Here is a 57,671-nt window from a genome sequence, read left to right on the forward strand (position 1 = left end):
TCAACAGGGTCGAACCGTCTACCATATTCATTGGGAGACCTCAAGCTTTGGTGTCGTTACCTTTATCTTGTGGTTTCCCCTTCTTTTTTGCTACCCCATCTCACATAAGGCGTAAATTTCTTATTATATCCAGAATATAATCTTCCTTTAATTGAAGAAATTGACAAAATAAATGAAGTACAGACAGCAGTAGATGAAGAGGAAAAAGGTACAATAATAGCATCAGGAGAAATTAATAAAATATCTCCTGATGTTATTATTGAAGACCAATCTAATTCAATATTAGAAGGGAGACAATATCAATCGAATGAGCAATTGCCATTTAATTTTGAGAATGATGCAATTCCTGAAGCTAATAATATTTCTACAGAAGAACTAAATAAAATTGCTAGAAAAAACATCTTAGATTTATTCAATAAAAATTGTTTAGACGAAAATTTACTGCATTTGGGTCTTGCCCGTTACCTTCTTAGAAGGTCACTAATTTTAAGAACTAATGTATTGCATTCCAGCGTAATTAATAACCTAGATAAACTCTCACCAGTCTTGAGAGATGCAATTATATACATAACTAAGACTACAAAATCAAGTGATTTACAGTTGACTGGCAACGCCTTAGTGAGCTTTTTTAATCAATCAGATTTAGCATATCTACCATTTATAAGCCTTTGGATAACTCATGCTTTAACTGATAAATTTGCTAAAGATTGTGAAGCAGAAACTCATAATATTTGTAAAAGTGTTCGAGATAATCTTGGTACTAGACCTTTTGCTATATTAGCAAAAAAATTAAAATATCTAGATTGGGTTAGGCAACAAAAGGAAACTTGGCAAAATAATAATCCTTGGGATAGGAGAGCAATTATTTGGTCTGCATCAGCTTTATCACAAGATGAACGAAAATATTGGTTAATGAGAGTTCAAAACGCTGGAGATATACTAGATAAAGCTATAGCAACGGCAGCAATGAATATAACAGAGTAGGACTGAGACTCAATTATTAATATTCAACAAAAAACTAGGTTGGGTTTCGTTCCTCAAACCAACCTACGCCAGAATTGGTTTTTAGTCTTAACTGAACGGTATTGATTTATAGCTATTCTCAATCCTCTAGGATAAAGGTTTTTTAGTTACTTAATCTTCAATGACCTCTACCAATTCTTCTAAGGTAACTTCAAAAGCTTGGGCTATTTTAAAGACAGCAGATAAGTCAACGGTATTAAGTGCGCCACGTTGCACATAACTTCTTACAGTGTTGTAGTTGACTCCTGAGCGATTAGCCACATCTTTTAGTGTCCAACCTCGCTGTTCAGCTAGTTCTCTAATCTTTAACCTAACGTAACCCATTCTAAATAGTTGACAATGATGCGTACGCATCAGATAATCTTTTTATAGACAATGATGCGTACGCATCAAAAGTTGTTAACGCACGTTAAAAGCGATCGCTCGTCTTGCCTGGAAAACATACGAAGCGATCGCTATTCTTAACGCATCCCACAAAGTGGGGAAGTATGACCTATGATATCAACCTCAAAGCCAAAATCAAATAGCCCTCTTAATTTTCTTCCACTACTTCCATCAAATCTTCTATCGATACACCAAAGATACGCGCCAACTTCAGCACAGAGATTAAATTAACCATTGTCATTCCTGGAGAGTTTGCGTAAGTTGCGACAGTGCTGTAGGGAAGTGCAGAACGCTCAGATACTTCTTTGAGTGTCCAACCCCGCGCCGCCGCAAATTCTTTAATTCGCAATTTAAACACACATCATCCTGACTTGACAGTATCGAGATTTCGATTTTTAATAGTTTTAACCTCAGAAAATCGAAATCTCGATTTTTGAAGTAAACACACCAAAAGCGATCGCTCGTCTTGCCTGGAAAACATACGAAGCGATCGCCATTCTTAACACATCCCACAAAGTGGGAAAGTATTCACCTATGATATCAACCTCAAAGCCAAAATCAAATAGTCATCCTTGGTGTATTATTCGGCAACTACCCAATATGCAACGGATGGTAGTAGCTAGGTTTCATCGTCGTCATGATGCAGATGCTTATAGGCAAATCCTTCAGCGATTATTACCCACAGCCAAGCATGTGATTATATTTGATCCAACAATTTCAGAAATAGCAGAAGACTTTGAAAAGACTTTAGTACAGCAAATGTCTTAGAACTGAAGCACAAATTCTCTCAACCTCTCATTCCTCCGTGACCTCTGCGCCTCTGTGGTTCGTTTTTCCATTAGATTTCTTGTATAAAGATTCTCACGCAAAGGCGCAAAGACGCAAAGACAAGTACGTAGTTGTTAATAAATTACTAAGTTCAACAAAAAACCGAGAAACTGTTATGTTTCCCGGTTTATTTTTAATATTAAAACCCTCAGTTTAAGGAAACAAAAAAGTGTCCCCTATAAATTTTTAGCTAAATTAAACTTTAGCAGCAGCCTTGGTGACAGCGTTTAATTCACCTTTAGCATATTTAGCAGCAAAATCTTCTAAAGTAACTTGCTTAATCTTGCTTGCGTTACCAGCAGTACCAAACTGTACATAGCGTTCAGCACAAACCTTCTGCATATATTTAATAGAAGGCTTGAGGAAGTGACGGGGGTCAAATTCCTTGGGATTTTTTGATAAAGCTTCGCGTACAGCTGCGGTGATAGCCAAACGGTTGTCGGTGTCGATGTTCACCTTACGAACACCACTCTTAATACCTTTTTGAATTTCTTCTACAGGTACGCCGTAGGTTTCAGGAATAGCACCACCGTACTCGTTAATCAAAGCGATTAAATCTTCAGGTACAGAAGAAGAACCGTGCATTACCAAGTGGGTGTTAGGTAGACGACGGTGAATTTCTTCAATCCGGCTGATTGCCAAAATTTCGCCAGTAGGTTTGCGAGTAAACTTGTAAGCACCGTGGCTAGTACCGATAGCTACAGCCAAAGCATCTACTTGGGTTGCTTCTACAAAGCTAACAGCTTCATCGGGGTCAGTTAGCAATTGAGAGTGGTCAAGAGTACCTTCAAAACCATGTCCGTCTTCAGCTTCACCCGCGCCTGTTTCCAGAGAACCCAAGCAACCGAGTTCACCTTCTACACTTACGCCCAAAGCATGAGCTACATTTACAACTTCGCGGGTAACATTAACGTTGTACTCGAAGCTGGCAGGAGTTTTAGCATCAGCTTCCAAAGAACCATCCATCATCACGCTGGTGAAGTTGTTCTTGATAGCTGAGTAGCAGGTAGAAGGAGCATTACCATGATCTTGGTGCATGACAATGGGAATGTGAGGATAGGTCTCTACAGCAGCCAAAATCAGGTGGCGCAGGAAGTTTTCACCTGCATAGTTACGAGCGCCACGGGAAGCTTGCAAAATGACGGGGCTATCTGTCTCTTCAGCCGCCTTCATAATTGCCTGAATTTGCTCCAGGTTGTTAACGTTAAAAGCTGGGATGCCGTAACCGTTTTCAGCCGCGTGATCCAACAGCAGCCGCATTGGTACAAGCGCCATAGATAGTCCTCCTAATGTGGTTGTCAGCTAGTCGGTGTGAGAGCAGCGTATTAGTTACGCTAATTCTTAAGAGTTTTTTCAACTTATAGGAAATTATAACTAGAGTCGGGTGTTTATGTTGAAAAAGTTTACGTCATCTCTCACCAAGATGCCTCATGCTTGACTTGGGCGACTGTCAAGTATGCTACGTTACATTTAAGAGATTTAGTAGTTGGCGATTCTAAAAGGCGCATCAGTCTTAACAGCGCATAGCCCCGACGAATTCTATGAAACTGTTGGCGAATAAGAGAGGCGTAAGACCCCTCACAGAACAAGGCAGTAATCAGTGAGCAGAATGATTGTGTGACAAAATAGTGTCAATCATCAAATATGACTCTTCATCCGCAAGACTGCTCAGAAGGCTTAACAGACAGACAAGCAGCAGATACAGTCAGAAGTAGGATTGATTGGAAATCATTGGCACAATTGCTGTTGCATTTGTCCACAAGGTCGCACCAGCAAATCCTGACACTGAGTAGGAGCTAAATATTCTTAGGGATTCAGCCATAACTCCTAAAGTCTTCTCTAAACCCTTCTTTATTTTTCTTTCTTGTTTATACTAAGTTTTGTCACAAATTTTTACAAAATTGATATTTATGACACTTAGGCCAAATGAACGCCAAAAATTAGATGATACGGATGATCTGCTATTTTATGCCTATCCTCGCTTTGTCACTCATGTTGATGATGGGTTTATTCAACAGCTAACAGATTTGTACCGCGATCGCCTCAAACCCAACACTCGCATCATTGATATGATGAGCAGTTGGGTATCTCATTTACCAGAAGAAATAGAGTTTGCCCATATTGAAGGACACGGACTCAACGCTGAAGAACTAGCACGCAATCCGCGCCTAAATCATTACTTTGTCCAAAATCTTAACGATAATCCGCAGCTACCCCTAGCAGATCAAGACTTTGATGCTGTTCTGATTTGCGTTTCTGTGCAGTATCTACAATATCCCGAAGCCGTCTTTTCGGAAATTCACCGCATTCTCAAACCTGGTGGTATTGCGATTATCAGTTTCTCTAACCGGATGTTTTTTCAAAAAGCCATTCAAGCTTGGCGTGATGCTTCCGAAACTGCTAGAGTCGAATTAGTCAAGCACTATTTCACCTCAGTACCGGGATTTACAACTCCAGAAGTGATTGTTCGCCAGTCAACAATGCCTTATTTCTTACAGTTGATGGGTATTGGCGCGGGAGATCCCTTTTATGCTGTGATTGCTCATCGCAATTGAATTAGGACTTACACACAGGGATTATCTATGGAAACTGAGTGTAAGGGTTTTGAACACCTACGCCTATGCTTCGTCTTCATTACTTAGTAACTAGACGATTTCATCGCATTTCCGAGTGAATATCTACAGTTATAAGCTTTTTATCAAAAGTGTAAAATATAGTAGCGAAGCAATGAAGAGGGTACAAAATACCTGAGTTTAATTCTTTTACTCCTCCAATTGCTATTTGAGCCGCATAATAGTTACCAAAACCAATTTGATAATTATTTTGCCTATAACTCTTTGATACTACTTCAAGCAATACATCATGAGGAACTATAATTGTTCCTCGTTCTAATTCAAGTACACACTCTAATTTATCCTCCCATAAAGTATTAATTAAGTCTGATTTTATTTTTGAATCAGGTAGAAAATCATCAATGTTCATCTGGTTTAAATACAGTTTCTAAAAATGACAATTATGAGTTCTGAATTCTGGCTCCTGACTTCTGAATTGTATATATATAAACATAGAGACGGGATATTTCCCGTCTCTCTTAAATTTAAAAAATAATTGCGTTTTAAGAATTTAGTGACTACAGACTGGATAAAAGCCCAAAAACGCCATGTCCAGTAAATACTTCTAATGCTATCAGTGAGATAAAACCAATCATAGCTAAACGACCATTGAGAAGTTCTGCATAGGGTGTAAAGCCAGTGCGATCGCCTTGCTCATCTACATAAACTTTTGGCTCAACCGCAAAATTATTCATCTTGCCCTGATCATCAACAATAGAACCGTTGGTACGCATCAAATTTTCCCCAATTGCTTTCGCTTGTAAAGAAGTGTAACAGTATTAGTAAACTTTTGTAAAGTATCTGAGTCTACCCAAAGCTATATGATGATGTTCTGAGTTTTGAGTCATGTGTAACAAACAGGCTCTACTCCTCATGTCAACTCTGAGAAAACCCATGCAGCGATTCCGAGTAGAGGTTATTACCAAAACACCAAATCCGCAGCAAGTGATTTACGCTGCGATGCACCAGGACTATACTGACGCATTTGTGGTTGATGAACGAGACTCATGGCCTTCGGAATCACAATGCGGTGAAGTTATTGTTAAACGACTATTAGCAGGAGAACGGGGACACTACGGGCCGCTAGAACATCCGCAAATTGTCTTCAACTGTGGTTATTTTCCTCACAGCGTTATGCAACAAGCCCGGACTCATCGCGTCGGAGTGAGCTTTGATGTTCAATCTCTGAGATATACTGGGAATCAATTTTTACATGTTGCAGAAGGTAAAAAAGATATAGAAGATGTATTCTATCTGCGTCCTGTTGGTTATTACACAGATAGACAAGGCAAAAAATACTACTACTCACCAGAGCAACGAGCCGCAGATTTAGAATGGTGTATGGAAGCCGCTAAAAGATATGCGGCAAGTTTTCAAGCCGGGATGTCTGAAGAACATGCGAGAGGGATAGTGCCGTTTGACTATCGCCAGCATTTTGTTGTGAGTTTTAATGTCAGGTCATTTTTGCATTTTTGTGACCTGAGAAATAAAAAAGATGCTCAATTAGAAATTCAGAAGTTGTGCGAATTAATGTGGCCGCATTTTGCCGAGTGGACACCAGCGATCGCACAATGGTATGAAAAGCAACGTCTGGGTAAAGCTCGACTGGCACCTTGATTCTTGGGGGAAGGGGGACAAGGTAGAGACTATTTTTCTTCACCCTTGTCTACCCCCACTCTCGACTCCCGACTCCCTAAAAAATTTACTCAACTACCTCATTGACTGGGAACCGATCAATTAATTGCATCGCCCGGTAAGCGTTACGCTGCAAAACGTCTGGGAGATGGGGAACGTGGGGAATTTGAGATAATAAATCGAGAGTCCGGCGTAAAATTCGCACCACATCGCCTTCATCTAAGCTGGTGTGGTTACAAAGTTCTGTCCACTCCATACCCAATGCCCATTGTTCAACGATCGCAATTAACTCAAATTCTAACCAGATCGGTAACGCCACATTATATCGCCGTTGCAGTTGGAACATTTGACGGCGGATACCCCGGAGTTTGGCTAAAGCCTCGACAACTTCTTCACTTAAGTCAAAGTTGACTCGACTATCGGGACGGGGAGTTTCTGTCACCAACGCTGCGACAGCTGCGGCTAAGTGCTGCGGGTCTAATTGGTTAAATTCACCACTCGCAAACACTAAACCTAGCCATAATTCGTTTTCGCCCCGAATAGCGGCGGCCATTTGTCCTAATTCTGTGGGGACTAAGTTATCCAAACAACCGAAGTGTTGCAAAATTTCAATTAAATTGAGAAATTCTTCCCAATGGCGTTGTGATTGTTGGGCGACTTGTCCTTGCAGTTGTTCGAGTTCGGCTTCAAGTTCTACATAACGCGCTCGGCGTTTAAAAATTGTCGAAGCATTACCAGACTGGCGCAGTGGATGATTTTCGATTTGTTCTTCAACGGCGGTAACGCGACTGAGTTGTTCTGCGACTTCTGGTGGTAAATTTAGAGTTTCATCAAGGTTGGGAATGAGTTTGGCGATCGCAGCTGTTTGTTCATCCCCACGGTAAGATTGTCCTGGCTTAAAGATTAATTCTGATGGTGGGAGTATATCTCCTGGCACGTCCAGGCGGGGTAGTTCAGCATGTAAATTCATCACATCTTCCGTTGTCGCCACATACCAACGGTTATCCTGTCCCAAACAAACAAAATATGGCGCTTGTACTCCAGGGCTTTTACCAACTAAAACTGCCATCACAGGTGCAGAAACAGTGATATTTTTGCCTTTGAGACTTAACAGTGTGCCAGAAACAGCAAAGCCCAACATCATGACTAACTCTTCTTGACGGTCATCTTGGGCTTGTCTTTGCAGAGTTTTTAATAACTGGCGTTCAGTTTTCAGACGTTGGCGTAATTTTTCATAAATAGCAATTTCGTTTTCATCTACGGCGGCGATTTGTTCTTGGAGTTGAGCTAATTGGGCTTGCAGTTCAGCTATCTCATCGTATTCTGGTTTGAGGTGCAAGTTAGCTATGTACTGACCAAAACTACGTTCTACTAATTCTCTAGCTTGTTCTATGGTGTGAGTTTGCAGTAAGTTCAACACCATACCGTAGCTCGGTGTAAATTGGCTGACTAAAGGATCTGGTTTTGATGTCGCCAGATAGGCTGCTTCCTTCGCACCTTCAAAAGGAGTTTGGACTGTCACCACATGACCTTGTTTATCCATCCCCCGCCGACCAGCCCGACCTGCCATTTGCAGAAATTCGGAAGCATTTAACAAACGGTGTCCGGTGTCGGTACGTTTTGACAGGGTAGAAATCACTGTGGTACGGGCAGGCATATTAATCCCTGCGGCTAAAGTTTCCGTCGCAAATACCACCTTAATCAATCCCTGTTGGAATAATTCTTCCACCAGTACTTTCCACGCAGGTAAAATCCCGGCATGGTGGGCAGCAATGCCGCGATAAAGGGGGGCAATTTGTCCCGAACGTCCGGCTTCGGGGTTACGGTTTAAAAAGTCGTCGATTTGCTCCCGTAATATTTGTGACTCTTGACCATTGACTAACCATAAATCACCCACCTCGGCCACAGCTTTATCGCATCCCCGACGGCTGAAGATAAAGTAAATGGCGGGGAGCATATCTCGCTGTTGGAGTTGGCTTAAGGTATAGATGATGCCTGGGGCTTCTGGTCTGCCGTTTTTACCTTTGTCAACTTGTCCTTTGCGATGTTTCTTAATGAGGCGGGGATTAATTTTGTTTTGCGTATCATTCAGCAAGGGAAACAGACCTTTGGGATTACAGAAATGAAATTCCAAAGGCACTGGGCGAAAATCAGAATAAATCAAGTCTGTGGGGCCGTGGACTTGGTTTAACCAATCTGTTAGTTGTTCGCTATTGGCAACTGTGGCGGAGAGGGCTGCTAGTTGCACTTCACGGGGACAGTAAATAATCGATTCTTCCCAAACTGTACCGCGTTGGCGATCGTTCATGTAGTGGCACTCATCCAATACCACTGCTTCCACATCAACCAAGGAAATGCCAACCTGCCCGATGGGTGTGCCATAGAGCATATTGCGGAAGATTTCTGTGGTCATAACCAGAATTGGTGCATCTCGGTTAATAGACGCATCACCGGTTAACAGTCCTACTAAATCGGCACCAAACTTCTCACGAAAATCGCGGAGTTTTTGGTTAGATAAGGCTTTGAGGGGTGTGGTGTAGAATACGCGCTTTTTTCGAGCTAGGGCGCGATAAATAGCGTATTCTCCGACTAAGGTTTTGCCAGAACCTGTGGGCGCACATACAACTACGGAGCGTCCAGCGTTAAGGGACGCGATCGCATTTTTCTGAAACTGATCCAGATCAAAGGGAAATATCGACCCTAAGTTGATTTCTGGAGACGGTGCGGGATAATTCACTCAATCACATTTGCAACCAGACTGTTTACTATATTAACGGGTCTTTTGTCAACTTCGTCATAGGAAGTAGGGAATAGGGAGTAGGGAATGGGGAATAGGCATATTTTCTAATTTCCCCACTCCCTACTCACCACTCACCACTCCCCTCATTTTCCCAATTCCTGCGATCGCGCTGTGGCGGCTTTGACTGCTTCAATTAATGCCGAGCGAAATCCAGCTTTTTCTAGTTGGCTAATACCAGCAATGGTTGTCCCACCAGGACTAGTTACTCGGTCTTTTAATTCTGCGGGGTGCATTTTGCTGGTGTGCAGTAATTGTGCGGTTCCCAAAACTGTTTGTAAGGCGAGTTGATTGGCAATTCCTCTGGGTAAACCTGCGGCGACTCCACCATCTGCTAAAGCTTCTACCAATATGGAGACGTAAGCCGGGCCACTACCAGATAGTCCTGTAACAGCATCCATCAAACTTTCGGAAACTTCCACTACTTCTCCCACTGCGGAAAATATCTCCGATGCTTTTTTCTGGTGTTTAGCATTGGTGTATGCACCTAAACAGATAGCTGTCATCCCTGCCCCGACTGTGGCTGGGGTATTGGGCATAGCTCTAATTACTGGTAATCCTGGAAATGATGCTTCTAGGTGATGTAAAGGCACTCCTGCCAAAATCGATATCACCAAAGGGAAATGTTCTGCTAAAACAATATCTGCTAATTCTTGAGCGATCGCACTAAATACTTGCGGTTTTACAGCTAAAAATATGACTTCCTGCGCTTGCTGAAATACCAAGCTGTTATCTGTCGTCACAGTCACATTGTATTGCTGCTGCAAAAAAGCCTGACGCGCTGGTTGGGGTTCGCTAATGATTACTTCCGAGGGTTGGTAGATGCCCCGCTCAAGCAGGCGGGATAACAGCGCCTCTCCCATTACCCCACCACCAATTAAGCCAAATTTTTTAGTCATTTATGATTGGTCATTAGTCACTTGTCATTAGTCATTTGTATCTTAGAACGATGGACAAAGGACGAAGGACAAAGGACTAATGACTAATTTCAATTTATTGTGCCATGCGGTTAGGTTCATTTCCCCAGTTTGGTGTGGCAGTTGGGGTGGTACGTACAGGACGCGCCGGCGGTTGTGGTACTTCATGAATAACTCCACCTTGGGTGCTGACTTGTACGCAGCTTGGCGTAAACAAAAAGATGCTTTCTCCAATCCGCTCTTGATGTCCATCTAATGCGTAAGTTCCACCAGCAACAAAATCAACTGCTCTTTGAGCTTGATCTGGATCCATGATTGTCAAGTTGAGTACAACTGATTTGCGCTCACGTAACGCTTGAATTGCCTGGGGCATTTCTTCAAATGTACGAGGTTCAAGCACTAATACTTCAGAAATCCCGTTTACTGCTCCTGGCATACCAATTACGTTCCCCATCGTAGACTTTGATCCTGTTGCTACATCATTACCCATTGTAGACATGGGTTCCCGCCAACGTCGATTCTGTGTAGTAGCTTCTGCTGGTGCAGGTTGAGGATTTTCCTCTTGATACAGATTTTGGTAGTGATCTGTATCTGGTTCTTCCTCGTAATATTCGTATTCTACCTGCTCGTTCAGCCCTACGAAATCTCGCAGTTTGGAAAATATATTGTTCATTTGGTACGCTCCTGATGCAAATTACCTTTATCGATTTGGCTGATAGTTGATGTAGCCACTAAAGATCACTACAAAGGACGGACAATTTAGTAATCTTATCGTTGTTTGTAGCTTCTGTTACAACTATAGATAATGAACGGACGCTTTTGTAAACGCCTGTACCTTAACCTAGATACAATAATGAGTCAAGATTATATCCCAAAGATTTTAGGATATAAAGCTTAATTACAGGTTTTTTTGATGTTTCGTTACTTTTGTTAATGATTTTTTTAGTGTTTTATTGTACCAGCAGTCTAGGACAATTATCTGTATTTCTTACCTAGAAGCTGTGGTACAAATAATAAATAATTGCTGTCAGCGAAATTAATGGCGATCGCCAAATAAAATAGTTCCCAATCTTACCATCGTTGCTCCCGCTTGGACTGCCAGTTGATAATCTCCAGACATCCCCATCGACAGTTCCCGCATTTGAATATTCGGCAAGTTTTGTAACTGAATTTGTTTTGCTAGATCGTATGTGCTATTAAATACATGCAAAATTTCCGCCTCAGTCAACCCCAGAGGCGGAATTGTCATCAATCCTTGAATTTGTAAAAACTGGCACTGGTTGAGTTCCCCTAAGTCCGCCAGTAATTCTGGAACAGTCCAACCTGATTTTTGCGGGTCTGGAAGGATTTTGACTTGCAGACAGACTTTTGGGGTAACTCCTAGCTGCTGTGCTAATTGATTTAATCGCTGCGCCAGCTTCAAATTATCTACAGAGTGAATCCACTCAAATAGTTCTAGGGCTTTTTTGGCTTTATTACTTTGCAAATGTCCAATCAAATGCCAAGTAATATCAGATAAGTCCTGTAACTGAGCTTGCTTAGTGGCAGCTTCTTGGATACGGCTTTCGCCAAAATCACGAATTCCGGCGTTGTAAGCTAAACGAATCATCTCCGCCGGAACTTGCTTGCTGACAGCAATTAACCTGACCGAAGATGGCAGTGTGGTGCGAATATTGGCAATCTGTTCGTCAATCGAACTACTCATTGGAACGTGCGTTGGAAAACACTCTGAAGCTGATCGTACTCCTGAGATGAACCATTACGGCGTAGAGTCCGCAAACGATTTTCTAACATCATTCTGGCTTCAGTGCGTCCAATGGGTTGAAATTTAATACCTTTAACGTCGTTTGTTACCAGAAAAAATAAGCGTTGGGCATAAAGTGTAGTGAACATATCTTGGTTATCGTCAACCACACAAATCCGATAAAGTAAGCCCCAAGTTGGATGATTGATGTAGATTTCAGGATTTTCTGGAGTCATTTAAGAGTCAAGGTAGGAGTATGTATATTGATTTGTAGTTTTAGACAAACATCCAGACGATGATCATACCTGTTCGTCAGAATATTTAGTTAAAACTACTCTAATTGAGTGATTTCTGCCATCGTTTGGCAGTGATGGAATCCTTGATGATGCCTAGTAGGACTTCGCAGTAAGACGAAAAACTAAGGGTGGAGGGGCAGAATCAAGTCAAAAGTTAAAAGTCAAAGATTTTCTTGCTTTTGAATTTTGACTTCCCTGTAAAGGTGTAGGTGTTCAACACTCTGACACCGTTCGGCTGACGCGGAAGTTGAGCAGTTTGGCAAGCTCACTGTATCACTGGGCGAAACTTACAGCGAAGCCCATAATCTGTCACCTGTCACTTATCCCCTGCTACAAAAATAGTCAAAGCTGACCTAAAACCGATGTTGGTGCTGGCTTCTCTCCATGTTGCCATAATTATTATTTTCTGGCAAAAAACTACCAACAATTGCCGACTTTTGATGAATCATCATTCAGGAATTAGGTTTTGTACCAATTTAATTCAGCATGATTCATGGGTGATTTATCAGGTTCAGAGCAGCTAGTTGTGCTTGCGCTTTGTGCAGAGATTCATACCATTCTCTTTCAGGATCACTGTCTGCCACAATTCCTGCACCCACTTGTCCCCAGACAGTTTTGATTTGTCTGGGGAGTGGGGAGTGGGGAGTAGGGAGTGGGGCATTTTGTGGATATTCTGGCTCTGATTTGCTGCTTCCTTGCTTTCTAGCTGGAGATGCGGGTGCTAAAAGTAGGGTACGAATCAGGATATTTAAGTCCAAGTTACCGCGCCAGTCGAGATAACCGCAGGAACCATAAAACAGGCTACGTCGCACAGGTTCTAGTTCTTCGATAATTTCCATGCACCGCACTTTAGGACACCCTGTGATTGTGCCGCCTGGGAACATGGCACGAATCAAATTAACAGTGCTTTGGTTGGATTGTAAAGTACCTTTAACGTTGCTGACAAGGTGCATAACATGGCTATATCGCTCAATTGTGAGCAGTTCGTCAACTTTTACTGTTCCCCATTCACACACTCGCCCTAAATCATTGCGTTCTAAGTCTACTAGCATGATATGTTCTGCACGTTCTTTGGTGTTGCTGAGTAGTTCTTGTGCTAGTTGATGATCTTGTTCTGGGGTTTTACCGCGCGATCGCGTCCCAGCTATTGGTCGAGTTTGAGCTTCCTGATTTTGCAACAGTACCAACCGTTCTGGTGAACAGCTAACTACTTCACCCCAAGGAGTCTGCCAGTAGCTGGCAAAGGGTGAAGGATTGATTTTCTGCAATGCTTGGTAAATTGACCAGCCAGAAGCCGTTGTAGATGCGGCAAATCGCAAAGAAAGATTCGCCTGAAAGATATCTCCAGCTTGAATATATTTTTTGGCGCGGTTGACTGATGTTTCATAATCTGATTGCGATGTGAAGAACTCAGGGGCAGAAGTGATGGGTGTATGCGGTGAGGAGGTAACTTGGTAGAGTGAATTCCCTGAATTTTTATCTTCTAAAAGAATTTTTAACCTATCTACATCATTAATGTCACTACCTGCTAACCAAAGAATTTGCTCAACATGATCTAAAACGGCAAATGATTCTGGTTCATACCAAAAAGCCACGGGGAAGGGTAGAGTATCAGATTTAGCAAAAGGTAACTGTTCAATTTCCCAAGCGACATCATAGCCAAGCCAGCCTAGCCAACCGCCGGTGAAGGGGAGATGAGGAGGCAGGGGTGTAGGGGTGCAGGGGAGCAGGGGGGCAGGGGGCGATGGGAGCAACATTTCTTCCCCTACACCCTTACACCCTTTTACCCCTAAACCCCTACTTTGTAGTAAATTTTCTAAAAATGGGAAAACCTGACCTAATTGCGGTGTCCACATCTGCGGTACACCATCGATGATGCGGGGTGCGCCTGCACAGATGGAATAGCGGCTGAGTTGGGGTTGGCTTGTGGGGGTGGGGTATGGGCTTTCTAGCAGGGTAGCAATGCCTGATGATGTGGTAGGTAGAAATAGGGCGGCGAAAATTTCCGCGCCAGTACGATTTTCTAGGGGGAGCGATCGCCAATGCCAAGGCTTGGTCATAATGAGTGAACAGCTTAAAATTTATTACCGGAAATTACCCGCACTCCCCAGAATAAAGTTAAAGTGGCGATCGCAAACCAATCCCATCTTTTGAGTCGTAATTCATGCCACTGCACTTTGTGTTCGTTAGGGCTGGTAAAACCGCGCACCATCATCGCATTTGCCATTTGGTCTGCCCTTAACAGCAAATTTTCTAACAGTCTTTCGGCGACAATCATCCAAACTTTAACCGCACCTTTTAACCCTAATTTTTTCCAATTAATCGCCCTTGTCATGACTGAGCGAATCAAATTCTGTACTTCTTCTAAAACTAGGGGTATAAATCGCAAGGATAAAGTTAAAGTCAAGGTAATTTCTGTTACAGGTAACTTGAGTCTGCGTAAGGGCTGCATAATGCTTTCAATCGCCGCCGTGATTTCTTCTGGCGCAGTTGTCAACAGATACAAGTTGGTACTGTAAATTACCGTAAATAAAATGGTACTGAGACGCACTGCCAAATCTAAAGAACGACGGGTGATTCTCACTGGCCCTTGATGAAACAAGACGTAGGAATATTTTTTAGTGCTGAGTGCTGGCTGGGGAGTTGGGACGGGTGAGTTAGACTTGAGAGCTAATATTTGCTCATTGGCTGGGAGACGGGGTTGATAACTCACACCCAGTCCATCGGGGCTAACGGCGGCAATAAATAATACTAAAACTGTGAGGGTTAATAACCAACCTAATTGTTGCTGCCAAACTCTGCGGGGAATTTTGGCAACTAAGGTAAACAGAATTAACAGTACGACTAACAAGATGCGCCATTCGTTAGTGGCAAAGCTGTAACTGGTTAAAAAACTCATCAACCAAGCAATCTTGACGCGGGGATCAAGTTTATGCAGCCAAGTTTGTGGTTGTTCTAAATATAGCCCTAGTGGGAGCGATCGCAGTAAATCCATAAAATAAGGCAAAAGTTAAAAGGTAAAAGGTAAAAGGCAAAAGTTGAAAGGCAAAATTTTCTCTCTTACCTTTTTACCCCTTCGGGGTTCACCACTGAGGGAGCCAGGAAACCCGTTCAAAGCAGTGGCTCACTTTTTACTTTTTACTTTTTACTTCATTACACGCGAGTTGCGCGGTTGATATTACCACTTTCCATATCCCGGACTTTCTTACTCCGCCAGAGGAGACGAATGGGTGTACCTTTAAAGCCTAGTTGTTGGCGGAATTGTCTTTCGATATAGCGCCGGTAGTTGTCGTTGAAGCGTTTTGCATCATTCACAAATAGAGCAATTGTTGGTGGTCGGCTGCTCACTTGAGTACCATAATAAATTCTGCCCTGACGACCACCGCGAGAAGTTGGGGGTGAGTGCCATCTTACCGCTTCTTCTAAAACTTCGTTAATTACCGATGTAGTCACACGGCGCTTGTGTTCTGCGGCTGCTTGCACAACTAATTCTAAAATCTTTTCTACCCGTTGTCCTGTTAAGGCGCTGACAAAGATAGTCGAAGCCCAGTCGGTAAAGTGTAGTCGCTCTTGCAGACTTTTTTCGTAATCGTAGATAGTATGAGAGTCCTTTTCAACAGCATCCCATTTATTGACGACAACGATGCAAGCTCGACCTTCTTCAATGATCCGCCCTGCTAATTTTTGGTCTTGTTCCGTAACTCCATCTAAGGCATCTAAAACTAATAAAACAACATCGGCGCGGCGAATGGCTTTAAAAGCACGGTTAATGCTAAAAAATTCCGTCCCGTAATCTATGTTTTTCTTTTTGCGAATCCCGGCGGTGTCAATCAGCCGATATTGTTGCCCATCACGTTCGATAAAAGTGTCTATAGCATCTCGCGTTGTACCAGAAATGGGGCTAACAATAGCTCTTTGTTCACCCACAAAAGCATTTAATAAACTTGATTTACCCACATTTGGCCGACCAATGATCGCCACTTTAATTTCGTTGGTTTCTGGTACTTCTGTAACACTTGGAATGTGTTTAATTAACTCGTCGAGTAAGTCGCCTGTACCGTTGCCATGAATTGCAGAGATGGGGTATGGTTCTCCTAACCCCAATTCCCAAAACTCGGCTGCTTGAATTAAGCCTTGTTCTGGAGATTCGCATTTGTTCACAGCCAGCAGTACTGGTACTGGTTGTTGACGTAACCATTCGGCGATTTCTTCATCAGCTGGTGTGGGGCCTGTCTGTCCATTCACTACAAAAATGGCTGCACTGGCTTCGTGAAGAGCTGCTAGTGCTTGCTGACGAATCAATGGCAGAAATTCGGTGTCATCGTTAAAGACTAAACCACCTGTATCTACCACTAAATACTCGCGGTCATTCCAATAAGCAGGCAGATAAGTGCGATCGCGGGTCACACCTGGTTCGTCGTGGACAATCGCCGTTTGTTCCCCAGCGAGACGATTAACCAGGGTGGATTTGCCGACATTCGGTCGGCCGATAATTGCAACAATTGGCAGTCCCATAAAACCAGGAGTAGAGAAACAGTAAGTATATCACATCTGTTTATTTTAGCGACTTTAAGTCTTTATTTAATTTTCTCTGATAAAAGAAAATTGAACTCGAAATCTTAAATAACAAGCTTGGCAAGAAAACTGGCAATCACAGCGAAGGAGATTGTGTGTTGAGAACTCGTAAGTGGTTGATAAAAGCCAGCAGTTCAGCTTTTCGATGTATAAGATGGTGCTTATTGCTTGGCTGCTGCACTTTAATATACGCTCATTTCATTGAACCCAATTGGATTGAAATTAATTCTTTACAACTGACATTACCCAATCTCGCCTCGGAATTTAACGGTTATCGCATTGTCCAAATTAGTGATATTCACCGCGATCGCTGGATGACTCCGCGACGACTCAAGCGGATAGTCCGACTAGTTAACCAACAAAAACCCGATTTAATTGCAATTACAGGTGATTTAGTCACACGCAACCTACCACAATTCATCCCTTCGCTCACAGTTTCTTTAAATCACTTCACACCCAAAGATAAAACTGTAGCCATATTAGGAAATCACGACCACGAGAATGATACTCCAGCAATTATCCAAGCCATAAAACAAAGCAATATTGTCTATTTGGACAATGATATTTATACACTCCAACGCGGAAGTGCAATGTTACATATTGCGGGTGTAGATGATGTCCAGATGGGTAAAAGCCGCCTAGATTTAGTGATGCAGAAATTACCCAAAACAGGCGCAGCAATATTATTAGCCCATGAACCAGACTTTGCTATTGCCAGCGCGGCGACAGGGCGGTTTGATTTGCAACTTTCAGGACATTCTCACGGCGGACAAATTCGCCTACCGTTAATTACACCGCCTATACTTCCGCCTTTTGCAAGACAGTATTACATAGGAAAATATCAGGTAGGTAAGATGTTTTTGTATACTAATCGAGGTTTAGGAATGACAGGTTTACATCTGCGTTTTTTTGCTCGTCCTGAAATTACTGTGTTTACGTTGGTTGCACCAATTAATCCGGCTCCACCATTTAATGCAGGTTCTCCTGAAACAGCAGGTACAGTAGCAGAACTTGTCACAAAAGCGGGGGCAGAAATTTTAGCAGCAACATTGGTCGAGTCTGAACAGGTAGCAGTTCGCTTAGGTATCAAGCCAGAACAGCTACTCAAGTAAGCATTATTTTTGAGGTGCGTTACGCTTTGCTTCAACGCACCCTACTGGACTGTATTGCTTTAGAGACTTCCAAGTAAAAAAATATCCAAAATTTTCTTGTGTGTGACTTGTGTGTACAAAGTAGGTGCTGAGTAGAGAAAGATTACTCAGCACTCTAGCTCTTTTGACTTTTGCCTTCCTCAAACCAGGCTGGAGGTGTATTTTGCAATGCTCATTAAAATTTGTGAATATTTATTAATTTTTGTGATATTTTTGTAACAGGTCGCTAAAGCTTGATCGTTCAAACGCTCTTGCCTGCGTCCTTTTGCTAGTTGTAAATACGATTAAGGTTAAGTGTGTAAATATGGCAATTACAATCGACTCGGCTCGTGGTATTTTCCCAGAAACCTTATCTGCTGATGCAGTACCAGCGACCATTGCTAGATTTAAGCAACTCAGTGCGGAAGATCAGCTGGCTTGGACTTGGTTTGCTTATTTAGAAATGGGTAAAACAATTACTGTTGCTGCTCCAGGCGCTGCTCGGATGCAGTTTGCCGAAGCAACACTCGATCAAATTCGGAAAATGACTTTTCCTGAACAAAGTCAGGTTATGTGCGATCTAGCTAACAATGCTGATACACCTATTTGTCGTACCTATGCTACTTGGTCGGCAAACATCAAACTAGGTTTCTGGTATCAACTTGGGGTATGGATGGATCAAGGTATTGTTGCGCCAATTCCTGCTGGTTATCAGCTTTCTGCCAATGCTTCAGCAGTACTGCAAGCAGTTAGAGAACTAGATCAGGGGCAACAAATTACTGTTTTACGCAACTCTGTAGTTGATATGGGATTTGACCCCAACAAGTTGGGTGACTATACCAGAGTCTCTGAACCTGTTGTTGCGCCAAAGGATGTGTCGCAACGTACTAAAGTCACCATTGAAGGTATTACAAATGAAACAGTGCTGAGTTATATGGACAACCTTAATGCCAATGATTTTGGGGCATTAATTGATTTGTTCGCACCTGATGCAGCCCTGCAACCTCCTTTCCAAAGACCCATTGTGGGTAGAGATGCGATTCTGCGATTTTTCAACGAAGAATGTCAAAACCTCAAATTGCTTCCAGAGAGAGGTGTTTCTGAACCAGCAGAAGAAGGTTACACCCAAATTAAAGTTACAGGTAAAGTCCAAACTCCTTGGTTTGGTGCTGGTGTCGGGATGAATATGGCTTGGCGATTTTTAATTAATCCTAAAGGTAAAATTTTCTTCGTAGCAATTGATTTGCTGGCATCTCCTAAAGAACTATTGAATTTAGTTCGCTAGAAGAATTACCTAGCCCCAACGAATAGAATTCGCGGCTATAAAAACGAAGTCCGCCTACGCGGACTAAGCTCAAATCAAGGGTTTTGAACCCGCGCAGGCGGGTTTTGTTCGTGTAGCCGCGACTTCAGTCGCTTGGTGCAAGATACGAATATACCTTGAATGATGGTGTGGGCGCTCTCTAGTCAAGGGCGCTCATATTTTTGGCAGCAAATGACCCATTGATAAAATAATTAACGCATAAACTTTAAGGTTCGGAATGCAAGTGAGTGAGATTGAATGGTCTAAGACCGAGGAAGAAATAGCTAAACAAGCTTTTGAAAAAGCATATAAACGCGAAATTGAGGCTGTGATCCAAGAAGTTCAGCAAAGATTTAGCATGATGACACAGGCTGATGAAATGTGGCAGTTACATGATTTCTTAAGTGCCAGAAGGCATGAAATAGATGGTAAATACGACTACAGATATTCAGTTCTCATCTTTGTCTTTGCTAGGTTGATCAAGGAGGGCTGGTTACATCTTGATGAACTACAGGGACTGGAAAAAGATAAGTTGACCAAAGTAGCCGTGATGACTCGGATGTAAAAAGTGAATCAGCTTCACACTTGATAGCAGCAGACGGACAGAGATGTTTTCTGCTGCATTTCTTTTGTAACAACACTTTGTTGACATCCTCACCACAGCTTTTAAGATGGTGCAAGATAGGAGTTACGGTGAGCAGATTGCAACATACACTTATAAATTACTCATTATGAATCATCACGAACTCTATTTTCAGGGGCTAGAAAAGGCCAAGCAAAAAGATTATGCTGGGGCGATCGCAGATTTTAGTCAAGTTATCCAAGTTGCGCCATTCGATACTGAAGCTTATCTGCACAGAGGTTTGGCATATTATGATTCAGGACAAATTTTGTTGGCAGTTTCCGATTATACCGAAGCTTTAAAAATAGACTCGAAATTTGTAGAAGCTTACTACAGTCGTGCGTTAGCGCGATTAGCCTTGAAAAATTTCCCTGGCGCGTTGGATGATGTGGAACAGGCGATTCATCTGCGGGGAAATTATGCAGCTGCTTATAGTTTGCGGGGAATAGTCCAACGCAAGCAAGGGTTAATTACTAATGCGATCGCTAGTTTTAAACAAGCGGCAGAATTATACTTACAGCAAAACGATAAAGAAAATTGTCGGCTGTGTCTGGAAAAAATTAAACAGCTACAACCGCCAGTGAAACCAGCAGTAAAACCCCAAAATCCTGTAACTGCAACGATTATTTCTACGAAAGATTATTTTACGCAACTCTTAGACAAAGCCGAAAAAGGAGATACCAAAGCAGCGATCGCAGATTTAAATTGGGTATTGCAAGCTGATCCTCAAGATGCTCAAGCTTATTGCTGTCGGGGTGTGGTGTGGTGCAAAATGGGCAATTATCGTGAGGCGATCGCAGATTTTAACCAAGCACTGTTACTCAAGTTTCAAGATGCGATTGTTTATCGTAACCGGGGTAAAGCCCGTGCTTTGTTGGGAGATCATCAAGGTGCGATCGCAGATTTTAACCAAGCACTGCAAATGCAGCCAGAAGATGCTTTGATATATGTTGCTAGAGGCAATGTCTATCGAGCAATGGGTAATTATCTAGGGGCAATTCAAGATTACACCCAAGCCTTGCAAATTAATTCTGATGATGCCCAAGCTTACTACAATCGCGGTATTGCTTATACATTGCTCGAAGAAATGCAAAGTGCTGTTGCAGACTATCAACGCGCCGCGAGTATTTTTTGTGAACAAGAAGATTGGGATAATTATCAACAAGTTTTAGATAGTCTGCAAAAAATTCAAACAGCTTATCCAGAATCTAACAAGCAAAAATATAACTTACTCCGCCAAAAACTTTTGCGCTTAGTTGGCGGTTATTGGGAAATTGCTCAACGATTAATTGAGCAAAAACAAGATGATTATCCTGGTAGATCAGATGAGTGGTATTTGCAAGGAGTGATTGAAGATTTAGAAGGCGATCGCGGTAGATAATTGCCGAAATTGATAGTCAAAATTCATATAATTGATGGATTAATATTCAATATTATTACATTCTCAAGAGACAGAATATCAGGAGTTATGTCTAAACACTTGTTGAGGAATACTTGATTTTCAAGAGCATGTAGATCAGAATAAAAATAACTCTCATAAAGAGTAAGCGATCTTGGTGACAACCTAACCTTATCCAATGTCCTTAGTCCGCATTCGCGGACTTTTTTTTGCTTTCTACTTCCCATGTCCTTGTTAATTATGTCCAAAAAATAATTTCACAATCTTGATTTATGGACTCAAATTAGAAATAATAAAAATGCCAGATGGAGTATTTCTTGTCCATACAAGTAAAAATTAGCCCTTATAATTAGTCTGCTTTAGCGGACTTTTTTTATTCAAATTTATAGCAGAAAAATTTATCGAATAAAGTAGCGGTGATAAATCAATTTTGCAGAAATGTTGTATGCAAAGTCTTTATAACAAGTTTATTAATAAACAGTATTAACCAAAAATTAGTGTGAACTTCAAGATTTCATACTTTCATATATGTAGTTTTTATGCGAGACTAGCATATAACATGATATTTGCTGTTTAAGTTAACTATGACTATTCATCATGTTCAATTTCGTTCCAGTATTTCTCTCTCAATGCTGGATTCCAGTCTTATTCACAAAAAAACGAGTATTGCAGTCATTTTGATTGGCTGTCTAGTTCTTATGGGCTGCATGAAAGATATTGAAGTGCTGAAAAGCGTTATATCAAGATGGGTGGCCATGAAAGCTAACACTGCTATTTGTTTGATAAATGCACATTTTTATCAATTTGGCTCATTCACATCAATAACAATACATACAGCAATTGGATTTATATTACTAATATTTGGCGTTTTGTTTGCCTGTCCAAACCGTGGGTTAATGATTGTAGTTACGAGTCAAAGCCTAGGCGGAATCATGGCGAGGAATTTATTACCAGCAGCCATTATATTTCCGCAGGCGATCTGCTGGCTAGTTCTGTTTGGGTATCGAATGGAGATTTATACTGCGGAATTTGGACTGTGTATTTTAAGTATTTTGAATATTATTGTCTTTGCAGTGTTGATTTGGAAAAATGCCAGATCGCTCAATATTATTGATCATCAGCGCAGGCGATCGCAAATCGACCTCAAAAAAACCAATGAAGAATTAGAAACAAGAGTTACCCGCCATACTAACGAGTTATTAAAAGCTTTAGAACAATTACAACAAGAAATTGCCGAACGTCAAATTATTGAACAAGCTTTGTTTGCTGAAAAAGAACTGGCTTTAGTCACATTACAATCAATTGGTGATGGAGTCATTACCACGGATGCTACAGGGTTAATTAAATATCTTAATCCTGTTGCCGAAGCCTTGACTGGTTGGAGTTTAAATGCAGCATTGGGTAAACAAATAACCGAAGTCTTTCAAATTATTAATGAAATTACCCGCGAACCTGCACAAAATCCAGTTGAACAAGTCTTACATGCTGGTGAAATTATTGGTTTAACCAATCAAAGTGTGCTGCTTACCAGCGACGGTAGAGAATTATCTATTGAAGATTCCGCCGCACCAATTCGTACCAAAGATGGTCAAATTGTTGGTGTGGTAGTCGTATTCCACGACGTTACCCAAAGCCGCAACATGGCACGTTTATTAGCTTGGCAAGCCAGTCACGATAGCTTAACAGGACTCGTGAACCGACGCGAGTTTGAATACCGCCTTACCCAAGCTGTGACTAACGCCCAAACCGGCACAGAAAAACATATACTGTGTTATCTAGATTTAGACCAATTCAAAATTGTCAATGATACATGCGGTCACGCGGCCGGCGATAAACTACTATGCGAAGTTGCCCATTTGTTTCAAACATATATTTGTTCCGATGATACCCTAGCGCGTTTAGGTGGAGATGAGTTTGGCATTATTTTAAACAACTGTTCTCTCGAAGCCGCCGTATTAATTGCTAATACCATCAGAGAAAACACCCAAAAGTTTCGCTTTGTTTGGCAACAAGATAAAATTTTTAATCTCAGCATCAGCATTGGCTTAGTTGCCCTCAATGCCGATACTCTAAATATGAATAGTGCCTTGAGTGCAGCTGATGCAGCTTGTTATGTTGCCAAAAACCAAGGACGTAATCGTGTCCATATTTACCAAGCTGATGATTTGGAGTTAGCCAAACAATATGGTGAAATACAATGGGTAAGCAGAATCACACAAGCACTAGAAGAAAATCGCTTCCGGCTTTATTATCAATCCATTGTTCCCGTGAGTAACAGCGACTCACAAACAACGCATTACGAAATTCTCTTACGATTAATTGATGAAACAGGTAAGTTAGTCTCACCAATGGCGTTTATTCCGGCTGCTGAACGCTATAATCTGATGCAAACCATAGACCGTTGGGTGATTCACACATTTTTTACCCATTTAGCCCAATGCGTAGATTTTCAACAAAATCATTGTTCTGTATTCAAACATTCGCGTGGCTGTTTATATACTATTAACTTGTCTGGCGCGAGTATTAACGATGATAGATTTATTGATTTTGTATGCGACCAGTTTACATTACACCAAATTCCCCCAGAAGCAATTTGCTTTGAAATTACCGAAACAGTAGCTATCAAAAACTTAGGTAAAGCGGCTGGGTTTATTCGCGCACTCAAGGAATTTGGTTGCTGCTTTGCCTTAGATGATTTTGGCAGTGGAATGTCATCTTTTGCTTATCTCAAAAATTTACCAGTTGATTATTTAAAAATAGATGGCAGTTTTGTGAAGCATATTGTAGATGAACCAATTGATTTAGCAATGGTTGATGCGATTAATAAAATTGGTCAAGTAATGGGCATTCAAACTATTGCTGAGTTTGTGGAAAACAACGACATTTTAAAAGTAATTCAAAACCTTGGGGTAAATTATGCCCAAGGTTACGGTGTGGCGCGGCCAGTTCCGTTTTTGTTGAACTAGAGGCTAGTACAACAAGGCAAAAGTAAAAGGTCAAAAGGAAAAAGAAAGAATATTGATACCACAAGCTTTTTAGCAATTTCTTATGGTCTATTTATTTGCGCCGACCTGTGGCTAGGGGCGGGAGTTTAGTATTTTTACTCAGCACTTTGCTGCAAATTCTGTCCGCAGTTGATTAACAACCCGGTCTAAGCCGACAGAATGGGCTGCTTTAAATAAAATCCGATCGCCTGGTTGAATGAAAGTTTTGAGCCGTGCGACTAAATCGCTGTGAGTAGCAAAGCACTCGGCTGGAATACCCTCGGCACTTTTGGCGATCGCTTCGGCATCTTGTCCATCTACCAACACTAGTAACCCATCTAAATGCAAGTTACGGACTGTTTCACCGACTTTTTGGTGTAATTGTGGCGATCGCTCTCCTAATTCTTTCATCGCGCCCAATACGGCAATTTTGCGCTTTCCGGGAGTGTCTGCCAATAATTGCAACGCTGCTAACATAGCTTCTGGTGCAGCATTATAAGTCTCATCTAAGATTACAACATCATTGGGTAGCGCATAACGTTGCGATCGCCCGGTCGGCATATCCACGTCCACACCGTCAGTTAAAGTTGACCAATCAATCCCCAACACCTTAGCCACAGCTAAAGCGGCTAAAAAATTTGTCGCATTATGACGACCCACCAAAGGCAGAGGTAATTTCATCCCGGCAACTTCTATAGTTTCAGTATCAAGTAAGTTTCCGTGGATATCACCACCAGATAAACCGTAAGTTAAAACTTCACCTGACCAGACTTTTTTGGCCGTGGCAATTAATAAAGGACTGTCATAATTTAAAATTGCCACACTATCTTTTGGCATTTCGGCGAGTAATTCACATTTGGCCTGGGCGATCGCTACTTCTGATCCCAGCAACTCAATATGGGCTGTGCCGACGTTAGTAATTACCCCAATCGTTGGTCTAGCAATGTGAGTGAGTTCGGCAATTTGCCCCCTACCCCGCATTGCCATTTCAATCACAGCATAATTATGTTCGCCATTTAATTCTAAGAGAGTTTTTGGTACACCAATTTCATTATTAAAATTGCCGAAGGTTTTATGCACTTTACCTTGGGTAGATAAAACTGCTGTGATTAATTCTTTGGTTGTAGTTTTACCCACAGAACCCGTTACCCCAATCACCGGGATCTCAAAGCGATCGCGCCACCATCGACCAATTTGTTGATAAGCTGCTAGGGTGTTTTTGACTTTTAAAACTGGAAAATCAGAATTTTCGTAGTCAAAATCGACAATTGCGGCTAATGCGCCCTTGGCGATCGCTGTTGGGATAAAATCATGGCCATCAAACTTCTCACCCCGTAAAGCCAGAAATACTTCTTTAGGCTGAATAATGCGAGTATCTGTTTGGATACCAATACTTACTTGAGTTAACGCCGCCTCTGATAAATTAGCAGATTGAGCCGAAATCACTTGCAACAGTTGGGATAAGGTAGAAGACCAAGACATAGAGCTTTTGGGATGATTTTTATAAAAAATGATTATCTATTTTCTGCACTAAATCGTCCATAAAGGAGACGAATATAAAATTATCTCATCGTATAATCTTGGTGAACAAAATACCAAGTACCAAGTTTTTTTTTACCAACAATTTTTAGCAATGATTCAAGGAGTGATTCATCTTCCTAGATAAAAACCAGTTTGTCGATTTAAAAATGACAAAGCATACATCATAGCCGAATTTTGTAATCATTCATACTAAATTTCCGATGATTTTGACCATTAATTGGCCTTTCTGACAAGGCAAAAAAACACAAAATACCTTTCTTTTAGCAGTTACTTGTTTAATGATTTAGTTCATAGTCAGGGAAAATAAGTATTACACATTTGAGTAAGGCTACCGAATGATAGATGTTTTGTCTTTAACTCTCCCAACAAATTAAAAATTCATCAGGCGAACTATAGCATTACCTATCTACAATCAACCACAGAGGAAGACATGATATCACATAGTTCAGGGTTGTATATTCTACTAGTCAGTGTTCATGGCTTGATTAGGGGAAAAAATCTCGAATTAGGCAGAGATGCTGACACTGGTGGACAAACAAAATATGTAGTCGAACTTGCCTGTACCTTAGCCAAACATCCCCAAGTAGAAAGAGTTGACTTGGTAACACGTTTAATCGATGACCCGAAAGTAAGTTCCGACTATGCAAAGCCTGTAGAAATTCTCTCAGACAAAGCCCAAATTATTCGCCTCGCTTGTGGCCCACGTCGCTACCTCCGCAAAGAAGTTCTCTGGCCGCATTTAGATACTTTTGCAGATGAATTGCTCAGACATATCCGCAAAGTTGGTAGAATTCCCAACGTCATTCACACTCACTACGCCGATGCAGGATATGTTGGTTGTCGAGTTGCTGGTTGGTTGGGAACGCCACTAGTACACACAGGTCATTCCTTGGGACGAGTCAAGCAGCAAAGATTACTCGAACAAGGAACCAAACTCGAAGCCATTGAAGACCACTTTCATATTAGTACCCGGATTGAAGCCGAAGAAATTACCCTTGGTGGTGCAGCCTTAGTGATTGCGAGTACAAATCAAGAAATTGAAGAACAATACAGCATTTACGACCAATATCAACCAGAAAGAATGGTTGTCATCCCCCCAGGAGTAACCTTAGAGAAGTTTTATCCCGCCCCCGCAGATTGGCCAAAACCCCCCATTTATCAGCAATTGCAGCGATTCCTCAAAGAGCCAGAAAAGCCGATGATTACGGCCATTTCTCGTCCAGCAATTCGCAAAAACGTCAGTCGGCTAATCAAAGCCTTTGGGGAAGATCCCAAGCTACGTGAGTTGGCTAATCTCGTCATTGTTTTAGGACAGCGAGAAGACATTTCAACAATGGAATCTGGGCCACGTCAGGTATTTTCGGAAATCTTTCAATTAATCGATCGCTATGACCTATATGGTCATGTAGCCTATCCCAAACACCATGTTTCTGACGATGTACCGGATTTATATCGCCTGACAGCAAAAACTGGTGGAGTATTTATTAATCCAGCACTCACAGAACCATTTGGATTGACTTTAATTGAAGCTACAGCTTGCGGTGTGCCAATTATTGCCACCTGTGACGGCGGGCCGAGGGATATTATTGGCGCTTGTCAAAATGGTTTATTGATTGATCCGCTAGATATCCAAGACATTCAAAAAGCCTTGCATCAAGCTTTAACAGATACTGCCCAATGGCAAACTTGGTCTAGCAATGGCTTGGTGAATGTGCGTCAAGCTTTCTCTTGGGAAAGTCATGTCGAACAATATTTAGAGAAAGTGCGGCTATTTCCCCAACAGAAAGTACAGTCTTTACTATCGCCGGTGCGAGAATTTCCCACAAGCGATCGCCCCGAATGGAAAATTCCCAATACAAACAATCTCCCAACCGCAGATCGCTTCCTCATTTCTGAAATTGACAATACCTTATTAGGCGACCAAGAAGCCCTGCACAAATTAATTCACCGCATTCGTGCTGAAGGACATACAACTGGTGTAGGCATTGCTACAGGGCGCAACCTCAGCAGTACCTTAAATATGTTGGAAGAATGGGAATTTCCCATGCCAGATTTGCTGATTACTTCCGCAGGTAGCGAAATTTACTACGGCCCCAAAATCGTGACAGACACCAGTTGGCAAAAACACATCAGCTACAATTGGCATCCAACAGAAATTCGGGAGGCGATGAAAGATATCCCTGGAATAGAATTACAGCCACCAGACACCCAAGGTAAGTTTAAAATTAGCTACTTTGTTGATGCTGACAAAGCCCCACATTTCCGCGAAATTATCCGCCATCTGCGCCAGCAACAACTCCCCGTCAAAGGCATTTTTAGCCATAATATGTACCTTGATTTATTGCCATTCCGCGCTTCTAAGGGAGATGCACTGCGCTATGTTGCTTTGAAATGGGGATTACCCGTAAAACGGTTTTTAGTTGCAGGTGCATCAGGTAATGATGAATCGATGCTAAGTGGCAATACTTTGGCAGTTGTCGTCGGGAACTACAGCAAAGAAATTCACAAGTTACGCGGCTATCCCCAAATTTACTTTGCTCAAGGCCGCTATGCTTGGGGAATTTTAGAAGCCTTAGATCATTACGACTTTTTTGGTAATTTGTCTGTAATCCAGCCAGAACCAGAAATGGTAGCAGTGTAATGTATGAGTTTCCCGTGTATGTAGAGGGTAATACTATGTTGGATTTTGGGTGGCGACAGGGTTGATTAATCAGCTTCTCAGAACTCCAGTTGCTGCAACTTTTTACTTCTTTACATACGCGGGATGCTCTATTTAAATTTATTGGCTAGGTGATGAAATAACTTTAATAGTTGCTTCTTCAATCGTTTTACAAGATAGAAGTCAGAAGCCTGCTGTTTACGCTTTGGGACGAATTTCAAATGCAAGCTGTGAACGATAGAAACAAACATCAAATTCCAAGAAAAAATTCATCCGACCCAATAGTAAAGGCACATCATCAGACGAACTCCATACAAAGACTAAGCGCACAGGAGCAAAATCACCAATTTGGGCAGAAACTAATAAACCCCTTGCTTCAACTGAAACTAAGTTACCAGCAAGAATTACAGAAGTTGTTTGTTCTTCCCAAATAGCACCAAGTTGAAGACCGATACTATACGGTAGAACATTCACACTCGCCCCTGTATCTAGAAGTGCAGAAACCTCAACTCCTGAACCTCGATAGCTCAAGATTAGCGGTAATTGGGGTAAAGCGTCAGGAACGCCGAAAGCATCAAAACCCTCTGTAAAATGAAATCGCTGGGCGTTACGTATTTGGCGTTGTTGAATCTGATTCCAAGAGTTGGCTAAGTTTGTGAGCAGCTTCATGTGAATTGAGAGGCGACCAAAGCGAGTAAGTTGCTCCAGCTTGTAATGTGGGTTCTTCTTCCTTGGCTAACTCTGCAATGAGAAATTGCATAACTTTCAATTTTTCTGTGCGAGGCAAATTTCGGAGAGTTGAAAACAGGTCTACTGCTGTCATAAAACTGAGGAAAACACACAACTTCTTTATTTTCTCATAACCATTATTGAGAATTTTCCTTTGTAGCAACTTACGAGAAAGATAAAATTAACTGTCCGTCTCGGAGTGAAGCGCAAATTATTATCTGTTCGTTATCGTGTATGTCAATATTGAGTACATTAGACTCTCTGCGGTCGGGCTTCATTGCGCCGTACTCTCGCAAAACTACTGTGTAAACTCCTGCTTTGAGTCGGACGTAAATGCTGTTTGGCGGTGCTAAATGAGCAAATCTCATTCCTGTAGCATGAATGTTGCGATTGATGTAAAGTTTGTAAGCAGATATACCACCTACCAAAGAAGCATCACCCAAAAAAATCAATGTGGAACGGTTGATTGCGTCCCACTCTTTGTTAAATTTTTCCCAGAAACTTTTAATAGAGGTCACTTGTAAAATTTGATTCGGTTATCCCAGCAAGTTAATAATCGCCTTAGCTAACAATGTTGGTTCAATCGGTTTAGGCAGGTGTGTTTGAAAGCCTGCGGCTAATGCTTGCTGACTGTCTTCAGTTTTAGCATAGGCGGTAAGAGCGATCGCGGAAATTTTCCCTCCTTGGCTGGCTGGTAGTTTTCTAATGCGGCGAATCAAACTATAGCCATCTTCCACAGGCATACCAATATCGCTAATCAATACATCTGGTTGAAATTCTGGTAATATTTCAAAACATGCGGCGGCATTTTCCGCAGCCATTACTTTTGCACCATACTGTTCTAAAACAAAAACTAAAAATTCACGGGAATCGAGATCATCTTCCACAACCAAAACTCGCACGCCTGTTAAATCCAACTCTAGATGACTAGATTTATTTTCCTGAAGCTTTTGTGATTGCACAGGTAATAAGGGCAACATCACTGTAAAAGTTGCTCCTAGTCCTTCACCAAGACTAGCCGCATTGACTGTACCACCATGTAATTCTACTAAGTGGCGAACAATTGCCAATCCTAACCCTAAGCCACCAAATTTCCGCGTTATTGAAGCATCAGCTTGGCGAAAATAATCAAAAACGAATGGCAAAAACTCTGGTTCGATGCCTTTGCCAGTATCACTCACCGTAATTTGGGCATACTTGCCGACTTGTTGTAAATCAATTGACACACGCCCATTTTCTGGAGTGAATTTAATTGCATTAGAAAGTAAATTCCAAACTATCTGCTGTAACCGCGCCGAATCTCCTGCAACTTGTCCTACCTGCTCTAAATTAGTTTGAATCACAATTGATTTGGCAACAGCAGCAGTTTGCATTGTTTCCATTGCCGACTCAATAATAAATAATAAATCTACTGGCGCGACATTTAAATTGAGTTTGCCACGTAGTATCCGCGAGACATCTAATAAATCATCTATGAGTTGCGTTTGTAATTTAGCATTGCGCTCAATAGTTGCTAAAGCTTCGGCAGTTTTGGAGGGATTTAATTTGTGAGTTTGCAGTAATCTTGACCAACCTAATATCGGGTTCAGGGGAGAACGTAGTTCGTGAGAAAGAATGGCTAAAAATTCGTCCTTAACACGGTTTGCTGATTCTGCTTCCAGGCGTAATCTCTGCTCATAGTTGGCAACTTCTTGGCGGATTTGTGCCATTTTTAGGTTAGCTTCAACCCGCGCTAAGAGTTCCTTGGCAGAGAAGGGCTTGATTAAATAATCGTCTGCACCGTTGGTTAATCCCGCAATACAAGATTCTTCTTCCGCACGGGCAGAAAGTAGAATAATTGGCAAAGTTCTGGTATCAGGGTTAGCTCTTAGTGCTTGTAACAAGCCAAAACCGTCGAGTTTTGGCATCATGATATCTGTTATGAGAATATCTGGCTTTTTTTGGCGAATAGATTCTAAGGCCGCTACTCCATCAGCTGCTGTTGCCACTTCATACCGCAGACTTAATAAACGCTGTACGTAGTCGCGCATATCTGCATTATCGTCAACTAAGAGAATCCGGGCAGAGGAAGGTGACAAATGAGAAGTTATAGGTGACAGATTAGATTTTTCCCTGTTCCCTGCGATGCACTGAGCTTGTCGAAGTGTTCCCTTTTCCCTATTCCCTTCTTGGGGTAGCCAGCGCAGGGCTTCGGCAATATAGGTGGTGCTTGCTTGAATTGTGGATGATGTGGATGTGGTGGCAATGTTTGATGTGCGATCGCTTGGTAAATGCTCGTATCCAGTAGGGATAGAGACAATGAAACTGGTACCTTGATCAACAATACTACTAACTGTAATGATGCCTTGATGCAGTTTGACTAGTTCCTGCACTAACGCCAGTCCAATACCAGAACCTTCAAAGGTGCGTCCTTTTGCTGCTGGGACGCGATGAAATCGTTCAAATATCCGAGGTAATTCAGCAGCCGGAATTCCTGTCCCTGTGTCGCGTACTTCCAATTCGATATGATCTTGGCAATAGCGCAAATCCAAACAAATTTCTCCCGTAAAGGTAAATTTAAAAGCGTTGGACAGCAAGTTCAATACTATTTTTTCCCACATTTGGTGGTCAACATAAATTGCCTCTGGCAAGGGCGGACAGTTGACTAAATAGCGTATACCTGCTTGTTCAATGGCTGACCGAAATACACCAGCCAAATCTGCGGTGAAGCTGGCTAAGTCGGTTGGTTGGTAATGGGCTTGTATGCGCCCAGCTTCGATGCGGGAAAAGTCGAGTAAAGTATTAACTAGCTTGAGTAGGCGCAGAGAATTACGATGGGCAATTTCTAGTTTATGGCGATCGCTCGGCAAAGGCCCTTGAGGATGAGCTAAAGCTTCTTCTAATGGCCCCAACATCAACGCCAAGGGTGTGCGAAACTCATGGGTAATGTTACTAAAAAAGGTTGTTTTCGCCCTGTCTAGTTCTGCTAAAGCTTCGGCGCGTTGGCATTCGGCTGCGTAAGCATCAGCATTGGCGATCGCTGTGGCAATATTATTGATGACTAAATCAAAAAACCCTTGGTATTCATCATCAAACGCCCGTTGTTGATTAATGCCAAGTACAACTATCGTGGCTAGTTCTGGTTTACCTGATTGGGCGATGGGGATAACTAAGGCAGATGAAGCTGAATTTATACCGATTCCTTCAGGCAAATGCTCAATTATTCTAGCTTCTTTGATTTGCTTAACTTGCGCCAGTTGCCAAGGATCATTATCTTGGGTTAAGTCAACTTGTTCAGGCGTGACAGAAGTTCCCGCAACTATGCCAGATGTCCCTACCAAGTGAGCTTGTTTACCACTCCCTTCGACTTGATACAGTAAAGCAAACGGAATATCTGCCAAATTTTGAGCTAGGGTTTCAGCCACAATACTGTAAGCTGCGGCTACTGTTTTGGCTGGTGCGGTGTTAGCAGCTAGTTCTCTGAGTGTGCGGAGACGACGTTCGCCAATTACCTTTTCGGTAGTTTCAATAACCGCACAAAAAACTCCGCCCACACCCCCGGTTTCGTCTCGAATTGGACTGTAGGAAAAGGTAAAATAAGTTTCTTCCAGGTAGCCATAGCGATCCATGAGCAGTTGCAGATTCTCTGACCAAGTAGGCTGACCTGTATTTAAAACGCTGTCGGCTAAAGGCCCGACAACATCCCAAATTTCTGCCCAACAAACTTTAGCCGACTGTCCTAAAAATTGCGGATGTTTACTAGCGCCCAGAATCGGGCGGTAAGCATCGTTGTAGAGATTTGCATATTCTCTACCCCACCAAATGAACATCGGGTAATGAGAATTCAAAATAATGCTGACCGCAGTTTTTAAACTTTGCGCCCATGTTGATGCTGAACCTAACAAAGTTTGCGACCAATCAAGCGATCGCATCAATGAACCCATCTCTCCACCGCCCGCAAAGACATCCTCAGAAATTTTGCTAGTCGTAGGATGATTCACGGTTGTAGCTCCACTTGTTGGTAGAGTTTAACTTGTAATTTAGATGCGATCGTCAATAAATCTAATTGCTGATACTGATTTTCTCTACAATTGCCTCTAAGAGATGCAAATATGAACACAGCTAATCGTCGCTTAGGAGTAAACTGTCGAAGTTCACGCATCGGTTTGCTTACTTTTGTGCGTCTAAGCAAGGCGGTATTGCTAGATTTCACTGCTGGAAAAACATACTGCATTTGCCTTAAGTTAGCAGACAAATAATACTACATATTTTATTGTTGTATGAATTAGTAAATCGTCTATCTATCTTGAGATTTAATTTTGTATAGCAATATTTAGCAAGCAAGATAATTTTATCTTAACTTCCAGATTGTTGATTTGATGTGCGATGCCTTCAAAGCTAGACATATCAAAATCAGGAGTTTCGGTAAGTAGATAAAGGTATGGGATATAAAGGTTTGGTACATCCATACCTCTATACCCCTATACATATCACACTCTAACCTTGAGGAGTAAGTCTTGTTTGATCTTTGAGGACTTTAACCGATATTAATTTTCACAACTTTTTGTTTTTCAGCTTCCGATTTCGGCAAAGTTAACCTGAGAATACCATCTTTATACTCAGCTTCTACTTTGTCATTTTGGACTAAAGAAGGTAACGGAATTATTCTTTGAAATCTGCCATAACGAAATTCAGAGCGACTGATGCCTTTTTCTTCGATTTTAGTTTCCGATTTACGTTCACCACTAATAGAAACTGCTTCTGGTGTAACTTCGACATTGATATCTTTTGCATCTAGTCCTGGTACTTCTAGCCGCAGATGAATTGCTTCGTCTGTTTCTTCGATTTCAGCAGCCGGGACAAAATTAAACGCTGTTCTTTCGCCACCGTCTGTAGGTGCTAGTCTATCGAACAGACGATTCATTTGCCTTTGTAAAGTTTCCAGTTCTCGGAATGGTTCTAAGCGTTCGATATCACGAAACGGTTCCCAACGAATAAGTGCCATATCTGTCACCCCTAAGATGCAATATTTGGAGCAATGAAGCTTAATTACAGGCTTATTTGTTGGTCATAAATAGTTGAATCTTTTGCATCTACAAAGCCTAATCTCAAGCTTCTTGATTACACTTTAGCTTAAGATAATCTGGTTGTAGGTTCGGTTTTATAACAAAGGGCGATCGCAATAACCGTACCCACTTGCTAGTTTTATATTTTGTCATACTAATTAACCAAAATATTCTTTTGATTTAATATTTAATTTGAAGAAAAATTTCAAGGCAATTGTTGATGACTTATTAGCAGCAGGTATCCCCAAAGCAGAGATTATTTTGGGTTTTCATCACCTCAGTAAAAGAGAATTAACAGAATTTGCCATTGCATAGATACATAATCAATGCTATCTAGTACGGCACGACGGAAATAAACATACCATAAGAAATTGCTAAAATGCTTGTGGGATAACTATTCTTTCTTTTGCCTTTTGCCTTTTTACTTTTGCTTTGTTGTACTAGTTACTTATAAGCACATTCAGCTATTCTCCACTCCCAAATTTACACTTGCACAGGCAAGCTAATTGTAAAAGTTGCACCTTGGTTAGCTGGGCTACTAGCGGTGATACTACCTTTGTGGGCTTCAATAATGCGTTTAGCGATCGCGAGTCCCAATCCGTTCCCATCACCTTTACGGGAAGGATCTGTGGTGTAAAATTGCTCAAAAATTCGGGGTAAATCGCTGTCGCTAATGCCCATACCTTGGTCTTGAATTTGAATAATGGCGTTTTTGCCTTCGCTGCAACCAGAAATTAACACCTGCGAATTAGGACGTGAGTGTTTGATAGCATTATCTAATAAATTGAGAATTGCCTGTAATAATCTCTCTTGGTCGCCTTGGATTTGAATTTCTGCCACATTCACCTGTACAGTTACACCCGCAGCTTGCATTCGGGGTTCTACTGCATTCACAGCCCGGTTAATTAATCCCCGCAAAGAAATTGCTTGCTTTTCTAACTCCGTGACTCCTGCTTCCAAGCGTCCTAAATCTAGCAAGTCATGAATTAAGCGTGATAAACGTTTGGTTTCGTTCTCGATAGTTTGAAAAAAGCGATCGCGCAATTGTGCTTCTTCATAAGCACCACCTTTTAGTGCATCAACTGTTACCTGCACATTACTAATCGGTGTACGTAATTCATGGGAGACGTTTGCTAAAAACACCCGACGTTCTTGGTCTAAAGAAGCTAACCGTTCACTCATCCGGTTCAATTCTGCGGCTAACTGATCTAACTCATTGTTTTGCTGGATAATCAACTTGTCGCCAAAATGACCGCTACCCAACCGAATTGCAAAATTACGCATAGTTTCAATCGGTTTTGAAAGACTACGCGCAAACCGACTGCTAATTAATGTACATAGAAACATTGTGACTGCTAAACTTCCTAAAACACTCCAAATTACTCTGACAAACTGACGCTGAAACTGCTTCAGGGTAATTGACATTCGCAACACACCCAAAAATTGATTATGACGCGCAATTGGCCTAGCAATATAAAGGCGGTCTTCGTTGGTTAACACTCCTTTGGCAACACCCTGTGCAGCATAATTTTGCAAAGCTTGCTGCATTCCTGGAACTTTATACCAATCTTTAACTTGTGCATCTAATTTTGGGTCAGAAGTGGCAATTAATTTGCCTTGTTTATCGAATACGCGCAATGTTATTGTTTGTGGAGCGCCATAACGTTGCACTAAGATTTTTACTCGTGAAATATCCTGTTCTTCGAGTGCATCGGCAACACTTTCACCTAAAGCACTTGTCCAGTTTTCTAAATCCATTTGTCGTGTCCGCATAAAGTAAGCATGGAACGACCACAGGATATAACCAGCCATAAGTGACGTACCAAAAGCTGTCAGCATTAGATATGTTGCTAACAACTTGGTATGAATTGTATTTAATTTGATTGGTGGTATCCAGCCTTTCATCAGGCTATTCCCCAGAACGACGGCGCAGTACAGCTTTAATTCTTGCTAGTAGTTCGCGGGTATTGAACGGCTTAGTGACATAATCATCTGCACCTGCTTCCAAACCCCAGATTTTATCGATATCTTGATCCTTCGCTGTCAGCATCACAATAGGCACATCCGAAAAAGCCCGAATTCGCCAGCAAACTTCCATACCGCTAACTTCCGGCAGCATGAGATCGAGCAGAATGACATCAGGTACTTGTTTATGGAACTGTTTGATTGCATTATGCCCATCGGCTGCCGTCGTTACGGTGTAGCCTTCTTTTTGCAGTGTGTAGCTGAGACTGTCACACAGGGCTGCTTCATCATCTACAAGTAGAATATGGGACATTTTTCATTGCTAAAGTCAACATCGTCATTCTAGCTTGTTTGGTTAATAGTAAATTTGGCATCCTGCTGTAGTCATAATTCCAAGTATCTGTGTAGAACTGCTAAATTCTCTTTCTGGATAAGATAGTACTATTCATTTATTTGATACTTACACGCTCTATGTGTGTATTTTATTGATCAAAGTTTAGCTGAATAGAGATTTAGAGCATGTAAATGGGCAATCTAAATATTAGGTTGTGATGTGTTGACATCTAAATTGGATTAGCACAGTGATTGCTTACGCATTAAGACAAAAAATTAAGGACTTCATCAAGATTACAAGGGTATAGGTTGTAGATAAGCGGAAATCTTACACCCATATCAACAGGAAACTTTCGCGCTAAGTTCTGAGAATCATCAATAAAACTGATAATGAGGTGTTATGTTTCAAGTTGTTGTAGGACACAGTAACGATCCTGATTCTGAAAATGCGATCGCAGAAGTTATTCAAAAATGTACCACTTCTCTCGGTGGGTTAATTCCCCAAGCTGGAATTTTATTTAGTGCGATTGACTTTGAACATACCTTAATTTTGCAACATATTCAACGAGTTTTCCCAGGAATTCAGTTAATTGGTGGCACTACAAATGGTGAAATATCCTCAATTTTGGAATTTCAACAAGATTCTTTAACTTTGATGCTTTTTGCTACAGACGAAGTGGAAATTTACGCAGGTGTGGGACGAGAAGCATCGAAAAATCCGGCTTTGTCTGCTCAACAAGCGATCGCTCAAGCAACAGCCAATACTACATCAACACCACAATTATGCTTGACCTTTCCCGATAGTTTAACCAGTAATGGCGTGTTAATTTTAGAAGGTTTAAAACAAAGTCTTAGAGGGCAGATTCCCATTATTGGCGGTATGTCTGCTGATGATTATACCTTTGACAAAACCTACCAATTTTTTCAAGATGAAGTTTTAAATGATTCAATTCCAGTATTAATATTTTGTGGAAAATTATTATTTTCCCACGGAGTCGCTAGTGGCTGGACTCCTATTAGTCAACGTAGTTGTGTCACAAAAGTAGATGGTAATGTCGTCTATGAAATTGATGGACAACGTGCATTAGATTTCTATCAGCACTATCTAGGCGAAGAAAGATTTACAGCCAACTATGCAATTCACGCCCTAGCCGTTTTTGAGGATCAAGAACATTTTTATATGCGTGCGCCCAATGGCTACGATCAAGAATCTGGTAGTGTGACTTTTTTCTCAGATATTCCCGAACAAGCTATTGTCCAAATTACTGATGCAAACCGTCAAGATATTCTATTAGCTTCTGAGGCATCTTTAAAAAATGCTCTTGTTAATTATCCTGGGTTAGAACCAACTGCGGCTTTACTTATATCTTGTGCTGCTAGACGGCGAATTTTGGGAACTATGGCTAGTGAAGAGTATAAACTTGTCAAAACTCACTTACCACCAACTTTACCTTGCTGTGGTTTTTATGCTTATGGTGAAATTGCACCTTTGATGACTAAAGGTCAAACCCAATTTCATAACAAAACCTTTGTCACACTGCTAATGGGAACAAAATGAGTAATGGACGTATGGATGATCAGCCTAATTCCATACAAATGCAAGAGTTGGAAAAGACAAACCGCATCTTGCGAAAAAAGTTAGAACGCTGCGAAACTGAACGTCGGCAGCTAGAATCTGATATTGCGACTAAAGAATTTCTCCTTAAAAAAGTCATTTGTGAGTTAGAAACTTCACAAAATAACTTACAGCAAAGAAGCCAAGAGTTAGAAAACACTTTACATAGTTTACATCAAATGCAAGTTCAGATGGTTCAAAGCGAAAAAATGTCGGCTTTGGGTCAAATGGTAGCGGGTATTGCTCACGAGATTAACAATCCTGTAAGCTTTATTTACGGCAACCTCAGTCATATCCAGGGCTATATTCATGACTTGCTGCGTCTGCTTCAACTTTATCAGCATTACTTTCCTAACCCGCCAGCCGAAATTCAAACAGAAAGTCACATCATTGATTTAGAGTTTCTCAAACAAGATGTCACTAAGGTACTGTACTCAATGAATATTGGGACAGAACGCATTCGGGAAATAGTGTTATCACTACGTAACTTTTCTCGGTTAGATGAAAGTGCTTTTAAAGCAGTTGATATTCATGAAGGAATTGATAGTACATTGTTGATTTTGCAACACCGTCTGAAAGCTAATGAGCAAAACCCAGAAATCTTAATTATTAAAGACTATGGTGATTTACCAGATGTAGAATGCTACGCTGGGCAGATGAATCAGGTATTTATGAATATTCTGGTAAATGCCCTGGATGCGATCGCAGAATTTAATACCAAACGAACTTATCAAGAAATCGAGACTTATCGCAGTTGCATTACAATCCGTACTGATTTAATTGATTCCAAGTGGGTTAAAATTGCGATCGCTGATAATGCCAATGGCATTCCCGCCACCATTCAGACACAAATTTTTAACCCATTTTTCACCACAAAACCTATTGGTAAAGGAACAGGAATGGGACTGGCTATCAGTTACCAAATTGTTACCGAAAAACATGGCGGTAAGTTAGAATTTTTTTCAACACCCGGACAAGGAACAGAATTTGTCATTCAAATTCCTCTCAGACAATCTCTTAATTAGTTCCATTGCATAGCCTCCAGGCACTATGGCAGTCCTAAATCATTTGTGAAATTCCCTTTCTTTTCTTTCCTCTCATTCTTTGTGTCCTTTGCGTCCTTTGCGGTTCGTTAAAAAGAAGATTTTTTCACAACTCAGATAGGATGGCTATATTTATTTCACTTCAACATCAAAATTTAGAATGATTATTGATCAAAAATCAACCAAAAAAGCCTGGGCAGGTGCAATATCTCAACCAGCAACAGAATTTCCTCTCACACCATTACCAATTCTCTCTGGCAAAATCCCAGAAGGTTTACGTGGCACACTCTACCGCAATGGCCCAGGATGCTTAGAACGTGACAATATCCATGTAGGACACTGGTTTGACGGCGATGGGGCAATTCTCGCAGTTAATTTTAATGCTGCTGGAGCCACAGGAGTTTATCGCTATGTACAAACTGCGGGTTATCAAGCCGAAACAGCCGCCGGAAAATGGCTGTATGGTAATTATGGTATGACTGCGCCGGGGGCAATTTGGCATCAATGGCGCAAACCAGTAAAAAATGCAGCGAATACTTCTGTGTTGGCTTTACCAGATAAACTCTTAGCACTTTGGGAAGGCGGACATCCCCACAGACTTGATTTAGCCACCTTAGAAACTCAAGGTTTAGATGATTTAGGCGGTTTAAAGCCCGGATTATTTTATTCTGCTCACCCAAAGGTTGATTTTTCAACTCAGGAGATTTTTAATTTTGGTGTGAGTCTGGGGTTAAATGCCACACTGAATGTTTACAAGAGTGATGGGGCTGGCAAAATTATTCAAAAAGCTCAGTTTCCATTAACAGGTTTGCCGCTAATTCATGATTTTGTTTTAGCAGGACAATATCTGGTGTTTTTTATTCCAGCCGTGCGGTTGAATTTGTTACCTATCGTTTTGGGAACCAGCAGTTATAGTGATGCACTCAAGTGGCGACCAAATTTAGGCACACAAATTTTAGTCATTGACCGCGAAACTTTAACTTTAGTCAGTCAGGGAGAAACTGAACCTTGGTATCAATGGCATTTTGCCAATGGTTATGTTGATTCTAGTGGCGCAGTAATTGTGGATTTTACCCGCTATGATGACTTTCAAACTAACCAATATCTTCAAGAAGTTGTGGCTGGAAAAACTCAGACAACTGCCAAAAACACATTTACGCGAGTTGTGCTGCAACCCCAAACTGGCAAGGTGACAAAAATTGAAACTTTATTAGACCGGACTGGTGAGTTTCCTAATGTACCAGCGCCAAATGTTGGGCAGAAATCGCGCTACACCTATATGAGTTTATTTCGTCAAGGTACAGATATTAGTCAAGAATTATTAAATGCGATCGCCCGCTTTGATCACAATACCCATACCCTCACCGAAGCCAACCTGGGCGAAAATCGTTATCCTTCAGAACCCTTAGCTGTGCAAGATATTCATCACCCGCAGCAAAGTTGGGTACTCACTGTTGTCTATGATGGCAATTCTCATACTAGCGAAGTTTGGATCTTTGATAGCGATCGCCTAGACGCAGAACCAGTTTGTAAATTAGGCTTACCCAGCGTCATCCCCCACAGTTTCCACGGCACTTGGAAAGCAGCATCAACCTAGCCACATCCCTAACTCGAAGCACTAGTATAAAAACGCAAAGCAAACCGCCACCACTTAGTAGACAGCCAAAACAAAATAATTGCTAACACCAGCGCACCTATCAACCAAGTAAACTGCACTCGTCCCAGCATCACTTCTGCTGGTACAGTAGTTAAAAAAGTTACTGGTACTACAAAGGTGAAGAAAAAGCGATAAGTTGCGGGGTAAGCAACCATTGGATATCTACCAGCCTCCAATAAACCCCGCAGCACTTCCGTGACGTTGTAAATTTTCACAAACCAGATGCTAGTGGCTCCCAGCATAAACCACAAGCTATAAAGAATTACTATCCCAAATAACAAAGGTACGGCACTTAGGAGATAATTATCAATTCCCAAGCCCAGGCGCTGGCCTGCATAGCCAATAATCAAACTACCTAAAATTAGATCCGGTAATCCCCACGGTGAAAGAGTATGAGTAGATAGCCAAAATTGACTGCGAATCGGTTTGAGGAGTACAAAATCTAAAGTCCCTATCTGCACATGACTCACAATTTTATTTAAATTCGGAGCCAAAAATGTTGCGGAAAAACCTTGCAGTATAGTAAAAATTCCCAACACAATCAAAGCTGCTTCCCATGACCAACCCGCAAAAGTATAGCCAGTACGATAAAACAAAAACAAACTAAAAATACTTCCGCCTAAATTACCCAAGCTAGTGAGTGCAGCAACCACAAAGTTAAGCCGATACTCCATCTCTGCCGCTAAGGAGGTAGTCCAAAATAGCCGGATTAATTTCCAATATCTGCTCATCTTCCTCTAACATCTCATTACACAATTAATTTAGCAACTAACACAACATTTATAATCTGAATCACCTAGGAATCTTACAGAATCCTAATATAGCGATCCTAAATTATTTATAAACATTCCTCTCCCTTTTCTCCCTTGTCTCTGTTATTCACACATCGACTAAAACTGCTATATATATAGTTGCTTATTCTTAAATACGTGAGGTTTTATGCACTTTGATTTACCAGAATTAATTAAATCTATCGGCTACTTTGGAGTCTGGGCAATAATTTTTGCTGAATCAGGATTACTTATCGGGTTTTTCCTTCCAGGCGATAGTTTATTATTCACAGCCGGATTTGTTGCTTCGCAACATTTGTTAAATATTTGGATTTTAATTATTGGTGCATTTATTTGTGCAGTTTTAGGCGACAACATTGGTTACGCTACAGGGCATAGATTTGGCAGAAAATTATTTCAGAAAGAAGATTCCTTATTTTTTCATAAAAAACACGTAGTTAAAACCCAAAGGTTCTATCAAAAACATGGCAAAAAAACTATTGTCTTAGCTAGATTTGTCCCGATAGTGCGGACTTTTGCCCCAATTGTCGCTGGCTTGGGTGCTATGCACTATCAAACTTTTATGTTTTATAACCTCATCGGTGGCTTTTTTTGGACTGTGGGGATGACTTTATTAGGCTTTTTCTTAGGAAAAACTTTACCTGCTGAACAAGTAGATAAATATTTGTTGCCGATTATTGGAATTATTATTGTGATTTCTTTAGTCCCTTCGATTGTGCATCTAGTTCAAGAAAACAGAGCGAAAAACTAGTAAATTAGGGTTTGTGCAGGGCTTGATTATTTGCACTTATAGTTTTAAATTGCTAAATCTTAGTGTTTTTTTCAATGCTATGGCTAAACTATCTCAAGAATTACATCGTCATTTTTTTGAAGAAGAAAGACCAACAACAGTGACTTTGGCAGATATTCTGCTTTTAGCGCAAGAAAGAATTTTTGGCTTTTTACTAGTTATCTTATCTTTACCTTCTGCCTTACCAGTTCCAGCCCCAGGATACTCAACACCTTTTGGGATTCTGATATTTTTATTAGCTATACAGCTAGTTGTGGGTGCAAAAAGTCCTTGGCTACCACAAAAAATGATGAACCACCCTATCCAACTTGATACAGTTCAGGGGTTTTTAAAGGCGGGAATTCCTTGGTTACGGAGAATTGAAGCGATCGCACGTCCGCGTTTAACTTTTATTTGTACCACAACTCCAGGTAGAGTCACCATTGGTATTGCGATCGCTTTAATGTCAATTTCCATGATGATTCCTGTACCAGGGACAAACACATTACCAGCAATGGGTATTTTTGTCACTGGTTTTGGTCTGCTAGAAGATGATGGCGCTATTAGTTTAGGTGGTTTAGTTCTGAGTCTGATGGGAGCCATTTTAACAACTTCAATTCTCGTTGCCCTCATTTGGGGTGGTTCCAGTCTTTTGGATGTCATCAGAACTTGGTTGGGTCGTTAACTAAAATTTCTGTCTTCAGGAGAATGAACTCGAAACCCCTGACAGTAAAAATAAATTTATGAATGGTTTGCACATCAATCTCTATCTCTTACTGGAAAACCTGCTGTTTTTTACAGTTTCCACCTTTTTGATTGGGGTAATTAGTTGGGGCTGGAAAAACGCCAAGCCATATACTGTACCTTTACCTTTTCCTTGGTGGTATAGGTGGTGGTTTTTAACGGTGCAAATACTAGGTGTACTTTTACCACTACTAATTATGCTGCTGTGGGGAGTATGGTGGAAACACGGTATCGTGTTGGCTGTGCTGGGCTGGTACTTTATTATTTTGGGTTTGCAAATTATATTTGAAACCTTCACCCTGAGAAAACTACAAAATGTTGTCTGGGTAATGGTTCCCTATATCTACCTCCCCTATCGTTTTTGGCAACTTTACGAAGGTTTGACACTTTTGGGTTCTCAAGCAGAACTACTTTGGGTGCGATATTTACTGATTTTGGAACTGGTGCTATGGATTGTCAATTACGTTATAGATGTCGCCCAACTTCCTCGGCTATTTCGCTGGGAAGTTAATTCAGCATCTATAACTAGAGATAGTTGAGACTATTTATCAATTAGATTGAAAATGTTGATGCTTGGGCTGCAAACTCTGAGTATGGGAGTTGAGCTTACTGATAAATGCGGGTAAATGCAACAAACAATCTCAAAAACTTGCATTCTTTACCAGCTTCATTTACAGTCAAGATAGATTCTCCAAAGTTCAATTATGCAGATAAGACTCTGATTTTACCTAAAAACAGTATCTTATTTTACATCTAGGGATTTTTTTTACTCTTTTTTTAAAAATTTATTGAGAAATACTCGCAATAAAATGGATAAAATTAGACGTTTACAAGTTAGCCACTTCCGAGAACTGTACAAAATACTGAAAGAATCGCTATCTGAAGACAAGATGCTACTCTTGTACACTCGCCACAGTCATAATTTAATCAAAAATTTAAACTTTTTCCTGAAAAGTACAGCAATAACTTTTTGGAATTTAGCTGACAATATTGTAGAGATTTTATTAACTAGACAGTTTTTGTTGAGAAACAATGTTATAAAGTGGCAGTTTGCTTTTAAGCCGTAAATGCAGATTATTTTTGTTTATCTTGTGGAGATGAATAAATTGTAGTCATCAACACAATTTTGTTTACGCCTTCATTATCTGTAAAGCCAACAAACGAGATAAGTTCGATGAATACCTTTTTTTGTTCTGACTATGCACGACAAGTAGGTGAAGAATTAATTGGTAGTGCTACCAATTACGAAACATATATTTTAGTTGAATGTCCGCCGCCTTGGACTACAGAAGCTTTTAATTCTCGGTGGGTTCCGAAAAACTTACAACTTTTGGTAGAAGAAATTACTCGTGCAAAACTACCAATTAGATTTCTGTTAATTGCTAATGATGTATCCCATAAAGCAGACGAAACAACTCTATTAATTTATCAAAAAAAGCAGGGGTTAAGTCATGGATACTGCAAATATGAATTTCACTTGCCAAATATAGAATTAGTCGCAGGTGTTGTCAAAAAATGGTTAGCACATAGCACTACTGATTATCAAGTATACACAGACGCAACAAGAGATATTTTAGTGTGTACTCATGGTAGTCATGATAAATGCTGTGCTAGATATGGTAATCCTTTCTTCTTCCACGCTGCTCATACTGTAGCTAATTTGCAATTAGATAGTGTGCGCTTGTGGAAGTCTAGTCATTTTGGCGGACACCGCTTTGCACCGACAGCTATTGACTTACCAGAAGGTAGATATTATGGTGTTCTCGACCAAGAAATATTCAAAGTAATATTAACTCGTAATGGCGACATTCACTGTTTGGAAAAAGTTTATCGCGGCTGGGGAATTTTACCAACTCAGTTACAAGTTTTAGAACGACAATTAATTTTACATCATGGCTGGGATTGGTTTAATTATAAAGTCTCTGGCAAAATCCTAGAACAAAGTTTAGATAATCAGACTTTTCTTGGTGAAATTAGTTGCGAAACTCCTGATGGTTCTCTGTATACCTATCAAGCTCAATTCATTCAGGACAGTCATAAATCTGTTAAGCTCAGAAGTGCTTGTAATTCTCAAAAAGAGTCAGTATTAGTTAAATATGCTATAGCTAATGTCTGGCTATCATCTACAAAGGTGGTGAGTTTTGCTCAATAAAAATTCCAGGGTTAATCATCTACCAATAATTGTTTTGACCTGATAAAAATTGAGTTAATAATCAAATAAATAATTAGAAAAAATAAATTAAATCTAATTTGAGATTACCGGGTTTCGACTTCGCTCAAGCCTCTTCCAGTCCTCTTATTGAGCATTGAGCGAAGTCGAAATGTGTCTTCTAAATGGTTGTGTCCACCTACTTATCGTATAGTGTAGAAATTGATATTTCCACCCTACAGAATCATCCAATTAAATTCCTAACATCTGTAAGTTGTGTAAGGTTGCATACATCCCTCCTTGTTCTAACAGTTCTTCGTGGCTACCTTGTTCGATTAATTCACCCCGCTTGAGAACAAAGATGCGGTCTACATTGCGAATTGTAGATAGGCGGTGAGCAATAATAATTGCAGTACGCCTGATCAACAGTTGATTGAGTGACTGCTGAATTAACGCTTCTGTATTCACATCTAAACTAGCGGTTGCTTCGTCTAATACAAGAATTTGGGGGTTACGAATAGCAGCACGGGCGAAGGCTAATAGTTGTTTCTGCCCACTAGAAAGGTTTGTGCCGCGTTCTCGCAATTGAGTATTATAGCCTTGGGGCAATTCTGCAATAAACTGAGCAATGTTGGTGTTTTGTGCAGCTAATTCAATTTCCTCGAATGTGTATCTGTCTCCGAGAGTGATGTTACTTTTGACATCGCCAGCAAATAAAAAGCCTTCTTGTAAAATTACGGCCATATAGCGGCGTAAGTCTGCTTGGGGAACTTCTCGAATATCTACTCCATCAATTAAAATCCGTCCTTGGGTGGGTTCATAAAGGCGACATAACAGGCGAATAATGGAACTTTTACCTGCACCTGTGGGGCCGACTAATGCGACTTTTTCACCGGGACGAATTACAAAATCTAAGTCTTTGATGACAAAATCATCGTCTTTGTAAGCAAACCAGACGTGTTCAAAGCGAATTTCTCCTAATTCTGGAGCAGAGTTGAAGCTTTGTGCTTCCATCTCAGCAATAATTTCGTCTATGTAACCGAAGCTATGATCAAAAACTGAGAAGCGTTGATTATTAAGATCGCGGATTTCTATCGGTTCATCTAAAATATCGTTAATTCGTTCAATAGCAGTAAAGCCAGCTTGAATAACGGTAAATTTCTCCGCAAAATCTCGCAATGGGTCAAATAATCGCTGGGCATATAGAATAAATGCAGACAATACACCAAATGTCAAGCTTTGTTCTAAAAGTAACCAACCACCCATCCACAATACACCAGCGATCGCTACTAAGCCAATCCATTCTAAAGTAGCTGATACTGCTGAATCATAAAATATGGTTTGATCCATTTGGGCAATGTAGCGGTTGTTAACAGCACGAAACAACTCTGCGTTAATTTTTTCTCGCCGAAACAGCTGCACTACATTAATCCCAACAATATTTTCTTGTAGCTGGGAATTTAACAAAGATAGTTCTTCCCGCGCTTTGTAATTCGCTTTGCGGTACTGTTGCTGAAAGTAAATAATTAACCAGGTAACTGGTAACAAGATTAATAGCAGTAAACAAGCAAGTTGCCACTGAATAGACAACATAATCCCAATAATCACCACCATCGAAAATATATCGGAGATTATGCCAATTGCTCCAGTGGAAAATACATCTCCCAAAATTTCTACATCGCTGGTGAGTCTGGTAATTAATTTACCAACGGGTGTACGGTCAAAAAAGCGGACTGCCAAAGATGTGACATGCTTAAACAAGTCTTGTCGAATGGCGGCTGTGATATTTTGTCCTAATTTTTGTAGTAAATAACCTTGAATACTGGTGAAAAATAATCGGATGACAATGGCAATCAATAGAAAGCCTTCCAGGATGTTTATGCCTTGCCATAGCGGCAGATTCCTGAGAAACTCATAAGTACTTGGCTCATTGCGGATCAGAGAAATAGCTTGCCCAATCAGCAACGGTTGTATAGCATTTGCTAAAGCGATCGGTACAAGCAATAGCATTGCCAAAGTCAGCAATTTAATATGACGACGAGCATAGGGAACTAAACGTAAAAATAATCGCCAGTCATTGCTACGCCAACGGTCTCTTCTGTAAGATTTTTTTCGGGATTGGTAGATGCTCATAATGGGAGCATGAAATTAATTGGATTTTGCACTGGGAAAACACGCCTATTTAATGTAGCATTCACACCTGCGGTTTAATGATATGTCAGAAATAGAAACCCCCAGATTGCGGTTAAGACGCTTCGTCACAGATGACTTTGATGATCTGTTCCGAATCTACAGTGATGCAGAAGTCATGAAATACCTCTCTCCAAGAAATAAAGAACAGACACAAGCCAGCTTACACAAACATATCCAGCATTGGCAACAACATAATTTCGGGATGTGGGCAGCAATTTACAAAGATAACGGTAAACTGATTGGGCGTTGTGGGCTAGGTTTTTTGGAAAATACCCCAGAAGTTGAACTGGGTTATGTGTTTGACAAATCTTACTGGAACATAGGAATTGGGACGGAAGCCGCCACCGCAACCATAAAATATGGGTTTGCAGAAGCTAAATTAAATCGTATAGTAGCGATCGCTCATCCAGAAAACATCGCCTCAGTCCGTGTAATTCAAAAAGTCGGTATGAAATACGAAAAAAACGCCCGTTTCTACAATGTAGATGTGGTTTACTATGCACTCAACCAAGAAGCGTGGCAATTGAAACAAGTTAGCTAAAAATTTAATTGCGATCGCTACTCAACAGCACAAAATCAAAAATGCTTGCGATCACCTCCACAATTTACCATAGCGATCGCTTGATTTTATCAACTAGATTGAGAGAGGTTTACTAAGTAATTCTCTAAATCATTTTGACTAGCAAAATCTAATAACGCCTCTGCTAAATCTTCCAATTGAGTAATAGATAAAGCCTGAATTTGCTCTTCTATCCGTGGATTAACTGCATCAAAGCGACGTGTTAACTGACGTAAGATAAGTTGTAACGCTTCTTTTTTCTTTCCACGTTCTTCTCCCTTTTGCAAAATATCTTGGTAAATTACAGACTCTTGCATAATCGCCTCCCTGAAAATTTGTGTAATTAAGTTTTTCTCAAACCGCAAACCAGCTATCATTTGAACACAAGCTGAGATATTTTGTCGCTCATCTGTTTCTTCAATCATATCGACAGCTGCCGCCACTTGCTCTAATAATGCTTGGGGTGAGTTGCTTTTGGCTAATGTCGCTAGTGGTAACAGTGCAGGGTTGGCTAACAGTAGTGTGGGTTCTTCTTCCCATAAGCGAATCACTCGATATTTGTGTATGGTGTTGCTGTCTGTGTATTGAGTGTTATACACAATTTCTGAAGATGTTGGTTGCAAGAAGATTAACACTTGATGAATTTCACACCAGAAGTATTGACGTTTTAATCTGATGTAATAATCTAGCATTCTAAAATCAAGTGGTGGCATTGATTGGGGTGTAGTTTGGAACTCGATGTGTAAGATTTGATTGGCGATTTGTATGAATGTCACCGAATCAGCACGAATTGGTTCCAGGGTAAGTTCGGTTTTGAGTACTTGAATATTATCTGTAGTGTCAGATGCAAGTAACCATTTGGCAAACTCGGCAGGATAAGTTTCGGCTAGGTATTTGCAGGTGTTATCGTAACTCAAGGTGATATTGTACTAAAGCGATCGCTTCCACAATTTACCATAGCGATCGCTTCATCTTCTCAGTCAGTAGAACACAACCCCGATTGTTGAGTCGGGGTTGTAATTTCAAGTTATGCAGTAAAAATTTGCCGAATTAAAATACTCATCACTTCATCAGGATCTTCTGCGGGTAATAATGGACTCCAATCTCCGACATTTGCATAACCAATCGCCTGCAAGTAGTGTATTGTGCTGGTGACTGCTTTAGGTGAACCAATCAACAAATGTTTAATTCGTTCTCTTTTAGAAAATGACTGCTGTGGAACAGGTTGTTGATTGTCGGGATTTTCTCTCTCTTGTGCCATGATAGTAATCGACTCCTATTTAGGTGTTGAAAGAAAGGCGATTGCGGACTCTTCCCGGAGGGCGATCGCCTTTCTCATGTCTTTATAATAAAGTATAATTTTATACTTGTCAATTACTAAAACAAAAATATCTGCAACAAATTTTTCCTTCTAATTTAAGACAATTAGAGGATTTTTCCAGAATTTGTACTGTGTATAATATTTTGTTATTTATAGTACCTAAAATAAAGATGAGCGATCGCATTTAGGAAAATCAAGCGATCGCAACATCAGTATATTATCTTTTCACAAATCAAAAAGACTCATCTAAGGTTCTTGCATCGTCAGAAACACATCACCCGTAATGAAATTCTAAACTTTTCTGGAATTTAGAGCATTGGCGGTGAATGTTTCTCATGATATATTTGCGTCTCCCGCCCTGAACCATGAACGAACAGCGTCTACAAGCTTATTATCAGCTAATTCAAACTCTGCTAAATTGCCCTAGCGGAGAAGAGCCAGAGATATTAGCAGTAAATACAGAATTGCTGGATGCGGATTTTGTACAGGTAGTAGCAGCAGTAGCAGAAAGTTTTGCACAGCAGGAAGATAAAAATACAGCAAATTGGCTACAAAATTTGGCAAGTCATCTTAGGGAAGCTTTGAATCTAGATAATGAAGTAGATTTGCCATCTCTGAGTGAAGAAGATATGAACGTATATTTCCAATTCTTAATGGAAGTATTACGAGCAACTAGAGACAGTGCAGGTGATACTAATATAATCTACGCCTTGCTGGCAGAGAATACAGATAAAATCGACGATGTGTTAGTAGAAATGTTATATCGGTGGGGAATAAATACACTGAGACAAGCAAAAGCAGATGTGGCTCAATTTATTGCTGAAGATATTATAATTTTTAGCAACCTAGTTCAGCAATTCCCTTTGGGTAACAAAGCCAGCAATATAGAAATGGCCATTACTGGCTATAAAATCGCACTCACTGTTTACGTACGCCAAGCATTTCCCGAATATTGGGCATTTACGCAAAATGATCTTGGTGTTGCTTATGCTCAGAGAATAAAAGGAGATAAAGCTGAGAATTTAGAGCAGGCAATTGCTTGTTTGCAAGATGCACTGAAAGTCAGAACTTTTGATTCTTTTCCCTATGAATGGGCAGCTACAAAAGATAATCTTGCTAATGCTTATGTTAACAGAATAAGAGGAGATAAAGCTGAGAATTTAGAACAGGCAATTGCTTGTTACCAACAAGCATTAAAAGCTTGTACTTTTGAGGCTTTTCCTTATGAATGGGCAAATAAAAAAAATGGTCTCGGTGTTGCTTATTATCAGAGAACAAGAGGAGATAAAGCTGAGAATTTAGAGCAGGCAATTGCTTGTTTGCAAGATGCACTGAAAGTCAGAACTTTTGATTCTTTTCCCTATGAATGGGCAGCTACAAAAGATAATCTTGCTAATGCTTATGTTAACAGAACAAGAGGAGATAAAGCTGAGAATTTAGAACAGGCAATAGTTTGTTATCAACAAGCATTAAACGTCAGAACTTTTGATTCTTTTCCCTATGAATGGGCAGCTACGAAAGATAATCTTGCTAATGCTTATGTTAACAGAATAAGAGGAGATAAAGCTGAGAATTTAGAACAGGCAATAGTTTGTTACCAACAAGCATTAAACGTCAGAACTTTTGAAATTTTTCCCTATGATTATGCAGTTACAAAAAATCGTCTTGGCGAAGCTTACCGCAACAGAATAAGAGTAGATAAAGCTGAGAATTTAGAACAGGCAATAGCTTGTTACCAACAAGCATTAAAAGTTCATACTTTTGACACTTTCCCCTATGGATGGGCAGCTATACTAAATAATCTAGGTGCTGCTTACACTCAGAGAATAAGAGGAGATAAAGCTGAGAATATAGAACAGGCAATAGCTTGTTACCAACAAGCATTAAAAGTCAGAACTTTTGACACTTTTCCCTATGAATGGGCAAGAATACAAATGAACCTCGCTGCTACTTATATTTATAGAGTCATAGGAGATCGATCTGAAAATTTAGAGCATACTATCACTTATTTGCAACAAGCTCTAAAATTTTATACTTTTGACGATTTTTTATATGAATGGGCATCTGTACAAACCAGTCTTGGTGCTGCTTACGCTCAAAGAATTAGAGGGAATAAATCTGAGAATTTAGAGTGGGCTATCACTTGTTTACAACAAGCTCTAAAAGTCAGAAATTTTAACAATTTTCCCCAAGATTGGGCAGATACGCAACATAATCTTGCTACGACTTACTCTAACAGAATCAAAGGTAAACAAGCAGAAAATTTAGAATTGGCTATCACTTGTTTGCAAGAAGTTCTGAAAGTTGATACTTTAGACTCATTTCCCCAAAAACATACTGAAGCTTTATTTAGCCTTGGGATGGTTTACCAAAAGGCACACCAGCTTGAATTAGCATACAATACTTTTAAGTCTGCCATTGCCAATATCGAATCTTTACGAGAAGAAATAGTATCTGGTGGAGAAAGCAAACGCAAACAAGCGGAACACTTTAACGAAGTTTATAGCCGCATGGTGGAAGTTTGCTTGCAATTAAATAAGATTACCGAAGCAATTGAATATGCTGAACGTAGTAAAACCCGCAATTTAGTTGAGCAAATCCTCGAACGTGACGCTAAAACCATCTTCCCTCCAGATGTTGTCACTCAACTAGAAACCTACAGAGATGAAATAGCTGTAGGACAATATCAAATCCAAAATGGTAAAGCAGAGAATCCTCAAGACTTAGCAAAACATCTCCAAGAATTGCGACAACAGCGTAACGAATTGCAAAACCGCTATTTACCAGTTGGTTATGGTTTTGATTTTAATTCATTCCAAACTACGTTGAATGAGAATACAGTCATCATTGAGTGGTATATTCTGGCTGATAAAATCCTGGCGTTTATTGTCACCAAAACACGAGAAGTAACAGTTTGGCAATCCCAACCAGAAGATTTCAAAGCTTTAGAAAATTGGAGAAATCAATATTTACGAAATTACTATCTTCAAAAAGACGAATGGCTGAATAGCTTAGAGTCAGCACTGAAGCAATTAGCTAAAATTCTGCACATTGATGAAATAATTGCCTTCATCAATCAGTTATCAAAGCATTGCAATCAAATCATTTTAATTCCCCATCGTTTCCTTCATTTATTCCCCCTTCATGCTCTGCCAATCAATCAAAGTTCTGAAAATTCGCGCTGTCTTCTAGATTTATTTCCTGGTGGTGTGAGCTATGCACCTAGTTGTCAACTACTACAACAAGTACAACAACGCAAACGTTCTGATTTTCAATCCCTCTTTGCAGTTCAAAACCCCACAGGCGATTTGAACTATATAGATTTAGAAGTACAAGTTATTCAAAGCTACTTTAATACTGCCAACGTCCTGAAAAGAACAGATGCTACACTCACCGCAATTAATAATTCTGACTTAAATACTTACCACTGCGCCCATTTTAGCTGTCACGGGTTTTTTAACTTAACAAACGCTGGTAAATCAGCCCTAATTTTAGCAAATTCACCCGTTGCAGACCCACCAACAAACCCCGACTCCGAACGTTATCTAAATTTACGAGCAGGAGAAACCCATGATTTAGAAAAATGTCTTACCCTAGATACAATCTTCAGACTCAAATTAGAAAATTGTCGCCTCGTTACCCTTTCCGCTTGCGAAACTGGATTGATTGATTTTCAAAATACCAGCGATGAATATATTGGTTTACCTAGCGGTTTTCTGTTAGCAGGTAGTAAAGCTGTAGTCAGTAGCTTGTGGACTGTTAGTGATTTATCTACAGCATTTTTGATGATGAAATTTTATGAAAATCTGCAAACCCTAAATAGTGTCTCCCTTGCACTCAATCAAGCACAGCAATGGTTGAGAAATTTAACAACAGAGGAATTTGAAGCACTATTAGTTAAATATGATTCACAAATTAGAGAAATTTTTGCTCAACTTGAAGAGGATGAGCAGATATTTGCTGAGGAATATTTATTACAGACTAAAAATCGTAAGCCATATCCTTTTAAAAATCCTTTCTATTGGGCAGCTTTCACCGCCACAGGAGTTTAAGATTTAGAATCGGGAACCTGGCAAAATTTTTTTACCCCTATTTTAAAAACATAAATGGCAACTACACTTGCCAATCCTGGAGGAATAGCACAACTCATTGCCAATGGTTCTATAACAATAGGTATTATCCCTGCTGCCAATTCATCCCTAAACTCTTCCTGGCAGATTATTTTGCGGGATTTTTCTAATAATTCGTCCAAGATATCTGATTTTCTGGATGGTTCATAACCAGCCCTGATTGCCAATATTTTAGCTGCTGTATCCAAATTTCCATTACGCTGCTCAATGAGATCAAGAGCATTAAGGGCATCTTGGTTATCCGCCAACTGGCTGCGAAATTCACTAATTTCCTCTGGTGAAACAGTAATCATTTAATAGTTTTAAACAGTAAATAAATACACGAAATACTCAGCAATTATACATTGAATGTTTAATCTGATGATACCGAGTCAAAAACTTGCTGCGCTGTTAATTTCAACTCCGGGAAAGTCGGCGATATAATACGGTTTGTTCCTCTAAACGGAGTCATCTGATATTCTCCGTCAATTAACTCGCACACAAAAATGGTAGGTTGTTTGGGATTACCAATAAATTTGCGCCCGCCCAGTGCAGCATAATCAACAATCCAATATTCTGGGATACCCATATCTTCATAGTCACGAAGTTTATCGTAGTAATCATCCTGCCAATTGGTTGAAACTACTTCAACTATTAGTTTTACCGAAGTCGCGTTTTGAATAACAGATTCTTTTTTCCAGCGTGTCTCAGTATCGATAGTTTCTTGATTTAACACAATAATGTCCGGTTCATATCCAGACTTGTCGCGGTGCGGCTTAATAATAGATTCTTTAGGAATAGTCCAAATGCTACGCTTACCCATCTCTCTAATTGTGATGAGTAATTCTTCAATCAAAAAACCAGCTAAATCAGAATGTTCGCCCGTAGGTTTAGGCATTTCGACAATCACCCCATCATACAATTCGTAACGAACTTCTGATTTTTCGGGATACCATTCGATAAACTCATCAAAGGTGTATAACTTTGGTTCAGCTTGGGTTTGGGTCATCAGTTAACACCTCCAAATAGTACTTGACCCTTAACTTGCCCAAAATCACACTGAGTTGAGCAAGCTTGATAGGTATTACAGCCAAACACTTGCTCAACCTCAGAGATTTTTAACGCATAGTCACGAATTCTTCAGCCGAAGTTGGATGAATACCGACAGTTGCATCAAAATCAGCTTTGGTAGCACCCATCTTAACAGCGATCGCTACTCCTTGAATAATCTCAGCCGCACTATTCCCCACCATGTGCGCCCCTACGACCTTATCAGTATTTTGATCAACGATCAGCTTCATCAAGGTTTTTTCATCTTTACCTGTCAGAGTGTAATACATTGGGCGAAAGCGCGATCGATAAATTTTCACCGCATCCCCGTATTTTTCTCTCGCTTCCGCTTCCGTTAAACCAACAGTTGCAGCTTCCGGTGTAGTAAAAATGGCTGTCGGCACATTAGCATAACTCATAATTCGAGATTTACCACCAAACACTGTATCTGCCAACGCTCGACCTTCATTAATCGCAACAGGAGTCAAATTAATTTTATTTGTACAATCTCCCACTGCATAGATATTTTCTTCATGGGTGCGACTGTACTCATCTACCAAAATTGCCCCATCTCGATGCTGAACTGTGGTATTTTCTAAACCAAGATGTTGGGTATTGGGTTTACGACCAACAGCCGCTAAACTCACAGCATCAGCAACTACTGTTTCCTCACTATCTCCACTACCTTTGACTGTAACCTTTACACCTTCTGCACTTTTATCAATAGCAATTAGTTCAATATTATTCAGAATCCGAATACCGTGGTTAATCATCGACTGCTGAATTTCACTGCGGATATCTTCATCAAAACCACGCAAAATCTTATCTCCACGAATCACCTGTGTAACTTCACTACCTAATCCCTTTAAAATACAGGCAAATTCGCAACCAATATAACCTCCACCTAAAATTACGATGCGCTTGGGTTGTTCTTTGAGGTGAAAAATATCATCAGAAGTAATCGCGTGTTCAATTCCCAAAATATTTGGTCTGACAGGCTTTCCACCAACCGCAATAAGTACTTTATCTGCGGTGACTTGGCGTTCCCCAACAATAATAGTATGAGGGTCAACAAATTTACCATATCCCTGCAACACCTCAACTTTGGAATTATCCAACATTCTTTGGTAAATTCCATTCAGGCGGGTTACTTCATTGTTCACCACCGTAATCATCTTTTCCCAATCTAAATTACTCTCAACAGGACTCCAGCCATACCCTTGAGATTCTGCAAATACATCAGGAAAATGAGAAGCATAAACCATCAATTTTTTGGGAACACAGCCACGATTAACGCAGGTTCCACCCAGTCTGTCAAACTCGGCAATTCCCACTTTAGCACCATATTCTGCCGCCCTTCTAGCAGTGGCAATTCCTCCAGAACCTGCACCAATTACGAATAAATCAAAATCGTAACTCATGTCTCCCCCATGAATAATTACTAATGCGTAATGCGTAACTCGCAATTAAATTAACGATTACGAATTACGCATTATCAACTACAAATTATTGTATTTAAGCAGTTACAGGTGTCTTTGCTTCCTTGAGGTAAGCCAGCATTGTATCTGCGTCTGAAACTTCAAAAGGATCGGTAGGACAGTTATCTAAAAACCCTGGTTCAATGAAAATCTTTTCAATTTTGCCATCATCAACCACCATTGAGTAACGCCAAGAGCGCATCCCAAAGCCCAGGTTAGACTTATCTACTAACATACCCATTTTGCGAGTAAACTCGCCATTACCATCAGGAAGTAAAAATACTTTATTTGCGCCTTGTTGTTTACCCCATTGGAACATTACAAAGGCATCATTTACAGAAATACAAATTATTTCATCAACACCTAAAGCTTTGAATTCATCATATAGTTCTTCATAGCGCGGCAAATGGGAAGTAGAACAAGTAGGAGTAAAAGCCCCTGGTAAAGAGAAGACTACAACACGCTTGCCACCAAAAATATCTTGAGTAGTGCGGTCTTGCCAACGGTAAGGATTAGGCCCAGGTACAGACTCGTCACGCACACGGGTTTTAAATAAAACGTCAGGAACTCTGTCGATAACAGCCATATTTACCTCTTCAGCAGTTTATGTATGGGCGGTTAATTAAATTCTGCTATGTTAAGTCAGAATAATTCTGATTTAAGAAATATGCAATAGTCATAAATACTTAAAAATCATAAATTTCCAAGCACACTTTCCAGTGAGTCAATACAGATGCTTGAAACTTAAGTCAAGACCATAAAAACCAAAACAAGCCGTCCAGAGGTTTTCACCCCAATGAGGTAAATTCATCTAGTCCCTAGTCCCTAGCCTCTATCAACTTGTACTGGAATCAACCGAAAAACGCTGAAATAAAAGGACTTATGCCAGTATCACACCTCAACTATTACTGGTAATACTCGCAAAAGTCCTGTTATCCAACTATCTTCATACTCAAATCCAACCACTTTGACTGAGTAATCGGCGCACTACTAGAGATGTAATCAACACCCGTCGCCGCTAAATCAGCAATACTCTCTAAAGTGACATTTCCCGAAGCTTCAATTTTTACAAGACTATTGTGTTGACGAATCAGAGACACAGCTTCACGCACCATATCCAGACCCATATTGTCCAACATAATAATGTCGGCTTTATACTCTAATGCTTCTTTTACCTGCTCTATCGTTTCAGTTTCCACTTCAATCGTCAACGGATAAGGTATTTGAGAACGAATCCGGGTAATTGCTTCTTTAATCCCACCAGCCGCAGCAATATGGTTGTCCTTAATCATCACAGCATCATCCAACCCCATACGGTGATTGATTGCACCTCCCACAGCAGTTGCATACTTTTCTAAGATTCTTAACCCTGGTGTGGTTTTGCGTGTATCTACAAACTGAACAGGGAAACCAGCAATTTCCTCTACATATTTATAAGTTAACGTAGCAATCCCACTCAAACGCATCGCTAAGTTTAGTGCGACCCGTTCCCCCATCAGTAGTGCATCTAATGACCCATGAATTTCAGCTATTACTTGTCCAGGTTCACAAAATTCACCGTCAGCCACAATAGTCGTAAAGCTAGTTTCTTCATTTAAAAGCTGAAATACCCTTGCTGCTAATGGTAATCCCGCAATGATTCCTGGTGCTTTCGCCAGCCATTTTGCTGTT

50 protein-coding genes (1 of these 50 running past the window's edge) are annotated in these 57,671 nt (G+C 40.6%); 20 read left to right on the top strand and 30 right to left on the bottom strand.

What is annotated here, in order from left to right:
• The first annotated feature begins 315 nt into the window (after positions 1–315).
• Complete coding sequence (locus H6G74_RS24610; RefSeq protein ID WP_190970145.1) at positions 316–984, top strand: hypothetical protein; 669 nt, start codon at positions 316–318, stop codon at positions 982–984.
• A 150-nt stretch (positions 985–1,134) separates the two neighbouring features.
• On the opposite strand, the gene H6G74_RS24615 is transcribed toward H6G74_RS24610, so the two are convergent.
• Both H6G74_RS24615 and H6G74_RS24620 read right to left on the bottom strand, forming a co-directional pair.
• Positions 1,135–1,347, bottom strand: coding sequence for a helix-turn-helix domain-containing protein (locus H6G74_RS24615; RefSeq protein WP_062296764.1), 213 nt, complete (start codon positions 1,345–1,347; stop codon positions 1,135–1,137).
• Positions 1,348–1,555: 208 nt separating this feature from the next.
• A complete protein-coding gene (locus H6G74_RS24620) occupies positions 1,556–1,765 on the bottom strand; it encodes a helix-turn-helix domain-containing protein (RefSeq protein WP_313888514.1) in 210 nt (69 codons plus the stop codon).
• A 176-nt stretch (positions 1,766–1,941) separates the two neighbouring features.
• Here H6G74_RS24620 and H6G74_RS24625 point away from each other — a divergent pair, with 176 nt between their 5' ends.
• On the top strand, positions 1,942–2,175 hold the full coding sequence (locus tag H6G74_RS24625) for a hypothetical protein (protein ID WP_190970146.1): 234 nt from the start codon (positions 1,942–1,944) through the stop codon (positions 2,173–2,175).
• A 255-nt stretch (positions 2,176–2,430) separates the two neighbouring features.
• Here H6G74_RS24625 and fba read toward each other — a convergent pair whose 3' ends face one another.
• A complete protein-coding gene (fba, locus tag H6G74_RS24630; RefSeq protein ID WP_190970147.1) occupies positions 2,431–3,510 on the bottom strand; it encodes a class II fructose-bisphosphate aldolase in 1,080 nt (359 codons plus the stop codon).
• Between the two features lie 635 nt (positions 3,511–4,145).
• Here fba and H6G74_RS24635 point away from each other — a divergent pair.
• Positions 4,146–4,790 carry a class I SAM-dependent methyltransferase gene (locus tag H6G74_RS24635; RefSeq protein ID WP_190970148.1) on the top strand — a complete coding sequence of 215 codons (645 nt, stop codon included), beginning with the start codon at positions 4,146–4,148 and terminating at the stop codon, positions 4,788–4,790.
• A 100-nt stretch (positions 4,791–4,890) separates the two neighbouring features.
• Here the strand turns inward: H6G74_RS24635 and H6G74_RS24640 are convergent, their stop codons facing one another.
• Together H6G74_RS24640 and H6G74_RS24645 are read right to left on the bottom strand one after the other, a co-directional pair.
• Positions 4,891–5,217 carry a hypothetical protein gene (locus H6G74_RS24640; protein WP_190970149.1) on the bottom strand — a complete coding sequence of 109 codons (327 nt, stop codon included), beginning with the start codon at positions 5,215–5,217 and terminating at the stop codon, positions 4,891–4,893.
• A 148-nt stretch (positions 5,218–5,365) separates the two neighbouring features.
• Positions 5,366–5,581 (bottom strand): chlorophyll a/b-binding protein, encoded by a 216-nt coding sequence (locus H6G74_RS24645; protein ID WP_190970150.1) that lies wholly within the window; start codon positions 5,579–5,581, stop codon positions 5,366–5,368.
• 160 nt (positions 5,582–5,741) lie between these two features.
• On the opposite strand from H6G74_RS24645, the gene thyX reads away from it, so the two are divergent.
• Entirely contained in the window at positions 5,742–6,464 is a 723-nt protein-coding gene (thyX, locus tag H6G74_RS24650; RefSeq protein ID WP_190970151.1) for an FAD-dependent thymidylate synthase, read from the top strand.
• 85 nt (positions 6,465–6,549) lie between these two features.
• Here thyX and H6G74_RS24655 read toward each other — a convergent pair whose 3' ends face one another.
• The 8 genes from H6G74_RS24655 to der all read right to left on the bottom strand — a co-directional run bounded on the left by H6G74_RS24655 (position 6,550) and on the right by der (position 16,751).
• Complete coding sequence (locus H6G74_RS24655; RefSeq protein WP_190970152.1) at positions 6,550–9,219, bottom strand: DEAD/DEAH box helicase; 2,670 nt, start codon at positions 9,217–9,219, stop codon at positions 6,550–6,552.
• Between the two features lie 146 nt (positions 9,220–9,365).
• Positions 9,366–10,178 (bottom strand): pyrroline-5-carboxylate reductase, encoded by an 813-nt coding sequence (gene proC, locus H6G74_RS24660; RefSeq protein WP_190970153.1) that lies wholly within the window; start codon positions 10,176–10,178, stop codon positions 9,366–9,368.
• A 94-nt stretch (positions 10,179–10,272) separates the two neighbouring features.
• Complete coding sequence (locus H6G74_RS24665; RefSeq protein WP_190970154.1) at positions 10,273–10,869, bottom strand: cell division protein SepF; 597 nt, start codon at positions 10,867–10,869, stop codon at positions 10,273–10,275.
• Positions 10,870–11,232: 363 nt separating this feature from the next.
• Positions 11,233–11,901 (bottom strand): YggS family pyridoxal phosphate-dependent enzyme, encoded by a 669-nt coding sequence (locus H6G74_RS24670; RefSeq protein WP_190970155.1) that lies wholly within the window; start codon positions 11,899–11,901, stop codon positions 11,233–11,235.
• Positions 11,898–12,176, bottom strand: a complete 279-nt coding sequence (pipX, locus tag H6G74_RS24675) for a transcriptional coactivator PipX (protein WP_190591642.1) — start codon at positions 12,174–12,176, stop codon at positions 11,898–11,900. Before pipX ends, H6G74_RS24670 begins: the two co-directional genes overlap by 4 nt.
• Before the next feature lie 551 nt (positions 12,177–12,727).
• Complete coding sequence (locus tag H6G74_RS24680) at positions 12,728–14,296, bottom strand: anthranilate synthase component I (RefSeq protein ID WP_190970156.1); 1,569 nt, start codon at positions 14,294–14,296, stop codon at positions 12,728–12,730.
• A gap of 14 nt (positions 14,297–14,310) precedes the next feature.
• Positions 14,311–15,231 carry an energy-coupling factor transporter transmembrane component T family protein gene (locus H6G74_RS24685; RefSeq protein WP_190970183.1) on the bottom strand — a complete coding sequence of 307 codons (921 nt, stop codon included), beginning with the start codon at positions 15,229–15,231 and terminating at the stop codon, positions 14,311–14,313.
• Between the two features lie 158 nt (positions 15,232–15,389).
• Complete coding sequence (der, locus tag H6G74_RS24690) at positions 15,390–16,751, bottom strand: ribosome biogenesis GTPase Der (RefSeq protein ID WP_190970157.1); 1,362 nt, start codon at positions 16,749–16,751, stop codon at positions 15,390–15,392.
• 155 nt (positions 16,752–16,906) lie between these two features.
• Between der and H6G74_RS24695 the strand changes: the two genes are divergently transcribed.
• From H6G74_RS24695 to H6G74_RS24715, 5 genes are all read left to right on the top strand, one after another.
• Positions 16,907–17,923 carry a metallophosphoesterase gene (locus tag H6G74_RS24695; protein ID WP_313888515.1) on the top strand — a complete coding sequence of 339 codons (1,017 nt, stop codon included), beginning with the start codon at positions 16,907–16,909 and terminating at the stop codon, positions 17,921–17,923.
• A 343-nt stretch (positions 17,924–18,266) separates the two neighbouring features.
• The gene (locus H6G74_RS24700; RefSeq protein ID WP_190970158.1) at positions 18,267–19,226 is read left to right on the top strand and encodes an orange carotenoid-binding protein; all 960 of its coding nucleotides are present in this window, start codon (positions 18,267–18,269) and stop codon (positions 19,224–19,226) included.
• Positions 19,227–19,482: 256 nt separating this feature from the next.
• The gene (locus tag H6G74_RS24705; RefSeq protein ID WP_190970159.1) at positions 19,483–19,809 is read left to right on the top strand and encodes a hypothetical protein; all 327 of its coding nucleotides are present in this window, start codon (positions 19,483–19,485) and stop codon (positions 19,807–19,809) included.
• Positions 19,810–19,975: 166 nt separating this feature from the next.
• Positions 19,976–21,247, top strand: coding sequence for a tetratricopeptide repeat protein (locus H6G74_RS24710; RefSeq protein ID WP_190970160.1), 1,272 nt, complete (start codon positions 19,976–19,978; stop codon positions 21,245–21,247).
• Positions 21,248–22,197: 950 nt separating this feature from the next.
• Positions 22,198–24,231, top strand: coding sequence for an EAL domain-containing protein (locus H6G74_RS24715; RefSeq protein WP_242051345.1), 2,034 nt, complete (start codon positions 22,198–22,200; stop codon positions 24,229–24,231).
• A gap of 138 nt (positions 24,232–24,369) precedes the next feature.
• Here H6G74_RS24715 and H6G74_RS24720 read toward each other — a convergent pair whose 3' ends face one another.
• The gene (locus tag H6G74_RS24720) at positions 24,370–25,731 is read right to left on the bottom strand and encodes a UDP-N-acetylmuramoyl-tripeptide--D-alanyl-D-alanine ligase (RefSeq protein ID WP_190970162.1); all 1,362 of its coding nucleotides are present in this window, start codon (positions 25,729–25,731) and stop codon (positions 24,370–24,372) included.
• A gap of 490 nt (positions 25,732–26,221) precedes the next feature.
• Here H6G74_RS24720 and H6G74_RS24725 point away from each other — a divergent pair, with 490 nt between their 5' ends.
• A complete protein-coding gene (locus H6G74_RS24725; protein ID WP_199341113.1) occupies positions 26,222–28,432 on the top strand; it encodes an HAD-IIB family hydrolase in 2,211 nt (736 codons plus the stop codon).
• A 216-nt stretch (positions 28,433–28,648) separates the two neighbouring features.
• Here H6G74_RS24725 and H6G74_RS24730 read toward each other — a convergent pair whose 3' ends face one another.
• The 5 genes from H6G74_RS24730 to H6G74_RS24750 all read right to left on the bottom strand — a co-directional run bounded on the left by H6G74_RS24730 (position 28,649) and on the right by H6G74_RS24750 (position 34,163).
• Entirely contained in the window at positions 28,649–29,065 is a 417-nt protein-coding gene (locus H6G74_RS24730) for an aspartyl protease family protein (RefSeq protein ID WP_190970186.1), read from the bottom strand.
• 278 nt (positions 29,066–29,343) lie between these two features.
• Entirely contained in the window at positions 29,344–29,697 is a 354-nt protein-coding gene (locus H6G74_RS24735) for a hypothetical protein (protein ID WP_190970163.1), read from the bottom strand.
• 18 nt (positions 29,698–29,715) lie between these two features.
• Positions 29,716–33,102: an ATP-binding response regulator gene (locus H6G74_RS24740; protein ID WP_190970187.1), complete on the bottom strand. Its 3,387-nt coding sequence runs from the start codon at positions 33,100–33,102 to the stop codon at positions 29,716–29,718.
• A 53-nt stretch (positions 33,103–33,155) separates the two neighbouring features.
• Positions 33,156–33,320 carry a hypothetical protein gene (locus H6G74_RS24745; RefSeq protein WP_190970164.1) on the bottom strand — a complete coding sequence of 55 codons (165 nt, stop codon included), beginning with the start codon at positions 33,318–33,320 and terminating at the stop codon, positions 33,156–33,158.
• 375 nt (positions 33,321–33,695) lie between these two features.
• Positions 33,696–34,163 (bottom strand): Hsp20/alpha crystallin family protein, encoded by a 468-nt coding sequence (locus H6G74_RS24750; protein ID WP_190970165.1) that lies wholly within the window; start codon positions 34,161–34,163, stop codon positions 33,696–33,698.
• 253 nt (positions 34,164–34,416) lie between these two features.
• On the opposite strand from H6G74_RS24750, the gene H6G74_RS24755 reads away from it, so the two are divergent.
• On the top strand, positions 34,417–34,539 hold the full coding sequence (locus H6G74_RS24755) for an element excision factor XisI family protein (protein WP_242051347.1): 123 nt from the start codon (positions 34,417–34,419) through the stop codon (positions 34,537–34,539).
• A gap of 168 nt (positions 34,540–34,707) precedes the next feature.
• On the opposite strand, the gene H6G74_RS24760 is transcribed toward H6G74_RS24755, so the two are convergent.
• Both H6G74_RS24760 and H6G74_RS24765 read right to left on the bottom strand, forming a co-directional pair.
• Positions 34,708–36,129, bottom strand: a complete 1,422-nt coding sequence (locus H6G74_RS24760; protein WP_190970166.1) for a sensor histidine kinase — start codon at positions 36,127–36,129, stop codon at positions 34,708–34,710.
• Positions 36,130–36,133: 4 nt separating this feature from the next.
• A complete protein-coding gene (locus tag H6G74_RS24765) occupies positions 36,134–36,502 on the bottom strand; it encodes a response regulator transcription factor (RefSeq protein WP_190970167.1) in 369 nt (122 codons plus the stop codon).
• Between the two features lie 420 nt (positions 36,503–36,922).
• Between H6G74_RS24765 and H6G74_RS24770 the strand changes: the two genes are divergently transcribed.
• The 3 genes from H6G74_RS24770 to H6G74_RS24780 all read left to right on the top strand — a co-directional run bounded on the left by H6G74_RS24770 (position 36,923) and on the right by H6G74_RS24780 (position 40,777).
• Positions 36,923–38,080 carry an FIST signal transduction protein gene (locus H6G74_RS24770; protein WP_190970168.1) on the top strand — a complete coding sequence of 386 codons (1,158 nt, stop codon included), beginning with the start codon at positions 36,923–36,925 and terminating at the stop codon, positions 38,078–38,080.
• Between the two features lie 11 nt (positions 38,081–38,091).
• Positions 38,092–39,162, top strand: coding sequence for a sensor histidine kinase (locus H6G74_RS24775; protein WP_190970188.1), 1,071 nt, complete (start codon positions 38,092–38,094; stop codon positions 39,160–39,162).
• Positions 39,163–39,340: 178 nt separating this feature from the next.
• Positions 39,341–40,777, top strand: coding sequence for a carotenoid oxygenase family protein (locus H6G74_RS24780; RefSeq protein ID WP_190970169.1), 1,437 nt, complete (start codon positions 39,341–39,343; stop codon positions 40,775–40,777).
• An 8-nt stretch (positions 40,778–40,785) separates the two neighbouring features.
• Here the strand turns inward: H6G74_RS24780 and H6G74_RS24785 are convergent, their stop codons facing one another.
• Positions 40,786–41,568, bottom strand: coding sequence for an ABC transporter permease (locus H6G74_RS24785; protein ID WP_190970170.1), 783 nt, complete (start codon positions 41,566–41,568; stop codon positions 40,786–40,788).
• A 208-nt stretch (positions 41,569–41,776) separates the two neighbouring features.
• Between H6G74_RS24785 and H6G74_RS24790 the strand changes: the two genes are divergently transcribed.
• The 4 genes from H6G74_RS24790 (at position 41,777) to H6G74_RS24805 (ending at position 45,293) form a co-directional block, all read left to right on the top strand.
• The gene (locus H6G74_RS24790; protein WP_190970171.1) at positions 41,777–42,379 is read left to right on the top strand and encodes a DedA family protein; all 603 of its coding nucleotides are present in this window, start codon (positions 41,777–41,779) and stop codon (positions 42,377–42,379) included.
• Positions 42,380–42,458: 79 nt separating this feature from the next.
• On the top strand, positions 42,459–43,082 hold the full coding sequence (locus H6G74_RS24795) for an exopolysaccharide biosynthesis protein (RefSeq protein WP_190970172.1): 624 nt from the start codon (positions 42,459–42,461) through the stop codon (positions 43,080–43,082).
• Positions 43,083–43,140: 58 nt separating this feature from the next.
• Positions 43,141–43,680: a hypothetical protein gene (locus H6G74_RS24800; protein WP_190970173.1), complete on the top strand. Its 540-nt coding sequence runs from the start codon at positions 43,141–43,143 to the stop codon at positions 43,678–43,680.
• 635 nt (positions 43,681–44,315) lie between these two features.
• Positions 44,316–45,293: a sucrase ferredoxin gene (locus H6G74_RS24805; protein WP_190970174.1), complete on the top strand. Its 978-nt coding sequence runs from the start codon at positions 44,316–44,318 to the stop codon at positions 45,291–45,293.
• Between the two features lie 249 nt (positions 45,294–45,542).
• Here H6G74_RS24805 and H6G74_RS24810 read toward each other — a convergent pair whose 3' ends face one another.
• A complete protein-coding gene (locus H6G74_RS24810; RefSeq protein WP_190970175.1) occupies positions 45,543–47,423 on the bottom strand; it encodes an ABC transporter ATP-binding protein in 1,881 nt (626 codons plus the stop codon).
• A gap of 82 nt (positions 47,424–47,505) precedes the next feature.
• On the opposite strand from H6G74_RS24810, the gene H6G74_RS24815 reads away from it, so the two are divergent.
• Positions 47,506–48,024: a GNAT family N-acetyltransferase gene (locus tag H6G74_RS24815; RefSeq protein ID WP_190970176.1), complete on the top strand. Its 519-nt coding sequence runs from the start codon at positions 47,506–47,508 to the stop codon at positions 48,022–48,024.
• Between the two features lie 89 nt (positions 48,025–48,113).
• Here H6G74_RS24815 and H6G74_RS24820 read toward each other — a convergent pair whose 3' ends face one another.
• Positions 48,114–48,959 carry a DUF4351 domain-containing protein gene (locus H6G74_RS24820; RefSeq protein WP_190970177.1) on the bottom strand — a complete coding sequence of 282 codons (846 nt, stop codon included), beginning with the start codon at positions 48,957–48,959 and terminating at the stop codon, positions 48,114–48,116.
• 110 nt (positions 48,960–49,069) lie between these two features.
• Complete coding sequence (locus H6G74_RS24825) at positions 49,070–49,303, bottom strand: hypothetical protein (RefSeq protein ID WP_190970189.1); 234 nt, start codon at positions 49,301–49,303, stop codon at positions 49,070–49,072.
• Positions 49,304–49,728: 425 nt separating this feature from the next.
• Here H6G74_RS24825 and H6G74_RS24830 point away from each other — a divergent pair, with 425 nt between their 5' ends.
• Positions 49,729–53,415, top strand: coding sequence for a CHAT domain-containing protein (locus H6G74_RS24830; protein ID WP_190970178.1), 3,687 nt, complete (start codon positions 49,729–49,731; stop codon positions 53,413–53,415).
• Here the strand turns inward: H6G74_RS24830 and H6G74_RS24835 are convergent.
• The 5 genes from H6G74_RS24835 to nadC all read right to left on the bottom strand — a co-directional run.
• Positions 53,412–53,786: a hypothetical protein gene (locus H6G74_RS24835; protein ID WP_190970179.1), complete on the bottom strand. Its 375-nt coding sequence runs from the start codon at positions 53,784–53,786 to the stop codon at positions 53,412–53,414. The genes H6G74_RS24830 and H6G74_RS24835 overlap by 4 nt on opposite strands.
• A 59-nt stretch (positions 53,787–53,845) precedes the next feature.
• Positions 53,846–54,481, bottom strand: coding sequence for a Uma2 family endonuclease (locus tag H6G74_RS24840; protein ID WP_190970180.1), 636 nt, complete (start codon positions 54,479–54,481; stop codon positions 53,846–53,848).
• A gap of 109 nt (positions 54,482–54,590) precedes the next feature.
• Positions 54,591–55,943, bottom strand: coding sequence for a glutathione-disulfide reductase (gor, locus tag H6G74_RS24845; RefSeq protein WP_190671535.1), 1,353 nt, complete (start codon positions 55,941–55,943; stop codon positions 54,591–54,593).
• A gap of 94 nt (positions 55,944–56,037) precedes the next feature.
• Positions 56,038–56,586: a peroxiredoxin gene (locus H6G74_RS24850; protein WP_190592576.1), complete on the bottom strand. Its 549-nt coding sequence runs from the start codon at positions 56,584–56,586 to the stop codon at positions 56,038–56,040.
• Positions 56,587–56,932: 346 nt separating this feature from the next.
• Positions 56,933–57,671, bottom strand: partial view of a carboxylating nicotinate-nucleotide diphosphorylase gene (gene nadC / locus H6G74_RS24855; protein ID WP_190970181.1) — the 3' portion only. It continues 128 nt past the right edge of the window; only the last 739 of its 867 coding nucleotides appear in the window; its start codon lies off the right edge, out of view — the gene reads right to left on this strand; the stop codon is at positions 56,933–56,935.

This window comes from Nostoc spongiaeforme FACHB-130 (genome assembly GCF_014698475.1).
Classification (GTDB): Bacteria; Cyanobacteriota; Cyanobacteriia; order Cyanobacteriales; family Nostocaceae; genus Nostoc_B; species Nostoc_B spongiaeforme.

Bases quoted from the DNA above. Each gene is read 5' to 3' on its own strand.
- H6G74_RS24615 (WP_062296764.1), bottom strand. From the start codon at position 1,347: ATGGGTTACGTTAGGTTAAAGATTAGAGAACTAGCTGAACAGCGAGGT.
- H6G74_RS24625 (WP_190970146.1), top strand. From the start codon at position 1,942: ATGATATCAACCTCAAAGCCAAAATCAAATAGTCATCCTTGGTGTATT.
- fba (WP_190970147.1), bottom strand. From the start codon at position 3,510: ATGGCGCTTGTACCAATGCGGCTGCTGTTGGATCACGCGGCTGAAAAC.
- H6G74_RS24635 (WP_190970148.1), top strand. From the start codon at position 4,146: ATGACACTTAGGCCAAATGAACGCCAAAAATTAGATGATACGGATGAT.
- H6G74_RS24640 (WP_190970149.1), bottom strand. From the start codon at position 5,217: ATGAACATTGATGATTTTCTACCTGATTCAAAAATAAAATCAGACTTA.
- H6G74_RS24645 (WP_190970150.1), bottom strand. From the start codon at position 5,581: ATGCGTACCAACGGTTCTATTGTTGATGATCAGGGCAAGATGAATAAT.
- thyX (WP_190970151.1), top strand. From the start codon at position 5,742: ATGCAGCGATTCCGAGTAGAGGTTATTACCAAAACACCAAATCCGCAG.
- proC (WP_190970153.1), bottom strand. From the start codon at position 10,178: ATGACTAAAAAATTTGGCTTAATTGGTGGTGGGGTAATGGGAGAGGCG.
- H6G74_RS24665 (WP_190970154.1), bottom strand. From the start codon at position 10,869: ATGAACAATATATTTTCCAAACTGCGAGATTTCGTAGGGCTGAACGAG.
- H6G74_RS24670 (WP_190970155.1), bottom strand. From the start codon at position 11,901: ATGAGTAGTTCGATTGACGAACAGATTGCCAATATTCGCACCACACTG.
- pipX (WP_190591642.1), bottom strand. From the start codon at position 12,176: ATGACTCCAGAAAATCCTGAAATCTACATCAATCATCCAACTTGGGGC.
- H6G74_RS24680 (WP_190970156.1), bottom strand. From the start codon at position 14,296: ATGACCAAGCCTTGGCATTGGCGATCGCTCCCCCTAGAAAATCGTACT.
- H6G74_RS24685 (WP_190970183.1), bottom strand. From the start codon at position 15,231: ATGGATTTACTGCGATCGCTCCCACTAGGGCTATATTTAGAACAACCA.
- der (WP_190970157.1), bottom strand. From the start codon at position 16,751: ATGGGACTGCCAATTGTTGCAATTATCGGCCGACCGAATGTCGGCAAA.
- H6G74_RS24700 (WP_190970158.1), top strand. From the start codon at position 18,267: ATGGCAATTACAATCGACTCGGCTCGTGGTATTTTCCCAGAAACCTTA.
- H6G74_RS24705 (WP_190970159.1), top strand. From the start codon at position 19,483: ATGCAAGTGAGTGAGATTGAATGGTCTAAGACCGAGGAAGAAATAGCT.
- H6G74_RS24710 (WP_190970160.1), top strand. From the start codon at position 19,976: ATGAATCATCACGAACTCTATTTTCAGGGGCTAGAAAAGGCCAAGCAA.
- H6G74_RS24715 (WP_242051345.1), top strand. From the start codon at position 22,198: ATGGCGAGGAATTTATTACCAGCAGCCATTATATTTCCGCAGGCGATC.
- H6G74_RS24720 (WP_190970162.1), bottom strand. From the start codon at position 25,731: ATGTCTTGGTCTTCTACCTTATCCCAACTGTTGCAAGTGATTTCGGCT.
- H6G74_RS24725 (WP_199341113.1), top strand. From the start codon at position 26,222: ATGATATCACATAGTTCAGGGTTGTATATTCTACTAGTCAGTGTTCAT.
- H6G74_RS24740 (WP_190970187.1), bottom strand. From the start codon at position 33,102: ATGGGTTCATTGATGCGATCGCTTGATTGGTCGCAAACTTTGTTAGGT.
- H6G74_RS24745 (WP_190970164.1), bottom strand. From the start codon at position 33,320: ATGCGTGAACTTCGACAGTTTACTCCTAAGCGACGATTAGCTGTGTTC.
- H6G74_RS24750 (WP_190970165.1), bottom strand. From the start codon at position 34,163: ATGGCACTTATTCGTTGGGAACCGTTTCGTGATATCGAACGCTTAGAA.
- H6G74_RS24760 (WP_190970166.1), bottom strand. From the start codon at position 36,129: ATGAAAGGCTGGATACCACCAATCAAATTAAATACAATTCATACCAAG.
- H6G74_RS24765 (WP_190970167.1), bottom strand. From the start codon at position 36,502: ATGTCCCATATTCTACTTGTAGATGATGAAGCAGCCCTGTGTGACAGT.
- H6G74_RS24770 (WP_190970168.1), top strand. From the start codon at position 36,923: ATGTTTCAAGTTGTTGTAGGACACAGTAACGATCCTGATTCTGAAAAT.
- H6G74_RS24775 (WP_190970188.1), top strand. From the start codon at position 38,092: ATGGATGATCAGCCTAATTCCATACAAATGCAAGAGTTGGAAAAGACA.
- H6G74_RS24780 (WP_190970169.1), top strand. From the start codon at position 39,341: ATGATTATTGATCAAAAATCAACCAAAAAAGCCTGGGCAGGTGCAATA.
- H6G74_RS24785 (WP_190970170.1), bottom strand. From the start codon at position 41,568: ATGAGCAGATATTGGAAATTAATCCGGCTATTTTGGACTACCTCCTTA.
- H6G74_RS24790 (WP_190970171.1), top strand. From the start codon at position 41,777: ATGCACTTTGATTTACCAGAATTAATTAAATCTATCGGCTACTTTGGA.
- H6G74_RS24795 (WP_190970172.1), top strand. From the start codon at position 42,459: ATGGCTAAACTATCTCAAGAATTACATCGTCATTTTTTTGAAGAAGAA.
- H6G74_RS24800 (WP_190970173.1), top strand. From the start codon at position 43,141: ATGAATGGTTTGCACATCAATCTCTATCTCTTACTGGAAAACCTGCTG.
- H6G74_RS24805 (WP_190970174.1), top strand. From the start codon at position 44,316: ATGAATACCTTTTTTTGTTCTGACTATGCACGACAAGTAGGTGAAGAA.
- H6G74_RS24810 (WP_190970175.1), bottom strand. From the start codon at position 47,423: ATGAGCATCTACCAATCCCGAAAAAAATCTTACAGAAGAGACCGTTGG.
- H6G74_RS24815 (WP_190970176.1), top strand. From the start codon at position 47,506: ATGTCAGAAATAGAAACCCCCAGATTGCGGTTAAGACGCTTCGTCACA.
- H6G74_RS24825 (WP_190970189.1), bottom strand. From the start codon at position 49,303: ATGGCACAAGAGAGAGAAAATCCCGACAATCAACAACCTGTTCCACAG.
- H6G74_RS24830 (WP_190970178.1), top strand. From the start codon at position 49,729: ATGAACGAACAGCGTCTACAAGCTTATTATCAGCTAATTCAAACTCTG.
- H6G74_RS24835 (WP_190970179.1), bottom strand. From the start codon at position 53,786: ATGATTACTGTTTCACCAGAGGAAATTAGTGAATTTCGCAGCCAGTTG.
- H6G74_RS24840 (WP_190970180.1), bottom strand. From the start codon at position 54,481: ATGACCCAAACCCAAGCTGAACCAAAGTTATACACCTTTGATGAGTTT.
- gor (WP_190671535.1), bottom strand. From the start codon at position 55,943: ATGAGTTACGATTTTGATTTATTCGTAATTGGTGCAGGTTCTGGAGGA.
- H6G74_RS24850 (WP_190592576.1), bottom strand. From the start codon at position 56,586: ATGGCTGTTATCGACAGAGTTCCTGACGTTTTATTTAAAACCCGTGTG.